General features: G+C 71.1%; 59 protein-coding genes and 3 tRNA genes (1 of these 62 cut by a window edge). 34 read left to right on the forward strand and 28 right to left on the reverse strand.

The window, feature by feature from the left end; all coding sequences use genetic code 11:
• Positions 1–415: 415 nt before the first annotated feature.
• Positions 416–808 (reverse strand): response regulator, encoded by a 393-nt coding sequence (locus C7S10_RS05010; RefSeq protein WP_108343345.1) that lies wholly within the window; start codon positions 806–808, stop codon positions 416–418.
• Positions 809–934: 126 nt separating this feature from the next.
• On the opposite strand from C7S10_RS05010, the gene C7S10_RS05015 reads away from it, so the two are divergent.
• The 3 genes from C7S10_RS05015 to C7S10_RS05025 all read left to right on the forward strand — a co-directional run bounded on the left by C7S10_RS05015 (position 935) and on the right by C7S10_RS05025 (position 1,597).
• Positions 935–1,007: transfer RNA gene (locus C7S10_RS05015), tRNA-Glu, on the forward strand.
• 93 nt (positions 1,008–1,100) lie between these two features.
• Positions 1,101–1,177, forward strand: a tRNA-Asp gene (locus tag C7S10_RS05020).
• 66 nt (positions 1,178–1,243) lie between these two features.
• Positions 1,244–1,597, forward strand: coding sequence for a metallopeptidase family protein (locus C7S10_RS05025; RefSeq protein WP_108343346.1), 354 nt, complete (start codon positions 1,244–1,246; stop codon positions 1,595–1,597).
• On the opposite strand, the gene C7S10_RS05030 is transcribed toward C7S10_RS05025, so the two are convergent.
• The 3 genes from C7S10_RS05030 to C7S10_RS05040 are packed head-to-tail and all read right to left on the reverse strand — an operon-like array spanning position 1,594 to position 3,256.
• Entirely contained in the window at positions 1,594–1,935 is a 342-nt protein-coding gene (locus C7S10_RS05030) for a fluoride efflux transporter FluC (protein WP_108343347.1), read from the reverse strand. The genes C7S10_RS05025 and C7S10_RS05030 overlap by 4 nt on opposite strands.
• The gene (locus C7S10_RS05035) at positions 1,932–2,327 is read right to left on the reverse strand and encodes a fluoride efflux transporter FluC (protein ID WP_165807056.1); all 396 of its coding nucleotides are present in this window, start codon (positions 2,325–2,327) and stop codon (positions 1,932–1,934) included. Before C7S10_RS05035 ends, C7S10_RS05030 begins: the two co-directional genes overlap by 4 nt.
• On the reverse strand, positions 2,324–3,256 hold the full coding sequence (locus tag C7S10_RS05040) for an ATP-binding protein (RefSeq protein ID WP_165807057.1): 933 nt from the start codon (positions 3,254–3,256) through the stop codon (positions 2,324–2,326). The genes C7S10_RS05035 and C7S10_RS05040 overlap by 4 nt, the downstream gene beginning before the upstream one ends.
• 219 nt (positions 3,257–3,475) lie before the next feature.
• Here C7S10_RS05040 and C7S10_RS05045 point away from each other — a divergent pair, with 219 nt between their 5' ends.
• The 4 genes from C7S10_RS05045 to C7S10_RS05060 all read left to right on the forward strand — a co-directional run bounded on the left by C7S10_RS05045 (position 3,476) and on the right by C7S10_RS05060 (position 5,962).
• Complete coding sequence (locus tag C7S10_RS05045; protein WP_108343350.1) at positions 3,476–4,945, forward strand: NAD(P)/FAD-dependent oxidoreductase; 1,470 nt, start codon at positions 3,476–3,478, stop codon at positions 4,943–4,945.
• Positions 4,946–4,990: 45 nt separating this feature from the next.
• A tRNA-Lys gene (locus tag C7S10_RS05050) sits at positions 4,991–5,066 on the forward strand.
• A gap of 313 nt (positions 5,067–5,379) precedes the next feature.
• Positions 5,380–5,583: a cold-shock protein gene (locus tag C7S10_RS05055; protein WP_056598399.1), complete on the forward strand. Its 204-nt coding sequence runs from the start codon at positions 5,380–5,382 to the stop codon at positions 5,581–5,583.
• Between the two features lie 187 nt (positions 5,584–5,770).
• Positions 5,771–5,962: a hypothetical protein gene (locus C7S10_RS05060; RefSeq protein WP_108343351.1), complete on the forward strand. Its 192-nt coding sequence runs from the start codon at positions 5,771–5,773 to the stop codon at positions 5,960–5,962.
• 10 nt (positions 5,963–5,972) lie between these two features.
• On the opposite strand, the gene C7S10_RS05065 is transcribed toward C7S10_RS05060, so the two are convergent.
• Positions 5,973–7,040 (reverse strand): hypothetical protein, encoded by a 1,068-nt coding sequence (locus tag C7S10_RS05065; protein ID WP_108343352.1) that lies wholly within the window; start codon positions 7,038–7,040, stop codon positions 5,973–5,975.
• Between the two features lie 44 nt (positions 7,041–7,084).
• Here C7S10_RS05065 and C7S10_RS05070 point away from each other — a divergent pair, with 44 nt between their 5' ends.
• The 7 genes from C7S10_RS05070 (at position 7,085) to C7S10_RS05100 (ending at position 13,504) form a co-directional block, all read left to right on the forward strand.
• Positions 7,085–7,942 (forward strand): NUDIX hydrolase, encoded by an 858-nt coding sequence (locus C7S10_RS05070; RefSeq protein ID WP_108343353.1) that lies wholly within the window; start codon positions 7,085–7,087, stop codon positions 7,940–7,942.
• Between the two features lie 207 nt (positions 7,943–8,149).
• Entirely contained in the window at positions 8,150–9,277 is a 1,128-nt protein-coding gene (gene pstS, locus C7S10_RS05075; RefSeq protein ID WP_108343354.1) for a phosphate ABC transporter substrate-binding protein PstS, read from the forward strand.
• A gap of 85 nt (positions 9,278–9,362) precedes the next feature.
• Positions 9,363–10,307 (forward strand): phosphate ABC transporter permease subunit PstC, encoded by a 945-nt coding sequence (gene pstC, locus C7S10_RS05080; RefSeq protein ID WP_207769253.1) that lies wholly within the window; start codon positions 9,363–9,365, stop codon positions 10,305–10,307.
• Positions 10,308–10,377: 70 nt separating this feature from the next.
• Complete coding sequence (gene pstA, locus C7S10_RS05085) at positions 10,378–11,445, forward strand: phosphate ABC transporter permease PstA (protein ID WP_108343356.1); 1,068 nt, start codon at positions 10,378–10,380, stop codon at positions 11,443–11,445.
• A gap of 18 nt (positions 11,446–11,463) precedes the next feature.
• Entirely contained in the window at positions 11,464–12,243 is a 780-nt protein-coding gene (gene pstB / locus C7S10_RS05090; RefSeq protein WP_108343357.1) for a phosphate ABC transporter ATP-binding protein PstB, read from the forward strand.
• 283 nt (positions 12,244–12,526) lie between these two features.
• Positions 12,527–13,270 (forward strand): hypothetical protein, encoded by a 744-nt coding sequence (locus C7S10_RS05095; RefSeq protein WP_133176433.1) that lies wholly within the window; start codon positions 12,527–12,529, stop codon positions 13,268–13,270.
• A gap of 15 nt (positions 13,271–13,285) precedes the next feature.
• A complete protein-coding gene (locus C7S10_RS05100) occupies positions 13,286–13,504 on the forward strand; it encodes a hypothetical protein (protein WP_108343359.1) in 219 nt (72 codons plus the stop codon).
• Positions 13,505–13,551: 47 nt separating this feature from the next.
• On the opposite strand, the gene C7S10_RS05105 is transcribed toward C7S10_RS05100, so the two are convergent.
• From C7S10_RS05105 to C7S10_RS05115, 3 genes are all read right to left on the reverse strand, one after another.
• The gene (locus C7S10_RS05105; protein ID WP_108343360.1) at positions 13,552–14,547 is read right to left on the reverse strand and encodes an inorganic phosphate transporter; all 996 of its coding nucleotides are present in this window, start codon (positions 14,545–14,547) and stop codon (positions 13,552–13,554) included.
• Between the two features lie 6 nt (positions 14,548–14,553).
• Positions 14,554–15,171, reverse strand: a complete 618-nt coding sequence (locus C7S10_RS05110; RefSeq protein WP_108343361.1) for a DUF47 domain-containing protein — start codon at positions 15,169–15,171, stop codon at positions 14,554–14,556.
• Positions 15,172–15,270: 99 nt separating this feature from the next.
• Positions 15,271–17,505 carry an RNA degradosome polyphosphate kinase gene (locus C7S10_RS05115; RefSeq protein ID WP_243395223.1) on the reverse strand — a complete coding sequence of 745 codons (2,235 nt, stop codon included), beginning with the start codon at positions 17,503–17,505 and terminating at the stop codon, positions 15,271–15,273.
• Between the two features lie 71 nt (positions 17,506–17,576).
• On the opposite strand from C7S10_RS05115, the gene C7S10_RS05120 reads away from it, so the two are divergent.
• Together C7S10_RS05120 and C7S10_RS05125 are read left to right on the forward strand one after the other, a co-directional pair.
• Positions 17,577–18,602, forward strand: coding sequence for an alpha/beta hydrolase (locus C7S10_RS05120; protein ID WP_243395224.1), 1,026 nt, complete (start codon positions 17,577–17,579; stop codon positions 18,600–18,602).
• A gap of 6 nt (positions 18,603–18,608) precedes the next feature.
• Positions 18,609–20,546, forward strand: a complete 1,938-nt coding sequence (locus C7S10_RS05125; RefSeq protein ID WP_108343362.1) for an acyltransferase family protein — start codon at positions 18,609–18,611, stop codon at positions 20,544–20,546.
• Here the strand turns inward: C7S10_RS05125 and C7S10_RS05130 are convergent.
• Entirely contained in the window at positions 20,540–20,902 is a 363-nt protein-coding gene (locus tag C7S10_RS05130; RefSeq protein ID WP_108343363.1) for a DsrE family protein, read from the reverse strand. The two genes, C7S10_RS05125 and C7S10_RS05130, sit on opposite strands and share 7 nt — an antisense overlap.
• Before the next feature lie 23 nt (positions 20,903–20,925).
• Here C7S10_RS05130 and C7S10_RS05135 point away from each other — a divergent pair, with 23 nt between their 5' ends.
• From C7S10_RS05135 to mshD, 3 genes are read left to right on the forward strand one after another with little or no spacing between them, the layout of a single operon-like run.
• A complete protein-coding gene (locus tag C7S10_RS05135) occupies positions 20,926–21,420 on the forward strand; it encodes a heme-binding beta-barrel domain-containing protein (RefSeq protein WP_108343364.1) in 495 nt (164 codons plus the stop codon).
• A 22-nt stretch (positions 21,421–21,442) separates the two neighbouring features.
• Entirely contained in the window at positions 21,443–22,387 is a 945-nt protein-coding gene (gene ygfZ, locus C7S10_RS05140) for a CAF17-like 4Fe-4S cluster assembly/insertion protein YgfZ (RefSeq protein WP_108343365.1), read from the forward strand.
• Complete coding sequence (gene mshD / locus C7S10_RS05145; protein WP_108343366.1) at positions 22,384–23,199, forward strand: mycothiol synthase; 816 nt, start codon at positions 22,384–22,386, stop codon at positions 23,197–23,199. The genes ygfZ and mshD overlap by 4 nt, the downstream gene beginning before the upstream one ends.
• A gap of 1 nt (position 23,200) precedes the next feature.
• Here mshD and C7S10_RS05150 read toward each other — a convergent pair whose 3' ends face one another.
• A complete protein-coding gene (locus C7S10_RS05150; RefSeq protein WP_108343367.1) occupies positions 23,201–23,923 on the reverse strand; it encodes a response regulator transcription factor in 723 nt (240 codons plus the stop codon).
• Between the two features lie 43 nt (positions 23,924–23,966).
• Here C7S10_RS05150 and C7S10_RS05155 point away from each other — a divergent pair, with 43 nt between their 5' ends.
• Entirely contained in the window at positions 23,967–24,266 is a 300-nt protein-coding gene (locus C7S10_RS05155; protein WP_243395225.1) for a MoaD/ThiS family protein, read from the forward strand.
• Between the two features lie 165 nt (positions 24,267–24,431).
• Positions 24,432–26,591, forward strand: coding sequence for a carboxypeptidase-like regulatory domain-containing protein (locus tag C7S10_RS05160; RefSeq protein ID WP_114327781.1), 2,160 nt, complete (start codon positions 24,432–24,434; stop codon positions 26,589–26,591).
• Here C7S10_RS05160 and C7S10_RS05165 read toward each other — a convergent pair.
• Entirely contained in the window at positions 26,581–27,885 is a 1,305-nt protein-coding gene (locus C7S10_RS05165; protein ID WP_108343369.1) for an O-antigen ligase family protein, read from the reverse strand. The two genes, C7S10_RS05160 and C7S10_RS05165, sit on opposite strands and share 11 nt — an antisense overlap.
• Positions 27,886–27,961: 76 nt before the next feature.
• Here C7S10_RS05165 and C7S10_RS05170 point away from each other — a divergent pair, with 76 nt between their 5' ends.
• Complete coding sequence (locus tag C7S10_RS05170; RefSeq protein WP_108343370.1) at positions 27,962–29,215, forward strand: Wzz/FepE/Etk N-terminal domain-containing protein; 1,254 nt, start codon at positions 27,962–27,964, stop codon at positions 29,213–29,215.
• 13 nt (positions 29,216–29,228) lie between these two features.
• On the forward strand, positions 29,229–30,440 hold the full coding sequence (locus C7S10_RS05175; RefSeq protein ID WP_165807058.1) for a lipopolysaccharide biosynthesis protein: 1,212 nt from the start codon (positions 29,229–29,231) through the stop codon (positions 30,438–30,440).
• Here C7S10_RS05175 and C7S10_RS05180 read toward each other — a convergent pair.
• From C7S10_RS05180 to C7S10_RS05195, 4 genes are all read right to left on the reverse strand, one after another.
• On the reverse strand, positions 30,403–31,392 hold the full coding sequence (locus C7S10_RS05180; protein ID WP_165807059.1) for a glycosyltransferase: 990 nt from the start codon (positions 31,390–31,392) through the stop codon (positions 30,403–30,405). The genes C7S10_RS05175 and C7S10_RS05180 overlap by 38 nt on opposite strands.
• A gap of 7 nt (positions 31,393–31,399) precedes the next feature.
• Positions 31,400–32,137, reverse strand: a complete 738-nt coding sequence (locus tag C7S10_RS05185) for an FkbM family methyltransferase (RefSeq protein WP_165807060.1) — start codon at positions 32,135–32,137, stop codon at positions 31,400–31,402.
• Between the two features lie 76 nt (positions 32,138–32,213).
• Positions 32,214–33,314, reverse strand: coding sequence for an acyltransferase family protein (locus C7S10_RS05190; RefSeq protein ID WP_165807061.1), 1,101 nt, complete (start codon positions 33,312–33,314; stop codon positions 32,214–32,216).
• Complete coding sequence (locus C7S10_RS05195; RefSeq protein WP_108343988.1) at positions 33,311–34,102, reverse strand: methyltransferase; 792 nt, start codon at positions 34,100–34,102, stop codon at positions 33,311–33,313. Before C7S10_RS05195 ends, C7S10_RS05190 begins: the two co-directional genes overlap by 4 nt.
• A gap of 92 nt (positions 34,103–34,194) precedes the next feature.
• Between C7S10_RS05195 and C7S10_RS05200 the strand changes: the two genes are divergently transcribed.
• Together C7S10_RS05200 and C7S10_RS05205 are read left to right on the forward strand one after the other, a co-directional pair.
• Complete coding sequence (locus tag C7S10_RS05200; RefSeq protein WP_108343374.1) at positions 34,195–35,169, forward strand: NAD-dependent epimerase/dehydratase family protein; 975 nt, start codon at positions 34,195–34,197, stop codon at positions 35,167–35,169.
• A gap of 1 nt (position 35,170) precedes the next feature.
• Positions 35,171–36,406: a glycosyltransferase family 4 protein gene (locus C7S10_RS05205; protein ID WP_108343375.1), complete on the forward strand. Its 1,236-nt coding sequence runs from the start codon at positions 35,171–35,173 to the stop codon at positions 36,404–36,406.
• Positions 36,407–36,473: 67 nt separating this feature from the next.
• Here the strand turns inward: C7S10_RS05205 and C7S10_RS05210 are convergent, their stop codons facing one another.
• The gene (locus C7S10_RS05210) at positions 36,474–37,187 is read right to left on the reverse strand and encodes a hypothetical protein (protein WP_108343376.1); all 714 of its coding nucleotides are present in this window, start codon (positions 37,185–37,187) and stop codon (positions 36,474–36,476) included.
• 417 nt (positions 37,188–37,604) lie between these two features.
• On the opposite strand from C7S10_RS05210, the gene C7S10_RS05215 reads away from it, so the two are divergent.
• Genes C7S10_RS05215 through C7S10_RS05235 form a run of 5 tightly spaced genes read left to right on the forward strand, consistent with a single transcriptional unit; the run spans position 37,605 to position 40,769 of the window.
• On the forward strand, positions 37,605–38,453 hold the full coding sequence (locus C7S10_RS05215; protein ID WP_108343377.1) for a sulfurtransferase: 849 nt from the start codon (positions 37,605–37,607) through the stop codon (positions 38,451–38,453).
• Position 38,454: 1 nt separating this feature from the next.
• On the forward strand, positions 38,455–38,751 hold the full coding sequence (locus tag C7S10_RS05220) for a DUF1416 domain-containing protein (protein ID WP_108343378.1): 297 nt from the start codon (positions 38,455–38,457) through the stop codon (positions 38,749–38,751).
• Positions 38,752–38,758: 7 nt separating this feature from the next.
• Positions 38,759–39,181: a TlpA family protein disulfide reductase gene (locus C7S10_RS05225; RefSeq protein ID WP_108343379.1), complete on the forward strand. Its 423-nt coding sequence runs from the start codon at positions 38,759–38,761 to the stop codon at positions 39,179–39,181.
• Positions 39,178–39,594 (forward strand): DUF4395 domain-containing protein, encoded by a 417-nt coding sequence (locus C7S10_RS05230; protein ID WP_108343380.1) that lies wholly within the window; start codon positions 39,178–39,180, stop codon positions 39,592–39,594. Before C7S10_RS05225 ends, C7S10_RS05230 begins: the two co-directional genes overlap by 4 nt.
• 38 nt (positions 39,595–39,632) lie before the next feature.
• Positions 39,633–40,769 carry a glycoside hydrolase family 16 protein gene (locus C7S10_RS05235; RefSeq protein ID WP_114327782.1) on the forward strand — a complete coding sequence of 379 codons (1,137 nt, stop codon included), beginning with the start codon at positions 39,633–39,635 and terminating at the stop codon, positions 40,767–40,769.
• A gap of 70 nt (positions 40,770–40,839) precedes the next feature.
• Here C7S10_RS05235 and C7S10_RS05240 read toward each other — a convergent pair whose 3' ends face one another.
• The 5 genes from C7S10_RS05240 to cysC all read right to left on the reverse strand — a co-directional run bounded on the left by C7S10_RS05240 (position 40,840) and on the right by cysC (position 46,374).
• Positions 40,840–42,126, reverse strand: coding sequence for a sulfate adenylyltransferase subunit 1 (locus C7S10_RS05240; protein WP_243395226.1), 1,287 nt, complete (start codon positions 42,124–42,126; stop codon positions 40,840–40,842).
• The gene (gene cysD, locus C7S10_RS05245) at positions 42,126–43,040 is read right to left on the reverse strand and encodes a sulfate adenylyltransferase subunit CysD (RefSeq protein ID WP_108343383.1); all 915 of its coding nucleotides are present in this window, start codon (positions 43,038–43,040) and stop codon (positions 42,126–42,128) included. Before cysD ends, C7S10_RS05240 begins: the two co-directional genes overlap by 1 nt.
• A 67-nt stretch (positions 43,041–43,107) precedes the next feature.
• A complete protein-coding gene (gene dtd / locus C7S10_RS05250; RefSeq protein ID WP_108343384.1) occupies positions 43,108–43,554 on the reverse strand; it encodes a D-aminoacyl-tRNA deacylase in 447 nt (148 codons plus the stop codon).
• 10 nt (positions 43,555–43,564) lie between these two features.
• Positions 43,565–44,575: a sulfite exporter TauE/SafE family protein gene (locus C7S10_RS05255; RefSeq protein ID WP_108343385.1), complete on the reverse strand. Its 1,011-nt coding sequence runs from the start codon at positions 44,573–44,575 to the stop codon at positions 43,565–43,567.
• On the reverse strand, positions 44,575–46,374 hold the full coding sequence (gene cysC / locus C7S10_RS05260) for an adenylyl-sulfate kinase (RefSeq protein WP_243395227.1): 1,800 nt from the start codon (positions 46,372–46,374) through the stop codon (positions 44,575–44,577). Before cysC ends, C7S10_RS05255 begins: the two co-directional genes overlap by 1 nt.
• Positions 46,375–46,415: 41 nt before the next feature.
• Here cysC and C7S10_RS05265 point away from each other — a divergent pair, with 41 nt between their 5' ends.
• From C7S10_RS05265 to C7S10_RS05275, 3 genes are all read left to right on the forward strand, one after another.
• Positions 46,416–47,375: an asparaginase gene (locus tag C7S10_RS05265; protein ID WP_108343387.1), complete on the forward strand. Its 960-nt coding sequence runs from the start codon at positions 46,416–46,418 to the stop codon at positions 47,373–47,375.
• Between the two features lie 65 nt (positions 47,376–47,440).
• Entirely contained in the window at positions 47,441–47,821 is a 381-nt protein-coding gene (locus C7S10_RS05270) for a helix-turn-helix domain-containing protein (RefSeq protein ID WP_108343388.1), read from the forward strand.
• 49 nt (positions 47,822–47,870) lie between these two features.
• Positions 47,871–48,542: a hypothetical protein gene (locus tag C7S10_RS05275; protein WP_108343389.1), complete on the forward strand. Its 672-nt coding sequence runs from the start codon at positions 47,871–47,873 to the stop codon at positions 48,540–48,542.
• Positions 48,543–48,633: 91 nt separating this feature from the next.
• On the opposite strand, the gene C7S10_RS05280 is transcribed toward C7S10_RS05275, so the two are convergent.
• Positions 48,634–48,915 (reverse strand): DUF2516 family protein, encoded by a 282-nt coding sequence (locus C7S10_RS05280; RefSeq protein ID WP_165807062.1) that lies wholly within the window; start codon positions 48,913–48,915, stop codon positions 48,634–48,636.
• A gap of 75 nt (positions 48,916–48,990) precedes the next feature.
• Here C7S10_RS05280 and C7S10_RS05285 point away from each other — a divergent pair, with 75 nt between their 5' ends.
• Positions 48,991–49,353, forward strand: a complete 363-nt coding sequence (locus tag C7S10_RS05285; protein ID WP_243395228.1) for a phosphomannose isomerase type II C-terminal cupin domain — start codon at positions 48,991–48,993, stop codon at positions 49,351–49,353.
• Between the two features lie 82 nt (positions 49,354–49,435).
• Here C7S10_RS05285 and C7S10_RS05290 read toward each other — a convergent pair whose 3' ends face one another.
• From C7S10_RS05290 to C7S10_RS05315, 6 genes are all read right to left on the reverse strand, one after another.
• A complete protein-coding gene (locus tag C7S10_RS05290; protein ID WP_108343391.1) occupies positions 49,436–50,053 on the reverse strand; it encodes an endonuclease domain-containing protein in 618 nt (205 codons plus the stop codon).
• Positions 50,050–50,283: a hypothetical protein gene (locus C7S10_RS05295; RefSeq protein WP_108343392.1), complete on the reverse strand. Its 234-nt coding sequence runs from the start codon at positions 50,281–50,283 to the stop codon at positions 50,050–50,052. Before C7S10_RS05295 ends, C7S10_RS05290 begins: the two co-directional genes overlap by 4 nt.
• A 127-nt stretch (positions 50,284–50,410) precedes the next feature.
• Positions 50,411–51,835, reverse strand: a complete 1,425-nt coding sequence (locus tag C7S10_RS05300) for a sugar nucleotide-binding protein (protein WP_108343393.1) — start codon at positions 51,833–51,835, stop codon at positions 50,411–50,413.
• Entirely contained in the window at positions 51,835–52,833 is a 999-nt protein-coding gene (gene rfbB, locus C7S10_RS05305) for a dTDP-glucose 4,6-dehydratase (protein WP_108343394.1), read from the reverse strand. Before rfbB ends, C7S10_RS05300 begins: the two co-directional genes overlap by 1 nt.
• A 10-nt stretch (positions 52,834–52,843) precedes the next feature.
• Positions 52,844–54,709 (reverse strand): DUF4012 domain-containing protein, encoded by a 1,866-nt coding sequence (locus C7S10_RS05310; RefSeq protein ID WP_133176436.1) that lies wholly within the window; start codon positions 54,707–54,709, stop codon positions 52,844–52,846.
• A 5-nt stretch (positions 54,710–54,714) separates the two neighbouring features.
• Positions 54,715–54,739, reverse strand: the 3' end of a protein-coding gene (locus tag C7S10_RS05315; RefSeq protein ID WP_165807063.1) for a DUF4012 domain-containing protein. 1,829 nt of this gene lie beyond the right edge of the window; the window shows 25 of its 1,854 coding nt (coding positions 1,830–1,854); its start codon lies off the right edge, out of view — the gene reads right to left on this strand; the stop codon is at positions 54,715–54,717.

Raw genomic sequence — 54,739 nt, forward strand, 5'->3', positions numbered from 1 at the left:
GCACGCCAGGAGTAGAAGGCGGAGGTCTGCTCGGCGGTGCGCTTGGCGGCTCGGCGCTGCGCGATGCGGGCCATCATCGGACGACCCCGGCACGCCAGGAGTAGAAGGCGGAGGTCTGCTCGGACACGCGCTTGGCGGCTCGGCGCTGCGCGATGCGGGCCATCATCGGACGACCCCGGCACGCCAGGAGTAGAAGGCGGAGGTCTGCTCGGCGGTGCGCTTGGCGGCTCGGCGCTGCGCGATGCGGGCCATNAGCAGAAGTCTGCTCGGACACGCGCTTGGCAGCTCGGCGCTGCGCGATCATGTGCATCACGATGGTTCTCCCTCACCTAGAAAACGCCGCAGTCGTGGTCGATGTGCGGCGGGCGGGTCTACCTCCCAGTCGACCCGCGCGTATTTTAAAGTGAGGGACGTGCTACGAGCGAGTCCCAGGTTCAGATTCGGCGATCAGCTCCCGCAGCTGCTGGGCCCGTAGGGGCTTCTGGAGCACCCGCGTGACACCCAGCTCGTGCAGCACGGCGCGACGTTCGCCGGCCCAGGCCGTGATGACCACGACCCGCAGCCCGACGCCGTGCTCCGGGTGCTCGTTGAGCCAGCGGACGACGTCCTCGCCGCCCATGACCGGCATGGTGAGGTCGAGCAGGATGACGTCGTACGCCTGCTGCTGCAGGGCGGCGACGGCCTCCACGCCGTCGGCGGCCAGGTCGGCGAGGTGACCTTGGCGCACGACCATGCGCGCCATCAGCTCGCGGATGTCCTCGGTGTCGTCCACGACGAGGAAGCGAAGCTGGGTCTCGTCGTCGTCCACAGCACGAGGCTATCGGCGCTGATGGGTGCACGCGACGGAGTTCGCGAACTGCCCGGACATTTTGGGCGGCCCGAACGCGTGCCCCTATGCTGTACGACGCCTCCGGGACGGTGTTCCGGCAGGCAGGCCCCCATCGTCTAGCGGCCTAGGACGTCGCCCTTTCACGGCGGTAGCACGGGTTCGAATCCCGTTGGGGGTGCGGCCCGTCGCACCGGTGCCCCTCGATTGTGAGGCGCGGCGATCGATGGGTTAGAGTTCCCCCGCTTCGAGAGAAGCACCAGCACCACCTCAAGGCCCCGTAGCGCAGTTGGTTAGCGCGCCGCCCTGTCACGGCGGAGGCCGCGGGTTCGAGTCCCGTCGGGGTCGCCATCACTGGCCCGGAGCACTGCTCCGGGCCAGTCGGCATTTTTCGCACCGTCCTCCTACGCTGGCGACATGCCCCTCGACCTCGCACCCGTCGCGTTCGACCGCCTGGTCGAGGAGGCCCTCGACTCGCTGCCGGCCGAGATCGCGGCCCGTGTGGTCAACGTGGTGCTGCTGGTCGAGGACGACGCGCCACCCGAGGACCCCGACCTGCTCGGCGTCTACGACGGCGTCGCCCTGACGGAGCGGGCGGCCAACCACGCCGGCGACCTCCCCGATCGGATCGTCCTGTTCCGCAACAACCTGCTCGCGATGTGCAACTCGCCCGAGGAGCTCGCCGACGAGGTGCGCATCACCGTCGTGCACGAGATCGCCCACCACTTCGGCATCGATGACGCCCGTCTCCACGACCTCGGCTACGCCTAGCCGACCGGCAGCGCAGCTCCGATCGCGAACCCGAGGGCACAGGCCGCCAGCGTGAGCACGACGGTGGCCGTTGCGTATGCCGTGCCGAGCCGCGGCCCCCGCTCGACGGACTGCACGGCGAACGCCGAGAACGAGGTGAGACCCCCGCAGAAGCCGGTGGCCAGCAGGGCCCACGCCTGACCGCCGAGCGCGAGGGAGGCGAAGATGCCGATCAGCAGCGACCCGACGACGTTCGCGACCATCGTGCCCGTCGGCGAACGCTCGTCCAGCGTGTGGGCCAGCGCGTAGCGCAACGGTGCGCCCACGGCCGCCCCGAGGGCGACCAGCAGGGCCGTCACGTGAGCGCGTCCTCGGGCTCCGGGCGATGCGCCAGCGCGCGTCCCGCCCACGCGGCCAGCACGGCAGCCGCGACGGTGCCGACCACGTAGGCGCCGGCCAGCCACGTGTCGCCGTCCGTGACGAGGCCGCGGGCCTGCTCGGCGTACGTCGAGACCGTGGTGAAGCCCCCGAGCAGCCCCGGGCCCAGGAGCAGCGTCAGGCGGTGGTCGCGGTGTCGCACGAGGGGCAGCAGCCCGAGCGCGAAGCAGCCCAGCACGTTGATCGACATCGTCGTCCAGGGGAAGCCGTCGCCGTCGGGGACCAGCTCGCCGAGGGACCAGCGCAGGACGGCTCCGGTGGCGCCACCCACGGCGACCACGACGAGGTCCCCGGCCCTGAGGGCTCGGATCACGAGACCTGCTGGTCGCCGAGGGAGCGGACGGGTTCCGACTGGCGGAAGTTGACGGGCGCCTCGCCGTCGATCTGGCGGATGTACTCGCTGAGGTACCACACGTGGAAGGCCCGCTGCTCCGGCGTGCGCTGGATCGACAGCAGCCGCTCGGCCTTGCAGAACGCGTCGGCCAGGTCGAACATCTCGAGCATCGTCCGCAGGATCGGCGCGGCTTCGGGCTCCACCGTCACGTCGAGGTCGATCGCCTCCGAGCCGTCACGCCGTGCGCGCTTGACGGCGAAGCTGACCTCGCTGGGGAGCTGACGCTCGTAGCTGGAGAACATCGCCGACAGGTTCGCCGCCAGCGGGTAGGCGTCCTGGTGGGCCACGGCCAGCAGCCGGAGCTCGCGCCGCAGGTCGGCGTACTGCCTGCTCAAGGAGAAGGCGAGGGGGACGTCGAGGCCGAGGAGGCGTACGGCGACCGCGTGGTCGCTCCTCGTCGTGACGTCCGGCTCGGTCAGGCTGTCGAACACGGGCTCGGCCGCCTCGTGGTCGCCGACGCCGGTGGCCGGCTCGAACCACACCACCTTGCCGTTGTCCTCGATCGAGGCGCCCCAGGCCACGGCTGCCATCGCGACGATCGACAGCCCGCGGCCGAAGGTGGCGAGCAGGTCGTCGGGGTCCGCGGTGGCGACCGGTGGGACGGGTGCCTCCGACGAGCCGTCGCTGACCTCGATGCGGGGGTGGGTCGCGGTGCCGCGCACCCGGACGGTGATGGGCTCGAGGCCGTGGAGGATCGCGTTGGCGACCAGCTCGGAGGTCCCCAGCTCCGCGCACTCCAGGAGGTCCTCGCGGCCGAGCTCACGGCAGATGTGCGCAACCCAGTGCCTCGCGTCGGCGGCCGCACGCGGGGTCTGCGACAGTGACAACGGATCTCTGTTGAGCGGCAAGGGGGCTCTCTCGGCGGGCCGGAGTGGGTAGACGAGCGCCGCTCGGTTACCCATCGCCGGGCGTCCTCAAACGCATGGCGCACACATTTTTTCGCCAGTCCGTCCCGTGTGACCAACGAGACCTGCCCCCGGGTTCGCGCATCGGGCCCCGTTAGCGCGAGACTGGGGGGAGACGGGCTCCGGACAGCCGCGCGGGGCTCTCGCCACGAGAGGATTGACATGTCGACGGTCCAGGCAACTGCTCGCCACAAGGTGGTCGTGATCGGCTCCGGCTTCGGTGGCCTGTTCGGCACCAAGGCCCTGCGTCGTGCACCCGTCGACGTCACGATGCTCGCCAAGACGACCCACCACCTGTTCCAGCCCCTGCTCTACCAGGTCGCGACCGGCATCCTCAGCGAGGGCGAGATCGCCCCGCCCACCCGCGAGGTCCTCAGCGGGCAGGACAACGCGCAGGTCCTCCTCGGCGAGGTCACCGACATCGACCTGACGGCTCGCACCGTCACCAGTCACGTCCTGGGTCGCGAGACGGTCACGCCGTACGACTCGCTGATCGTCGCCGCCGGTGCCGCGCAGTCCTACTTCGGCAACGACCACTTCTCCGAGCACGCGCCGGGGATGAAGAGCATCGACGACGCGCTCGAGCTGCGCGGCCGGATCTTCGGCGCCTTCGAGATGGCCGAGCTCGGCGCCAACCGCGGCGACGACGTCGACCACCTGCTGACCTTCGTCGTGGTCGGTGCCGGCCCGACCGGTGTCGAGATGGCGGGCCAGATCGCCGAGCTCGCCCACCGCACGCTGCGGCGCGACTTCCGCGCGATCAACACCCGCAGCGCGCGAGTCATCCTGCTCGACGCTGCTCCCCAGGTGCTGCCGCCGTTCGGCCAGAAGCTCGGCGCCAAGGCCAAGAGCGAGCTCGAGGACCTGGGCGTCGAGGTCATCCTCGGGGCGATGGTCACCGACGTCGACGAGCGCGGCATCGAGATGAAGTTCAAGGACGGTCGCGTCGAGCGGATCAACACCGTCACCAAGATCTGGGCCGCCGGCGTCCAGGCCAGCCCGCTGGGCAAGACCCTCGCCGAGCAGTCCGGCGCCCCGCTCGACCGTGCCGGCCGCATCGGCGTCAACCCCGACCTCACGCTCCCGGGCCACCCGGAGGTGTTCGTGGTCGGCGACATGATCGCGCTCGACAACCTCCCGGGCGTCGCGCAGGTCGCGATCCAGGGCGCCAAGTACGCCGCCAAGGAGATCCACCACCGCCTCGACGGCAAGGCGCCGCAGGAGCCGTTCAAGTACTTCGACAAGGGCTCGATGGCCATCATCAGCCGCTTCAACGCCGTCGCGATGGTCGGCAAGCTCCGGCTCACCGGCATCATCGCCTGGCTGATGTGGCTCGCGGTCCACCTCGTCTACATCACCGGCTTCAAGAACCGCGTCACCGCGGTGATGCACTGGTTCGTCTCGTTCCTGGGTCGAGGCCGCTCGGAGCGCACGACCACCGAGCAGCAGATCTTCGCGAGGGCCGCCCTCGCGCGGCTGCGCCGGGGAGCCACCGACCTGGTGTCCGACCCCGGTGCGTACGACGCCGCGCGGGCGATGCTCGAGACGACCCGCCAGGAGCTGGAGGCCAAGGCCGCGGAGGAGGCGCGCCTCACCGACAGTGGCGCCCGCGGGGTCCACAGCGACGCCTGAGCCTCATCGCTGCCCGCCGATCGGGCCTCGATAGGCTGCGCGCGAGGGCCCTTAGCTCAGTTGGTAGAGCGTCGGACTTTTAATCCGCTGGTCGTCGGTTCGAGCCCGACAGGGCCTACCAGTCGCCGTACATCCCAGTGCTGATGGGCACGAGCGCGTCGCTTCGTCACGTGCGCGTAGCGACCGCGGAACGCAAAGTTCATCCCTTCCCGCCTTTTGGGTGTGCGCGGAAGGTTTCGATCGGGCCGGTAGTTGCTAGTGTGTGTCATGCAACAGGTGCAAGTTCCAGCAGGTAGACGCCAGCGGAGTTTGTGATCCAACGGCGTTTCTTCTTCGGGCCTGCCAGTCCGCGAGTCGGAGCGACGTGTCACCGCACTTGATGCGGGGTCGTCGAAGTGATGGCCTTTCGCCCGATAAACAGGAGTAACAGAGCAATGGCTCAAGGCACCGTGAAGTGGTTCAACGCCGAGAAGGGTTTCGGCTTCATCGCGCAGGAGGACGGCGGCGACGACGTCTTCGTTCACTACAGCGCCATCCAGTCCAACGGCTACAAGTCGCTGGACGAGAACCAGAAGGTTGAGTTCGACGTCACCCAGGGCCCCAAGGGCCCCCAGGCGGAGAACGTTCGCCCGCTCTGACAGCGCGCGAAGCCGGACAGCACCTGTCCCGGACTTCTTCTCGACGAGGCCCCGCCCATCTGGGTGGGGCCTCGTTGCCGTTCGGACTATCTTCAGCCTGATCTGGTGATTTCTGGGTTCTAATTGGTTTGGGATCGCGTCCACCGGGCAGGGTGGACTCTTCGACGTCGACGACTGGAGGTGTGCCGTGCACGACCAGTTCGACGTGACCCTCGAGGACGACGACCTCCTCGGCGAGGTCGAGCTGACCACGACGCTCATCATCGCCGCCAGCGAGTCCGACGAGCACCTCTCCCAGGCGGAGATCGACCGCCTGCTCGGCGTCACCCCGGTGGCCCCGAAGGACGACGTCCCGCTGCCGCGCCCGCGCGAGGAGTGAGCCGGCCTGCTCAGCAGGTCGCGAACAGCACCGGGCCGCTCGTGAGGTCCGACAGGACGTATTGACCCTCCACCGGGTCGAGCACGAGGCGCACGACGCTGCCCTGCGCCGTCGCGGAGGTGAGCTCGAAGCGGTCCGTGAACGAGCCCCCCTGGCCGGGCGCGGGCCCGGCGGCCAGCGTCGCCCTCGAGTCGGCGTCCGCCCGGGCCGCGTCGTCGGTCTCGAACGACAGGTCCACCGTGACCTCGCCGTCCGGCTGGCTGGCCATCGCGAAGCCCGACACCGGGTGGACGCCTCCCGCGCCGGCGATCAGCTCGTCCGCCTGCGCCCGGTCCGTGTCGTCGGCCGCGGCCATCGCGAGGTGCTCGCACGCGTAGGCGCCCGTGTAGACGGCGGCGGCCAGCGGTGAGCCCGCGGCCTCGACCACCTCGTCCACCGACGTGAGGTGGTCCCCGTCGCCGGTCGCGGAGTCGAGCGCCTCCTCGAGGTAGCCCTCGGTGTCCGACGTCAGGACGACCCCCGCGTCCGGAAGCAGCGCGAAGTGCTGCAGCTCCGGGGTCAGCGACGGCCCGATCCGCGCGAGCAGGTCGGGTCCGCCGACCCAGACTCCGGTCTCGTCCGACGGCCGCGTGAACCCGAGCGACTCCAACGTGTCGCCCAGCGCGTCGAAGTCCGTGTCCTCGGGTAAGCCGAGGATGTCGACCGCACCCTCCGCCCCCTGCGCGAGCAGCTCCCAGTCGATCGTGGCGGGCGAGAAGCGGAACTCCTCGTTCAGCGTGGCCGCCGACTCCACGAGCGCCGAGGACGGGGAGAGGTCGCGGCCGAAGGCCTCGTCGAGGAACGCCGTGACCTCGTCGGTCGACGGTCGCGCGTCCAGTGAGACGCCCAGCGAGCGGCGTACGCCCCGCCAGTCGGTCCACGAGAGCCGCTCGGTCGCCGCGGGGGCCATCGCAACGGCCCTGGCGAGCTCCGTTCGGTGCTCCTGGTGCCACCAGCGGATCCCGATGACCGCCACCACGACCAGGACCAGTGCGGCTCCGAGCGCGACGACCAGGCGCCGGGGGAGACGACGAAGCACGGGGGACTCCTCACGGGGCGGCTGGTGGTGTGAGACTAGCGCCCATGCCGCCCCCGGATGTGCGTGCCGCCGGCGCCGTCGTGACCCGCAAGGGTGGCGACGTCCTGCTGGTGCACCGCCCGCGCTACGACGACTGGTCCTTCCCCAAGGGCAAGCTCGACCCCGACGAGCACGTGACGACCGCCGCGGTCCGCGAGGTCGCCGAGGAGACCGGGCTCGACGTCCGGCTCGGACCCGCGCTCGCGACGCAGCGCTACGACACCGGGCGCGGTCGGATGAAGACGGTGAACTACTGGGTCGCGCGGGTGCAGGGCGACGACGACGTCAGCGGCTACCTCGTCAACGACGAGATCGACGAGGTCGAATGGGTTCCGTGGGCCGAGGCCGCCGAGCGGCTGACCTACGAGCACGACCGCGAGACGCTCGAGGAAGCACGGCGACTGAGGAGGCGGACCCGGGCGCTGGTGGTGCTGCGGCACGGGCACGCCCGCTCGCGGCGCTCGTGGAAGGGCGACGACCGCCGACGGCCGTTGCTGCTCGCGGGGGAGGCCGAGGCCCAGCGCCTGGTCCCGGTGCTGGCCGCGTTCGACGCGACCGAGGTCCACTCGTCGTCCAGCGTGCGGTGCGTGCAGACCGTGACGCCGTACGTCCACACGACCGGCTGGCCGCTGCACTCCTACGACGAGCTCAGCGAGGAGGGAGTCCTCCCGCCGGTCGTCGACGAGCTGGTCGAGAAGATGCTCGCGGCCGACTCGAGCGCGGTGCTGTGCACGCACCGTCCGGTGCTGCCGACGGTGCTCGCCTCGCTCGGCCTGGCCGACGTGAAGCTCGAGCCGGCCGAGATGCTGGTGGTCCACCACCGCAAGGGCCGGGTCGTCGCGGCCGACCGCATCGGGTTGTGAACCTGCCACGGATACGCCCGCGCTGAGGTGGTCGTCAAGGTGCCCGGCGCCTTGTTCATGTGACAGACGTCTCCACCCCGGCCGGATGTAGCCGACCGGCCCATTTCAGTTCACCGCTCGTTCATCGAGGCCGACGCAGTCGGTCACTTCGCGTGCCTACCTTCACGGAGTCAGCCTCACGCACACAGACCTTCAGGAGTCACGCAAGTGAACCGCTCTTCCAACCGCTTGGCCCTCGTCCCGGGTGCCGCTGCGCTCGCCCTCAGCATCTCGCTGACCGCATGTGGCGCCGGCAACGAGACCGACGCCAACGCCGACTCGGGCTCGGACACCACCACCGAGACGGGCACCCTGTCCGGCGAGCTGAACGGCGCCGGCGCCTCCTCGCAGGAGAAGGCCATGGAGGCCTGGTCCGTCGGGTTCCAGGGCCTCAACCCCGACGTGACCCTCAACTACAACCCGCTCGGCTCGGGCGACGGTCGCACCCAGTTCATCGAGGGGGGCACGCTCTTCGCGGGCACCGACTCCTACTTCAGCGACGACGAGGGCGAGCTCACCGCCGCCAACGAGCGCTGCGGCACCGACATCATCGAGGTCCCGGCCTACGTCTCGCCGATCGCCGTGATGTTCAACCTCGACGGCGTCGACTCGCTCGACCTCGACGCCGACACGATCGCGCAGATCTTCGACCAGAAGATCACGACGTGGAACGACCCGGCCATCGCCGACCAGAACCCCGATGCCGACCTGCCCGACACGCCGATCACCACCGTGCACCGCCAGGACGACTCGGGCACCACGAAGAACTTCACCGACTACCTCGGCAAGGCCTCGAAGTCGTGGTCCTACGAGGCCGAGGACGCGTTCCCGGTCAAGGGCGGCGTCGCTGCCGAGGGCACCTCGGGTGTCGTCGCGGCCGTCACCAACGGCAAGGGCACCATCGGCTACGCCGACGACTCCCAGGTCAAGGACGCCGGCCTGTCGGTCGTCAACGTCAAGGTCGGTGACGAGTACGTCGCCCCGTCCGCCGAGGCCGCCGCCAAGGTCGTCGCCGTCTCGCCCGCCGCCGAGGGTCGCAGCGACACCGACATGGCCGTCGACGTGGACCGCACCACCACGGAGGCCGGCGCCTACCCGGTGATCCTGCTGTCCTACCTGGTCGCCTGCCAGACCTACGACACGGCGGAGGACGCCGACCTGGTGAAGGGCTTCCTCGAGTACGTCGTCTCCGACGAGGGCCAGGCCGCCGCCGCCGAGAACGCCGGCTCGGCTCCCCTCGACGCCGACACCGCCAGCCGGGCGCAGGAGATCGTCGGCGCGATCGCCGCGAAGTAGCTCCACCTGTCACCCTGTGCGGCGGGCCGTCTCCCGGCCCGCCGCACAGGTGCACCTCCTGATCTGACTAGCGAGGGAACCCCCGTTGTCTTCCACCCCCTTGACCGCCCCGCCGCAGGAGTCCGCGCCCACGCAGACCGGTGACCGGGTCTTCTCCGGCATCTCGCGCGCCGCCGGGCTCGTCATCCTGGCCGCGCTGGCCGGGGTCTTCATCTTCTTGTCCATCGAGGGCATCCCCGGCCTGTTCCAGGACGAGGGCGCCTACAAGGGCAACGGCAACTTCCTCGGGTACGTCGACACGCTGCTGTTCGGCACGGTCCTCTCGGCCACCATCGCGGTGCTCGTGGCCGTGCCGCTCGCGTTCGGCATCGCCCTGGTCGTCAGCCACTACGCCCCCACGTGGATCGCCGGGCCGGTCGCGTCCATCATCGACCTGCTCGCCGCCGTACCCTCCGTCGTCTTCGGGCTGTGGGGCATCAACGTCTTCGCCCCGAAGATGGTCCCGATCTACGTGTGGCTGGAGGAGAACCTCGGCTTCCTGCCGTTCTTCAAGGCCCCGGTCAACCCGGTTGGCACCACCATCCTGACCGCCGGCCTGGTGCTGGCGATCATGATCCTGCCGATCATCACCGCGATCTCGCGCGAGGTCTTCAACCAGACGCCGGTCCTGCACGAGGAGGCCGCCCTGGCCCTCGGTGCGACCCGCTGGGAGATGATCCGGCTCGCGGTCTTCCCGTACGCCAGGTCCGGCATGGTCTCGGCCGTGATGCTCGGCCTCGGCCGCGCGCTCGGGGAGACGATGGCGGTGGCCATGGTGCTCTCGGGCGCCGGCGGCATCTCCTTCAACCTGATCGGGACCTCCAACCCGACCAGCATCGCGGCCAACATCGCCTCGCAGTACAAGGAGAACACCCCGGCCACGCTGCACATCCTGATCGCGACCGGCCTGGTCCTCTTCATCGTGACCTTCCTGGTCAACTTCGCCGCCCGATGGATCGTGGCGCGCAACGAACGGAAGCTGACCCGATGAACCACCCCGCGAACTTCTCGTTCTCCCCCGCTTCGCTCCTCCGCCCGACAACTTCGAGGGGACCCCGGTCATGAGCCTCGACACCGCGCCGGACCTGGCGCCCGCGCCGACCATCCCGCTGACCCACGCCCGCCTGCCCCGCTGGGCGCCGGCGCTGGTCGCCGTGGTCACGATCGCTGCGGCGGGACTCCTCCCGCTGCTGCTCGGCTGGGGATTCGTGGCGTGGGTCCTGGTCTCCGTCGTCCTCTTCATCGCCGGCCTGACCATCTGGTCGGCCGTCGTCGAGACCCGCCGCTCGGCGATCGACCGGATGGTCACGTCCCTGGTGTGGACGGCGTTCGGCATCGCGCTCGTGCCGCTGGTCTCGCTGCTGTGGACCGTGATCTCCAAGGGCGCGCCGCACGTCAACGGCACGTTCCTCACGTTCTCGGCGTTCCGCACCAGCCTCGACCAGCCGATCGGGATCTACCACGCGATCATCGGCACGCTGGTCATCACCATCTGCGCGGCGGTCATCTCGGTGCCGACCGGCATCTTCGCGGCGATCTACCTGGTGGAGTACGGCAAGGGCAACAAGCTCGCCCGCGGGATCACCTTCCTGGTCGACGTGATGACCGGCATCCCCTCGATCGTCGCCGGTCTCTTCGCCTTCTCGATGTTCACCGCCTTCTTCGGCGCGGGCTACCGCGCCGGCATCGGCGGCGCGGTCGCGCTGTCGCTGCTGATGATCCCGATCGTGGTCCGCTCGACCGAGGAGATGCTGCGGCTCGTCCCGAACGACCTGCGCGAGGCGGCGTACGCCCTGGGGACGCCGAAGTGGCGCACGATCACCAAGGTCGTGCTCCGCACGTCGCTGGGCGGCATCATCACCGGGGTGACCCTGGCGACCGCGCGCATCATCGGCGAGACCGCGCCGCTGCTGCTGATCGCGGGCCTGACCACGCGGACCAACACGAACCCCTTCGACGGGTTCATGACCACGGTCCCGGTCTTCATCTACTCGCAGTTCGCCAAGGGCACCAAGGCGGACTTCGACCTCGCCTGGGGCGCCGCCCTCGTCCTCGTAGTCATCGTGCTGCTGCTCAACATCGCGGCGCGCGTCATCGGCAAGATCTTTGCGCCCAAGACCGGGCGCTGAAGGAGCTAGGAACACACCATGGCCAAGAGCATCGACGTCTCTGACCTCAACATCTACTACGGCGACTTCATGGCCGTCGAGGGCGTCAACATGACGATCAAGGCGAAGTCGGTCACCGCCTTCATCGGCCCCTCCGGCTGCGGCAAGTCGACCTTCCTGCGCTCGCTCAACCGCATGCACGAGGTCATCCCCGGTGCACGGGTCGAGGGCAAGGTGATGGTGGACGGGCAGTCGCTGTACGGCGCCAACGTCGACCCCGTCGCCGTACGCCGCCAGATCGGGATGGTCTTCCAGCGGCCCAACCCGTTCCCGACGATGTCGATCTACGAGAACGTGCTCGCTGGCAACCGCCTGAACGCGAAGAAGATGAAGAAGAACGTCGCCGACGAGATCGTCGAGCGGTCGCTCAAGGGCGCCAACCTGTGGAACGAGGTCAAGGACCGGCTCGGCCGTCCCGGGCTGGGGCTCTCCGGCGGCCAGCAGCAGCGCCTGTGCATCGCGCGCGCCATCGCGGTCGAGCCCGAGGTGCTGCTGATGGACGAGCCGTGCTCGGCGCTGGACCCGATCTCCACCTCCGCCGTCGAGGACCTGATCCACGAGCTGAAGAGCGAGTACACGATCGTCATCGTCACCCACAACATGCAGCAGGCGGCCCGCGTCTCCGACGAGACCGGCTTCTTCAACCTCAAGGCCGCCGGCCAGCCCGGCCACCTCGTCGAGTTCAACTCGACGCAGAAGATGTTCGCCAACCCCGACAACCCCGACACCGAGGCCTACATCTCGGGACGTTTCGGCTGATCCTTGGTCCGTGTGGTGGGGTAGTCCATGGCAAACGGACCCCGGTTCGGGGGTTCCGTGGGTCCGTTTGTCTCGGGGTGCCCCATCCGCCCGGTCGTCTGCGGCGCCGGCGCCATCCGTCATGCGAAGGCGCAGCGATGCGTCGGTGTTCGTATGATGGGTCGTGGGCTCAGGCGGGTGGTGTGGGTCGCGAGACGCTCACAGGCGCGGTGTCGCCCGCTGACTCCACAGGCCTCGCCCGCCGACGAACGGGATGTCGGAGGTCGACCGGATTGTCGTCGGCATGGACGGACGACGCGGTCAGCGGACCGCCACGATGCGACGGGCGCGACGCGCCATGGTCGACGCGCTCGCTGCCAGCCAGGACGGGCTGGTGTCGCGGAGGCAGGTGCTGGCGCTCGGGCTGAGCCGAGCGGAGATCCGCGCGAACGTGAGCGCTCGCCGGTGGCAGCTGGTGGGGCGGCACGTCGTCTGCGTGCACTGCGGGCCGCTCGTCGAGCGTGCGCCACTGTGGGTCGCAGTGCTCTCCGTCGGGCCACGGGCTCAGCTCGACGGCGCCTCGTCGCTGCTGGCCGCGGGGCTGAAGGGCTACACGGTGGACGTGCACAGGGTCTCCGTCCCGCGGGGTGCCCGGACCTTCCGCGGTGCCGGCGTCGACATACGACAGACGAGGCGCTGGTCAGAGGATGACCTCGTGCCTGTGGGCATCCCTCGCACACGCAACGAGGTGGCGGCCGTGCGCGGGGCGCTCTGGGCCCGCAGCGACAAGCAGGCGGCCCTGCTGCTCGCGATGGCTGTCCAGCAGGGGGTCGCGCCCGCAGATCGGATCGGGCGCGAGCTGCTGAGGATCAGGAAGGCGCCGCGGTTGGCGTTCCTGCGGCTCATCGTCGGCGACCTCCTCGACGGAGCCCACAGCCTCGCGGAACTGGACTTCGCTGCGGAGTGCCGGCGGCGCGGGCTGCCCGAGCCCACGCGTCAGGTGCTGCGACGAGGTCCGCGGAATAGCTACTACCTCGACGTGTGCTAGGAGGAGTGGGGCGTCGTGGTGGAGATCGACGGCATCCACCACACGTGGGCGCCCCAGGTAGTGCCCGACGCCCTGCGCCAGAACGAGGTGACCCTCCAGCGACACGTCGTGCTCCGCCTCCCGGTGCTTGGGCTGCGGCTCGCTCCCGACGAGTTCTTCGACCAGGTCGAGCGGGCGCTGGTCGGGGCGGGCCTGCCGGGCCGGCCATCCGTCGTGCGGACCGGGACCGGTTGATGCGGATCCGTATGACGGATGCCGCGGGGGAGGCGGGGGAGGCGGGGTCAGGGGAGGAAGATCGCGGCGACCCAGTAGGTGAGCGCGGCAGCGAGGCCGGCGGCCGGGAAGGTGAGCACCCAGGCGGTCAGGATCGACTTGGCCACGCCCCAGCGGACGGCGGAGAGGCGCTTGGTGGCGCCGACGCCCATCACCGCGGAAGTGATGGTGTGGGTCGTGGAGATGGGGGCCTCGAAGACGTACGACGTCGTGTAGAGCACGGAGGCGGCGACCGACTCGGCGGCGAAGCCGCGGGGCGGGTCGAGGTGGATGATGCGGCGGCCCAGGGTGCGCATGATGCGCCACCCGCCCGACCAGGTGCCGAGCGAGATCGCGGTGGCCGCGGCGCCGATGACCCACAGGGGGAGGCCGTCGGACTCGGCGACGTACCCGCCGGTGAGGAGGGCCAGGAAGATGACGCCCATCGTCTTCTGGGCGTCCTGGAGGCCGTGGCCCAGCGCCATGGCGCCGGCGGAGATGGTCTGCGCGACCTTGAAGCCGCGGTTGGCCCGCGACGGGTTGGCATTGCGGAACATCCACATGATCGCGAGCATCACCGCGAAGCCGAGGCTGAACGCCACCAGCGGCGAGATCAGCATCGGGAGCACGACCTTCTCGATCACGACGTCCCAGTGGGCCGTGGCGCCGGCGGCGAGCGCCGCGCCGACCAGGCCGCCGATGAGGGCGTGCGAGGAGGAGGAGGGGAGGCCGTAGTACCACGTGGTGAGGTTCCACGCGATCGCGCCGACGAGCCCGCACATCACGATCACCAGGCCGTGGCTGCCGACCCCGGGGTCGATCGTGTCGGAGACCGTGTGGGCCACCTTCTGGCCCAGGAACGCGCCCACGAAGTTCATGACCGCGGCCATGGCCAGCGCGACCTTGGGGGTCAGCGCTCCGGTGGAGACCGACGTGGCGATCGCGTTGGCAGCGTCATGGAACCCGTTGGTGTAGTCGAACACCAGGGCCACGACGACGACCGCGATGATGATCGCGATTTCCATCGGGGGTCAGGACTCCTTGACGGCGATCTGCTCCAGGATGTTCGCGACGCGCTCGAAGGCGTCGATGGCGCCTTCGAGGGACTCCACGATGTCCTTGAGCTTGATGACTTCCATGGCCTTGTAGTCGCCGTTGAACAGGTTGGCCAGGATGCGGCGGTAGGACTTGTCCCCGGCGTTCTCGAGGCGGTTGATCTCGATCCAGTACTCGTCGAGCGCGCTCATCGTCGCCAGGCTCGGCATCGCCTCGACCGTGAGGTCGGCGCACCGCTGGAGCACCTCGACCTGCTCGGAGGTCTCGGCGGGCAGGGTGGTGACGCCGTACAGCAGGACCAGGTCCACGGCCTCGTCCATCATGTCCATCACGTCGTCGAGCGCCGAGGCGAGGGCGTAGATGTCCTCGCGGTCGAACGGCGTCACGAACGTCGAGTTGACGCGCTTGACGATGGCGTGGGTCGTCTCGTCGGCGGCGTGCTCGGCATCGCGCATGCGCTGGGCGATGCTCTCGCGATCACCGCCGTCGCCGAGCATCTCGGCAAGCAGCTGCGAGCCCACCACGAGGTGTGCGGCGGATTCACTGAACAGGTCGTAGAAGGACGCGTCGACGGGCCGGAACTTCAAACGCACGGAGAACTCCGAATGAGGGGGGCGTGAACGATCCACATGCTAGGGGGTAGGTCGCCACACGCCGCAAACCAGCAAGACAGCGGGGGGTACGGCGATGCGCTAGCGCCGCCTGCGCTGCAGCTCGATCAGGCGCTCCTGGAGATGCACGTCACCCTCGTTCAGGTGCCACTCGCCGGCGCTGTCGAGCTCCCACGCGATGGTCCCGGGGCTGAACGCGAGGTCGAGGAGCCCGCCCACGGCACCCACGTTGGGCCCCTCCGGCAGGCGCACGAGCACCTCGACGCGGCGGTCGAGGTTGCGGTGCATCATGTCCGCCGACCCGATCCAGGCCAGCGGGTCGCCGTCGTTGACGAACCAGAAGACCCGGCTGTGCTCGAGGAAGCGGCCCAGGATCGAGCGCACGTGGATGGTCTCCGACAGGCCGGGCACGCCGGGGCGCAGCGCGCAGATCCCGCGCACCAGCAGGTCGACGGACACGCCGGCCTGCGAGGCGAGGTAGAGCGCGTCGATGATCGCCTCGTCGACGATCGAGTTGGCCTTGATCCGGATGCCCGAGGGCCGCCCGGCCTGGTGGTTGGCGATCTCGGCGTGGATCTGCGACACCAGGCCGTCGCGGACGCTGTCGGGCGCGACCAGCAGGCCGTCGTACGTCGTGTTGCGGCTGATCCCCGAGAGGTTGTTGAACAGGTGGGCGACGTCCTCGCCGACGGCCGTGTCGGCGGTCAGCAGGCCGAGGTCCTCGTAGAGCCGGGCGGTCTTGGGGTTGTAGTTGCCGGTGCCGATGTGGGTGTAGCGGCGGATGCCGTCGGGCTCGTCGCGCACCACCATCGACAGCTTGCAGTGGGTCTTGAGACCGACGAGGCCGTAGACCACGTGGCACCCGGCGTGCTCGAGCTTGCGGGCCCAGCGGATGTTGGCCTGCTCGTCGAAGCGGGCCTTGATCTCCACGATCACCAGCACCTGCTTGCCGGCCTCGGCCGCGTCGATGAGGGCGTCGATGATCGGGCTGTCGCCCGAGGTGCGGTAGAGCGTCTGCTTGATCGCCAGCACGTGCGGGTCGGCCGCGGCCTGCTCGACGAAGCGCTGCACCGACGTGGCGAACGAGTCGTAGGGGTGGTGGAGCAGCACGTCGTGGCGGCGCACGGAGTCGAAGACGTCCACCGGCTTGGCCGACTCCACCTCCGCGAGCTGGAAGTGGGTGGTGGGGACGAAGGTGGGGTACTTCAGGTCCTCGCGCGGCAGGTCGGCGATCGAGTGCAGTCCGCGCAGGTCGAGGGGGCCGGGCAGGCGCGAGACCTCCTCGCTGCTGACGCCCAGCTCGGAGACGAGCAGGTCGAGCACCTTGGGGTCGATCGACTCCTCGACCTCGAGGCGCACCGGCGGGCCGAACTTGCGCCGCAGGAGCTCCTTCTCGAGGGCCTTGAGCAGGTTCTCCGCGTCGTCCTCCTCGACCTCGAGGTCCTCGTTGCGGGTCACGCGGAACGTGTGGGCCTGCAGCACCTCCATGCCCGGGAAGAGCTTCTTGAGGTGCTCGCCGATGACGTCCTCGAGCGGGACGAAGCGCTGGTTGCCGAGCGGGACGAAGCGGCCGAAGGTCTGCGGCACCTTGACGCGGGCGAAGTGCTCGGTGCCGGTCTTGGGGTGCCGCACGACGACCGCGAGGTTGAGCGAGAGCCCGGAGATGTAGGGGAACGGGTGCGCCGGGTCGACGGCGAGCGGCGTCAGCACAGGGAAGATCCGCTCCTTGAAGAGCTTCTTGCAGATCTTCTGCTCCTCGCGGTCCAGCTCCGACCAGCGGACGATCTCGATCCCCTGGTCGCGCAGGTCGGGGATGACCTGCTCGTTGAAGACGCGCGCGTGCCGCTCCATCAGCTCGCGGCTGCCGGTCCACAGCTGCTCGAGCTGCTCGCGCGGCAGCAGGCCGCTCGCGGCGCGGACCGCGACACCGGCCGCGATCCGGCGCTTGAGGCCGGCGATGCGGACCATGAAGAACTCGTCGAGGTTGCTGGCGAAGATCGCCAGGAACCGGGCCCGCTCGAGGAGCGGCAGGGAGGTGTTCTCGGCCAGCTCGAGGACGCGCTGGTTGAAGCGCAGCCACGACAGCTCGCGGTCGAGGAAGCGGTCGTCGAACTTCTCGACGGCGGCGATCTCCGCGGCGTCGGGGACGTAGGGCGGCTCGACGTCGAAGGTGTCGCTGGGGTGTCCGAAGGGCTCGGCGGTCGGACCGTCCTCGACGGAGGCGCCGACAGTGCTGGGGAGCCGGGTGCTCGGGGGAGTGGTGCTGGGGAGCATCGTGCTGGTGGGCGGCGTGCTGGCCACGGGTGCTTCGGACATGTCGATCAGTCTGGCACCGGATCGTGAACGGCAGGTGTCGCACGCATCGGCGGTGCGTCTAGGTTGCTCGCGTGAACGGCGTCGAGCGGCTGCGAGCACTCGCCCTCAGAGGGCTCCTCGCCCTTCCCCGACGCGTCCAGCGCGTCCTGGCAGGGCGCCCGGTCGTCCTCGACGGCCAGACGCTGGACGTCGAGACCCAGCTGATGCTGCGACTGCAGAAGGTCGCGCGGGAGCCGGCCGTCGAGTCGCTGCCGATCCCGGCCGGACGCCGCGCCCTCGCCCGGCAGTCGGCGCTGGTCGGCGGTCGGCAGCCGATCGGACGGGTGCGCGACGACGTCGTCGCCGGCGTCCCGGCCCGGCTCTACGAGCCGTCCGGCGTCGGCGGCGTCGCGCCGCTGCTCGTGTTCTTCCACGGCGGCGGCTTCATCTACGGCGACCTCGACTCCCACGACGCGGTGTGCCGGTTCCTCGCCGAGCGCGCCGGCGTGCGGATCGTCTCCGTGGACTACCGGCTCGCTCCCGAGGCGCGGTTCCCGGCGGCGTACGACGAGTGCGTCAACGCCTACGCCGAGGTGCTGAAGCGGGCGGACGAGTGGCAGGCCGACCCTGACCGCATCGGGGTCGGCGGGGACAGCGCGGGCGGCAACCTCGCGGCCGGGGTCGCCATCGAGGCGGCCCAGCAGGGCTGGCCGTGCGCCCTCCAGCTCCTCGTCTATCCCATGACCGACGCGGCGTCCGACACCCGCAGCAAGCGCCTGTTCTCCGAGGGCTTCTACCTGACCCGGCGGTTCCGCGAGCTGGCGACCGACACCTACACCCCCGACCCCGCGACCCGGACGGACCCGCGGGTGAGCCCGCTGCTGGCCGACCTGCCGCCCGACCTCGCTCCGGCCTTCGTCGTGACCGCCGGCTTCGACCCGCTGCGCGACGAGGGGGAGGCCTACGCCGAGCGGCTGCGCGGGGCCGGCGTCGCCGTCGAGGCCGTGCGCCACCCGCACCTGATCCACGGGTTCCTCAACATGGTCGGCGTCGGCAGCAGCGCGCGAGCAGCAGTGGCTGGGATCGCGGACGCGCTGCGAGCGGGACTGGTGCGCTGACCTGCCATGACCCCATCACGACGGGCGGCGTGGTTCCGCCCCGACATCGACGGCCTGCGGGCCGTCGCCGTCGTGATGGTCGTCGGCTACCACGCGCAGTGGCCGGGCTTCACCGCGGGACTGGTGGGCGTCGACGTCTTCCTGGTGATCTCGGGCTTCGTCATCACCGCGATGCTGCTGCGCGAGCTCGAGGCCACCGGCCGGGTGTCGTGGCCGGCCTTCTTCGCCCGACGCGTACGCCGCCTGCTTCCCGCCGCCGCCCTGATGGTCGCCGTCGTGGTGGCCCTCGCGGGGCTGGTCGGGTCGGCCTGGAGCGACCCGTGGACCGTGCCGCTCGCGGGGGTCGCCGCCCTCACCTCGACCGCGAACCTCCACTACTGGTGGACGTGGCGCGACGGGATGGTGGCCGGTGAGCCGACGCCGCTGCTGCACACGTGGTCGCTCTCGATGGAGGAGCAGTTCTACCTCGTGCTCCCCCTCGTCGCCTTCGCGACGCTGTGGCTCGCGCGCGGCCTCATCGCGCGGGGACGTACGACGCCGCGCGCCGCGCTGCTCGTCGCCACCGTCCTCCTGGGTGCGGGCTCCTACGCGTGGACGTCGGCGGTCAGCGGGGACACCGCACCGGGGCTTCTCTACCTGCTGCCCTTCCGCGCCTTCGAGCTCTGCCTCGGTGTCGCCGTCGCCCTCGTGGGTCGTGAGGTGGGGTCGGGCCGCGTGCGGACAGTCCTCGGCGTGAGCGGCCTGGTGCTGCTCGCCACCGTCATGGCCGTCCCCGACCGGCTGGGGGCCTACCCCGGCCACCTGGTGCTGCTGCCCTGCCTCGGCGCGGTCGCCCTCGTCCTGGCGCGACCGTCGTGGCTCGCGCTGCCCCCGCTGGTCTACGTCGGCACGCTGTCGTACGGGTGGTACCTCTGGCACCTGCCCGCCATCGAGCTGGCCCGAGCCTGGAACCTCGGGCCGGTCCCGGAGTCCACGGTCACCCTGCTGGCGATCGGCTCGCTCGTGCCCGCCGCGCTCAGCCACCACCTGCTCGAGCAGCCGATCCGTCGACGGCAGGCGCGGGCGGTGCCGACCCTGGCCGCCGCGTTGTCGACCGTGCTCGTCCTGTCCGTGGCCAGTGCCGGCGTCGGTGCCCAGGCGGCGTCCCGCCCGGCCGACTTCCCGCGCCCGCCGGCGAGCTGCCGGCTCGAGCCCACCGACACCGTGCCGCGGACGGGCGCCCGCTGCGAGGTGACGCACTTCGACGCTCGCCGACCGACGGTGGTGCTGCGCGGCGACAGCCAGGCCTGGCAGCTGCTCCCCGCCGTGCTCGGCGAGGCCCGCGAGCGAGACGTCAACGTCGTGGCGTGGATCTATCCCGACTGCCCGCCGCTGGAGCTCACCGACGAGGCGGCGTGGCGGTTCCTCACGACGTACGAACGTGGCTCACCCGGCTGGAACCGGTGGGCCGACTGCCTCGTGGTCAACCAGATGGCCTCGCTCGACCTCGCCGGGCTCCGGGACGGTGCCGGAGTCGCGACGATCGCCGCCGCGGCGTGGCCCGCCTACCGCGACGGCGCCGAGCCGCGGGTGCTGCGGATGCTGGACCGGGCGACGCGCGGGCTGGCGCAGGAGATCACGACCTTCGTGGCCCCGGTGCCCGAGCTCGCCGCCTCCGGGACCTCCTGCTCCACCCGGTGGTGGCGGGTCGCTGCGTGCGACGTCGACCGGGACGTGGCGTCCGCGGCGTCGGGGGAGAGCGCCCGCTGGCTAGAGGCCTCGGCCGGCGATGCGCGGGTGGTCGACCTGACCGACGAGCTGTGCGACGACCGGTCCTGCCGTGCCGAGGCAGAGGGCACGCCGGTCTACGTCGACCCGACGCACCTCGACGCCCGGTGGGTCGAGCGGCAGGCGGCGTACTTCACCGACGTGCTGGACGACCTGGTCGGTAGGGCTGATCAGTAGACGAGGGCCTGCACCCCGTCGCCGAGGATCTCCTCCGCGAAGACCGCGGCGCCGGCGATCGTCAGGCCCTCACGCAGGTCGCCCTCGACGATCCCGCGCCGCGCCGCGCACTGGGTGCAGACCGTGACGCGGCCGGCGTCGGCGACGACGCCCAGCAGGTCGGCCAGCGGCGTCGCGAGGTCGAGCTCGAACTCCTCCGCGCGGCCCGGCAGTGCGAACCACGCCGCCTCGCCGGTCAGCCACAGCGAGACGTCGGCCCCGCCCGCGACGGCGGCGGCCGCGACCGTGAAGGCCTGGTTGCACCGCTCCGCGTCCTCGGAGCCGCAGGTCACCTTGACGACGAGTGAGCGAGCCATGCCAGCAGCCTAGAGTGAGCGCCATGGTCTTCGAGATCCCCGACAACCTGCACCCCAACTGCGCTCCCGTCGCCTGGCTGCTCGGCACCTGGCGCGGCAACGGCCACGGGGACTACCCGACGATCGAGGGCTTCGAGTTCGGCCAGGAGCTGATCTTCACCCACGACGGGCGCCCGTTCTTCCACTACATGTCGCGCGCGTGGATCGTGGACGCCGAGGGTGAGCTCGTCCGCGACGCCGCCATGGAGTCGGGCTTCCTGCGCTGCCCAGAGCCGGGCAAGCTCGAGCTGCTGCTCGCGCACAACACCGGCTTCGCCGAGGTCTGGTACGGCGCTGCCGACGCCGGCAAGGTCGAGCTGCACACCGCCGGGGTCGGATTCACCGAGACCGCCAAGGAGGTCACCTCCGGGTCGCGGATGTACGGCAACGTCGATGGCGACCTGCTCTACGCCTACGACATGGCGGCGATGGGCCAGGAGCTCCAGCCGCACACGTGGGCGCGGCTCAAGCGCGCCTGACCCGCGACCTAGACTCGGGGACATGATCTCGCCCCTGCTCCACCTGCCCGGCGCCGTCGGGGGCGACGGGATCGACGCCCCCGTCGCGGCCCACTACGGCTCGTTCAACGGCGAGCAGCGCGTGCTCGAGGCGGGCGAGGGCTTCGTCGACCTGTCGCACCGTGACGTCGTGAGCGTCACCGGCCCCGACCGGCTCACCTGGCTGCACAGCCTGACCACCCAGTTCTTCGACGGCCTCGCTCCCGGCGTGTGGACCCAGGCGCTGATCCTGAGCCCGCAGGGCCACGTCGAGCACGCCTTCGAGGGCGTCGACGACGGCGAGTCGTTCGTCGCGCACACCGAGCCGGGCGCGGGCCAGGCGCTGGTCGACTTCCTCGACCGCATGCGCTTCATGATGCGCGTCGAGGTCGCGCTGCGGACCTCTGAGACGGCCGTCGCGTGGCGCCCGGCGACGAGCGAGCGCGGTGCGACGTACGACCTGGTGCCGCGCGAGCGCCTCGAGGACTACGCCGCGGCAGCGGGCCCGGCTGCCGGCCTCTGGGCCTTCGAGGCCCTGCGCATCGCCCGCGGCGAGCCGCGCTTCGGGATCGACACGGACCACCGCTCGATCCCCAACGAGCTCGGCTGGATCGGCCCGGCCGTGCACCTCGACAAGGGCTGCTACCGCGGCCAGGAGACCGTCGCTCGCGTGCACACGCTCGGCCGGCCGCCGCGCCGGCTCACCCTGCTCCACCTCGACGGCTCCGAGAACCGGCTGCCGCCGCACGGCAGCGAGGTCAGCGTGGGGGAGAAGGTCGTCGGCTTCGTCGGCTCGTCGGCCCGCCACCACGAGCTCGGTCCGATCGCGCTGGCCATGGTCAAGCGCAACGTCGCGATCGACGCCGTGCTGACCGTCGACGACATGCCGGCCGCGCAGGAGGTCGTCGTCGATCCCGAGGTCGGGCTGCACGTGCGGCCGCAGCGGTGAACCACCCCGTCCCGCTCGACCGGATCCGCGCGGTCAGCGACGCGGCCGCCGCCGTCGACGGGGTCGAGCCGCTCGACGAGGGCACCTGGCTCGCGCTGCGCGGCGACGCCGAGGGCTGGACCGTGACCGCCACCGACGTCGGGTTCGCGCTGACCCACGGCGAGGACCTGCACCTCGTCATCCACCCCGACGCTCGGGGCCGTGGCCTTGCCGGTGGGCTGGTGAGCCAGGTCGCGGGTCCGTCGCAGGCGTGGTCGCACGGTGACCATCCCGCCGCCGCGGCCCTCGCGGCGCGGTTCGGCTACGAGCGGGTGCGCGACCTCTGGGTGATGCGCCGCCCGACCAGCGACCCGCTGCCGCCGCCCACCGACGTGCCCATCCGGGCCTGGACCCCGGCCGAGACCGACGAGCTGCTCCGCGTCAACGCCGCCGCGTTCGCCCACCACCCCGAGCAGGGGGCGATGGACCACGCCAACCTGGCGGCCCGGATGGCCGAGCCGTGGTTCGACCCGGCGGGGCTGCTGGTGGCGATGTCGGACGACGGCGAGCGCATGCTCGGCTTCCACTGGACCAAGCAGCACTCGGCGGACCTCGGCGAGGTCTACGTCGTCGGCATCGCGCCCGAGGCGCAGGGCCGCGGCCTCGGCCGCGCGCTCACCCTGGCCGGGCTGCACCACCTCGCCGGGCTCGGCGTCGCGGAGGTCCTGCTGTACGTCGAGGCCGACAACCACGCCGCCCGTGCGACGTACAGCAAGCTCGGCTTCACCCACGCCGACGCCGACACGCACGTGATGTATCGCCGGGAGGCGTGAGTCAGGCGTCGGCGCGCTCCTCGGCCGCTGCGTCGGCGTCCTCGCGGGCGGCCAGCACGAAGCGGTAGCCCACGTTGCGGACGGTGCCGATGAGGTGCTCGTTCTCGGGGCCGAGCTTCGCGCGCAGCCGGCGCACGTGGACGTCGACGGTGCGGGTGCCGCCGAAGTAGTCGTAGCCCCACACCTCCTGCAGCAGCTGCTGGCGGGTGAAGACCCGACCGGGGTGCTGGGCGAGGAACTTCAGGAGCTCGAACTCCTTGTAGGTCAGGTCGAGCGCGCGGCCGCTGATCTTCGCGGTGTACGTCGCGTCGTCGACCACGACCTCGCCGGAGCGGATCACGTGGGACGACGGGTCGGCCGCCTCGCGCGCGGCGGTGAGTCGCCCGATCGCCAACCGGATCCTCGCCTCGAGCTCGGCCGGCCCGCAGGTGTGGAGCACCACGTCGTCCATCGCCCAGTCGTGGGCCACGACGGCCAGCCCGCCCTCGGTGACCACCAGCAGCACCGGGACGTCGCTGCCGGTGGTGCGGATCAGTCGGCACAGGTCACGGGCGTGGGCCAGCTCCTGCCGGCCGTCGACCAGCACGAGGTCGGAGTCGGGAGCCTCGAGCAGCGCACTGCCCTCGGCGGGCAGGATCTTCACCGTGTGGCCCAGCAGGGCGAGGGCAGGCAGCACCTCGGCGGACGGCTGCAAGGCGCCGGTCAGCAGGAGCAACGTGCCCATGGTGGTCCTTCCCATGACGGAGGAATACGTAAGGATAGGGCTCGTGAGCACCTCCACGGGCCGGACCGGCGCGGCTGAGACGACTGTCACCGCCCGCTACTGGGCCGGGGCCCGGTCGGCGGCCGGGGTCGACGCGGACGTCTTCGACGTCGACGGGCCCACCACGCTGGCCGAGGTCGTACGCCGCGTGCTCGCCGCCCACCCGGGCGCCGACGTCGCCCGGACCATCGGCGTCTGCTCGGTGCTGGTGGACGACCGGCCGGCCGGCACCGACGACCCGGCGCAGGTCGTCGTCGCGCCGGGCGCGAGCGTCGAGTTCCTCCCGCCGTTCGCCGGCGGCTGAGCCGCCGGGCGGACTCGTCCCGGCGACCGACAACCAAACGGCTTGTCGGATCGTCACCACCCGTGTGCGAGTGCGCCGCATCGCGGTGGTTTGATCTCGACCGGTTGTGGGAAGTGCGGGCTGAGGACGACTCAGTCCGAAGTGATCACCTAAGTAGGGGGAAGTATGAGCAATGCCATTTCCCGGCGCCTCGCGCGCCGCATGACTGCGATGGGTGCGGGCGCCGCACTCGTCGCCGCGGGACTGAGTCTGGGGGTGATGGCCCCCGCCAACGCGGCTGCGACGGTGAACCTCGGCCTGATCGACGGCCAGGGCAACCCGGTCTCGGGCAACGTGACCATCTACCAGCAGGGCTCCGGCGGCACGTTCTCCTACTGGGGCAACGACTTCGTCGAGGCGAGCGGCTACCTCGAGACGCAGCTGCCCGACGGCGTCTACAAGCTGAGCTACAGCAGCGGCACCTACATCGAGTACTACAAGGACAAGGCCGACCAGGCCACCGCCGACACCTTCACCGTCAGCGGCACCACGGCCGTCTCGCTCGGCCAGTGGACCATCGACCAGCCCTACCTCACCGGCACGGTGACCAACGCCGCGGGCAAGCCGCTCGCCGGCGTCGAGGTCAACGCGCTGGACGCCGTCGAGGGTGACTACGCCGGCACCGGCTACACGAACGTCAACGGCGTCTACAAGTTCCCCAGCCAGGCCGCCCCGGTCAAGGTGGCCTACTCGGCCAACGGCTACGCCACCGAGTACTACAACGACAAGGGCAACTTCGCCGAGGCCGAGCCGGTCGCCGCGACCGCCGCGGGCGCCGTGCTCAACGTCGTGCTCACCGCCGGCGGCTCCATCAGCGGCCAGGTCACCAGCGACGCCGGTGCCCCGCTGGAGTTCATCCGGGTCAGCAGCTCGAGCGGCGGCAGCGACTACACGGACAAGAACGGCATCTACACGATCAAGAACGCCTCCGTGGGCGGCCAGACGATCCAGTTCTCGGACCCGATCGGTGAGTACGCCTCGGAGCTGTTCAACAACATCACGACCACGGGCGACCCGACCCCGGTCGTCGTCGGTCCCGACCAGGCCGTGGGCAACATCAACGCCAACATGACCCCCAAGCCCGCCGACCCGAGCAAGACGGTCGAGCTGACGGGCTCCGTCAAGGACAGCCTCGGCGCGCCGATCGTCGGAGCCGTAGTGTCGGCTCACACCACGCCGGGCATCCCGACCGACCAGCGTAGCGTCGAGACGGTCTACTCCAACCGCCAGGGCGTCTACAGCTTCACCGAGCTCGAGAAGGTCCAGGGCGAGAACCAGTTCAAGGTCCAGGCCGGTGCCGACGAGCAGGGTGACGACGACGCGTTCGAGCTCTTCTCGACCTGGTTCGGTGGCGGTCAGAACTACGACGGCTCGCCGGCCGTGACGGTCACCCCGGGCACGCCCGTCGGGGCCGTCGACTTCGTCCTCGACCGTGCCGGCGGCATCGCGGGCTCGGTGACCGGCATCGCCGGTGCCCCGCTGAGCCCCAGCGTCAGCGCCTTCGGTCCGGTGGACGGCCAGTTCGCCTCGGTCGGTGCGGTCTTCGAGGCCGACTCGACCTTCGAGTCCCGCTCGATCCGCCCGGGCACCTACAAGATCCGCTTCGACGACAACACCGGCTACCACGCCGGTGAGTGGTGGAAGGACAAGTCGGCGATCGACGACGCCGTCCTCGTGACCGTCAAGGCCGGTCAGGTCACCAGCGGCCTGAACGCCGTCCTCGGCAACAAGCTCGCGGCCACCGAGCGGCCCGAGATCCCCGGCTACCCGTGGGTGGGCAAGCCCGTGACCGCCGACCCCGGCGCATGGAACCTGCAGACCGACACGGCCTTCAAGTACCAGTGGCTCGTCGGCACGACCGTCGTCGGCCAGGGTGACACGTTCACCCCGACCTCCGCGCAGATCGGCGACCGCCTCACCCTGCGCGTGACCGCGGAGAACGGCCGCCTCGTCGGCACCGCCACCTCGGCCCCGTCGGCCAAGATCGGCTACCAGCCGAAGGTGAAGGTCAAGGTCAAGGGCGGCCAGGCCTCCTTCAAGGTCAAGGCCAGCCCGGTCAAGGCCAAGAAGGTCAAGGGCTCGATCGTCGTCAAGGAGATCGTCAAGGTCACCGACAACGGCACCGTGAAGTACAAGAAGGTCGCCAAGGCCAAGATCAAGAAGGGCAAGGGCGCCGTCTCGCTGGGCAAGCTGAAGAAGGGCAAGCACAAGCTCGTCTTCTTCTTCACCGGCAAGGGCAGCGTCGGCTCGACCGAGGTCGCCAAGAAGGTGAAGGTCAAGCGCTGACGCGCCGAGCCTGAGCACCACCCGATGCACCAGGCGATGCCCCGACGAAGCGATTCGTCGGGGCATCGTCGCGTCCGGGGTCGCGTGCGTCCGCCCTCGTCGGGGGGAGGGCGAACAGGGCGAGCGTGATGAAGAACCACAGGTGCCGGTCCCAGATGATGTTCTCCAGCATCCCGAGCACGAAGTAGCCCGCGAGCGCGGCCAGGACGCTGGCGCGCAGGGCGTCCTCGCGGCGTACGCCGAGGACGAGCTGTCGGACGAGGAGGGTGCCGATCGTCCCCCAGATCGTCAGGAAGCCCAGCACCCCCAGGACGCCCCCGACGTTGGCCGACTCGAGCAACAGGTTGTGGGCGTCGAGGCCCTGGTCGAACCCGAGCCCGGTCCACGGGTGGCGCCCGATCTCCTCGATCGCGTCACGCGCCTTCTGGACGTGGTCGGCGTTGCTCAGGTCGACGTGACCACTGAGCTCGCCGCGGCCCAGCAGCCGGAAGACCGTGCTGCCCTGCGGCATGAACGGCATCGCGACGACCAGCGCGACGGCGCCGGCCACGCCGAGGGCGAAGGCGGCCCGGATCGCCGGCCAGCGGCCCAGGAGGGCGAGGTAGCCCAGCGCGGCCATCGTGCCCAGCAGGGCGGAGCGGCTGCCGGTGAGGAGACCGCCGTACCCGCAGACCACGAACAGGACGGCCGCCGCGAGCCGGGCCCGGCGGTCGCGGGTCGAGACGAACCAGCCGACGGCGACCACGGAGCCGAACATCGCGGCGAGGGCGAGGTGCATCTGGTGCTCGCTGAATCCCATGGCTCGCTGGAAGTAGGAGCTGGTGCGACCGGCCATCGCCCCCAGCGAGCTGATCGCGGCGCCGGCGGCATACATCAGCGCGAGGTACGACGCGGCACGAGGACTCGGGTCGAGGACGCTCAGCAGGCCCATCACGACGGGGGCGCCGATCAGGAAGCGGAGCATCGCGCCGGTCTCGTCCCACGACCCGTCGGCCATCGTGCCGAGGAACCCGCCGGCGGTCAGGAGCAGCACGCCGGTGAAGACGACGAGCACCTGCGGTGGCATGCGCAGCCGCGGCAGCAGCGGCAGGCAGACCGCGGCGAGCGCGACCAGGGCGAGGTCACCGACGGCGGTCGAGTGGAACGGCCGGATCCCGTTGAGGGGCTGGAGCACGGCGACGACCCCGACCGGCAGGAGCAGCGACGTCCCGAGGCGGGCGTGCATCGACACGGTCAGGACCGCGAGCAGCACCACCCCGGCGCCCAGCAGCCCGATGACGATCGCCCCGCTCACGGCGGCCAGACTAGTCCGGCTCGAAGCGGGCGCGGTGTGATACTTCACTTCCGCACCAGGAGCCGGAAGGACGCCCATGACGATCAGCCAGTACGCCCGTCGCATCCTCGCGAGGTGGCGGCTCCTGGCCCTGGTCACGGCGGCGGTGCTCGCCGCGGCCGTCGTGGTGACGCTGACGACCCCCGTCACCTACACGTCGTCGTCCCAGCTCTACGTCGCGAGCCTGAGCGACCAGCCCGACATGGAGTCGGTGCAGGCCGCAGGTCTGCACGCGCAGGGACGGATGTACTCGTACGCCGCCGTCGCGGGCTCGCAGCAGATGGCCAGCCTGGTCGCCGACGACCTGGGCGAGGACGCCATGGACGACGCGCTGATCCGCACCGAGGTGCCCTACGGCACGGTGCTGATCAACCTCACGGTCACCGCCCCGACGGCCCAGCGGGCGCAGGACATCTCGCAATCGGTCGCCGACAACTACAACACCCTGCTCACCGACGTCGAGGGCGCGCGCGCCACCGAGCTGAAGGTCGGCGTCTCCACGGTCAACCAGCCCTCGCTGCCGACCAGCCCGTCGTCGCCGAAGATCGCCCTCAACCTGCTCGCGGGCCTGCTCGCCGGCCTGGCGCTCGGGATCGCCGTCGCCGCGGTGCGCGACCTGCTCGACACCAGCGTCCGCGCCGACGAGGCCGACGCCCTGGGCACGCCGGTCCTCGGCCGGCTCCCGCGGATCGGCGAGGGTGACCGGACCCTGGTCGCCGGCTCGGAGACGCCGGTCGCCGAGGCGGTCCGGCGGCTGCGCATCCGGATGGAGACCGGCCACCACCGGCTGGTCCTGGTCGCAGCCGTCGACCGGGGCGACGCCGCCGCCGTCGCCACCCTGCTGGCACAGTCGCTCGCGCAGGCGGGACGGGAGGTCTCGCTCGTCGACGCCGACCTGCGGCACCCGGTCGTGGCCGAGCGGCTCGGCCTGACCGCGACCCCCGGGCTCGACGCCGTGCTGCGCGGCGAGGCCGACCTGGCCCCGGGGGTGGTCACGACCGCCGACGGGCTCCGGGTGCTGGCGGGAGACCGCGCCGCGACCGGCGCGCTGGAGCTGGTCGACTCGCCCGCGATGGGACGGGTGCTCGACGAGCTCGGTGCCGACCGGCGCCACGTCGTCGTGCTCGCCCCCGCGCTCGACGCCGTCGCGGACGCTGCCGCGCTCGCTCGCCGTGTCGACGCCGTGCTCCTGGTGGTCGAGGCGGGCCGCACCCGGCAGGCCGACCTGACGCGCACGCTGACGGAGCTCGACCCGCGCACCGAGGTGTTCCTCGTCGTCACCGGCGCGTGAGGTGACGGCCGCCGTGCGGCACCCGGCCGTCGCGGTGCTCGCGTCGTCCGTGGTCGCCCAGCTCGCGCTGCTCGTCTCCGGCCCGCTCGTGGTGCGGCTGCTCGGGGTGCCAGGGCGCGGCGAGCTGGCCCTCGCGTGGAGCGTGGTGCTGGGCGCCAGCCAGGTCGCGATGCTCGGCCTGCCGACCGCGGTCACGTGGTTCGCCGCGAGCCGGGGGATCGAGCCGGTGCGGATCGTGAGCGGCGTGCTGAGGGGCTACCTCGTCCAGGTCGCGGTGAGCGCCGTCGCCGTCGCGGGGGTCGTCGTCCTGCTGACCGGCGGCGGCTGGGTCCGCGGGGTCATCGCCCTCGCAGGCGTGCTGGCGCTGATGCTCGCCGTGCTCGGGCTCGCGGCGCTCCAGGGGCTGGGCCGTTTCGGTGCGTTCGCAGTCCTCCAGGCGCTGCCGGCCGTGTCGTACGCCGCGGTGGTGGCCGTGCTCTGGGTCCGCGACGCCGGCTCGGTGACGACGCTGCTCGCGCTCAGCCTCGCCGGCTGGGCGGTCGTGGCGGCCGTGTCGCTCGCCCTCGGGCTGCGGTCGTCCGGCAACGAGCCCACCGCGCTGCCCACCCCGGAGCAGACGCGCGCCTACGGTCGTCGTGCGGCGATCGCCGGGCTGGCACCGATCGACACCCTCGGCCTCGAGCAGGTGCTGCTCGGGCTGGTGGCGAGCCACTACGTCCTGGGGCTCTTCGTCGTGGGGTGGGCCTTCGAGACCGGGCCGGTGATGGTGCTGGCGGCGCTCGCCGCGTTCGTCGGTCCGCGGCTGAGCACCCTGGCGGGCGGCCACCGGGAGTTCGTACGGCGCTGGCTGCTGGTCTCCGTCGCTGTCGGGGTGGTGGTGTGCGCGGCGATCCAGCTCGTGCTCGCGCCGGTGCTGGTGTGGGCGTTCGGACCCGAGGCCGAGCCGGCGCTGGACCTGGCGCGGGTGCTGACGGCGGCGGGCGTGCTGCTGGGGCTGCGACGGGTGACCGCCTCCTGCCTCGTGGGGCTCGGCCGGGCGAGCGGCGCGACCGCAGCCGAGCTGGCGGGGCTGGCGACGATGGTGGTCGGCATGCTGGCGAGCTCGCCCGGCGACCACCCGCTGCGACCGGGACTGGTGCTCCTCGCCGCGGGGGCCGTGACGCTCGTCGGCCAGGCGGTGCAGCTCGTCAGAGCACTGAACGGACCAGCTCCCGCGTCCCGCTGACCGTCCTCGCCCAGGTGAAGCTCGCCGCGTGATCGATCGCCGCGGCGACGACCGCCCCGTCGGCGGCCAAGGCCTCACGCGTCGCGCGTGCGACCTCGTCGGGGGTCCATCCGGTCATGGCGAAGGCGTGACCGCCCGCCACCTCGAGCATCGCCGGGTCGGGCCCGACCACCACCGGGACGCCCAGCCGCATGCCCTCCAGCACAGGCAGCCCGAAGCCCTCGAAGTCCGACGCCATCACGACGACGGCGGCGCGCCCCAGCCACGCGGCGTACTCCTCGTCCGGCACATAGGGGTCGCCGAGGACGACCAGCTCGGGTGCATCCGGCCCGAGCACTCGCCAGCCGGCGCGCACCAGGTCGGCGTTCTTATTGGTCTGGTGGGCGAAGGTCACCACCGGCCCGGTGCGAGCGCCGGCGCCCGGCGTGCCGGCGACGTGGTCGGCGCCGTGGTGCACGACCGCGCTCGGCGTCGACCTCGTGCGCGGGTGGACCGTGTGCAGGTCGTCGAGCGTGCGGCGGCTGATCGCGAGGTGCGCGTCCGCGAGGGCGTAGCCGCGGGCGTAGGACACGCGACGCAGCACGCGCCGTACGCGACCGAACTGGTCGGGTCGGAGGTCGTGGCGCAGGTCGTGGACCACGACGACGAGAGGCGCGCCGAGCCGGCGCACCGTGGTCGAGGGCAGGGTGGCGAGGACGGCGTCGGGGCGCAGCTCGCGCACCAGCCGCGGCAGGTGACGGCTCTGCGCCACGGCGCGGGACAGCGATCGACGGTGGCCCAGCGGCACCCGGTGGGCGACCACGCCGTCGGGCACCGGCAGGTGCGAGTCGTCGGCGAGGAGCACGTGCACCTCGTCGTCGGGGGCCGTCGCCGGCCAGGCCGCGAGGAGGTGCTGAGCGTAGGTCCTGATCCCGCCGAAGTCGGCCGGCAGGGCGTCGACCAGGATCTTCACCGGATCCTCACCGGCGCACGAACAGGGTGTCCGACTGGAGCAGGCGACCGTCGGCCCCCGAGATGCCGGCGTCCCAGGTCCACGGGTCCAGGCCACGGCGCTCGAGTCGCTCGGTGAGGTCGGCGCCCGTCGCCTGACCCGTGTAGAGCTCGGCCCAGGAGAGCTCGAGCTGGATCGCGGCGAACGCGTCGAGCAGGTCGTCGGCGCCGTCGAGGACGGCGGCCTCGAAGCCCTGGGTGTCGACCTTGAGCAGGGCGCGCGCGGGGTCGATGCCCTCCTGCTCGACCAGCCCGGTGATCGTCACCACCTCGACCTCGAGCTCGCGCACCGTGCGCGAGGCCGGGTCCGCGGCGAGGTGGAGGTCGGTGAGAGGCAGCAGCGAGGACGAGTAGGAGTTGGCCGACACGTGGATGGTCGCGCGTCCGGGTTGAGCGCCGGCGGCGACCCGGTGGCCGGTCCAGTCGTCGTCGGAGCGCATCCTCCGCGACAGCCGGCCGAAGGCGTCCGGCAACGGCTCGAGCGAGACGATGCGACCCGCGAACCCGGCGGCGCGGACCATCGCGGCGTACTGCCCGACGTTGGCGCCCACGTCGACCACCGTGTCGATCCCGCGGCTGGCCAGGGTCTGGGCGACGCGACGCACGAACGGCGTGCGCCCGAGGTCGAGGTCGGCGGTCAGCAGCGCGCGGCGCAGGGCGAGCTTCACGTGCTCACGGGCCGCGCCCACTCGTCCGTTGTAGCTCATGTGCGTACTCGCTTCGCTCCGTGCGCGCATGAGGCACCGTCCGCGCTGTGTCGGATGATTCGCTCCCTTCGGTCGCTCATGCCGGCCTCCTCTCGCGTGGGAGGGTACGCCGCACGGAGGCCGCCCTCGCGGTGCACGGCGCCTCGACGGCACGGAACAGCAGCTCGCCGGCGACGAGGCTGGCGAGGAGACCGAGCAGGCACATGACGACCAGGGCCGCCGTCTCGCCGGGCACCTCGTCGACGCCGGCACGCCACACCAGCTCCAGGGCGACGGCGTGCAGGAGGTAGGTGCTGTAGGAGCGCGAGCCGAGCCGCTGCGGGCCACGTCGGGCGAGCAGGTCGCGCAGCGCGCTCGGTCCGCCGACGAGGTCGCCGCGCAGGATCCACAGCAGCAGGACGGGCGCCACGACGCAGTCGACGACGAGGTAGCGGGTCGCGCTCGAGGAGAGGTCGCCCAGGAGCAGCACCGCCCCGGCGACGAGCAGGAACGACGCGCCGATCGCACCGGCGAACGCCGGCGTGACCTCGAGCGGTCGCTGGCGGCGTACGCCCGACCAGAACGCCGCCATGAACGCGAGCACGAAGTGCGGGGCGATGAACCCCGGGGCGAGGAACGCGATCGCGAGCGTGCCGAGGACGCCCGCGACGAGCACGGTCGCCTCGCGACGGAACAGCACCACCAGCGGGGCGAGGAGGTAGAGGTGGAGCTCGACCGGCACCGTCCACAGCGGGTGGCTGATCGGGACCATGCCCGCGAGGTCGGTGACGAGCAGCAGCGTGGCCCAGGTCCGCTCGGGGGTGAACGGCAGGCCGGTGTCCCAGTGGGATCCGTGCGGCTCGGCGAGCCCGAGCCACGCCATCGCGGCGATGGTCAGCAGGACGGCGATCCAGTACGGCGGCAGGATCCGCCAGCAGCGGCGGAGCGTGAAGCGGCGCAGGTCACCGTCCCAGTGCCGGCCGAGCAGGAAGCCCGAGAGCACGATGAAGCTCAGCAGCGACAGCCGGGCGGCGACGCCGAGCGGGAGCATGAGCGCGTGTTGGACCGGTGTCGGGTCGGCCGGGACGACGGTCAGGACGGCGTGCCACACGACCACGACGACCAGCGCGACCCCGCGGATGCCGTCGCTCCACGGCAGCGGGGGGAGTCGGCGTCGTGCGCCGGCCGGTGCTGTCACCGGTGGTGCCGCGCGGTGATCCCGAAGGTGCAGCGCATCGAGGTGCGCTCGCCCAGCCGCTGGAGGAGACGGCTCTGGGTCGACCAGTACTCGTCGAGCTCGGCGTCCGCGAAGTGCTCCTCGAGCAGGCCGACCAGCGCGTGCTGGTCGACGCCGTCGCGCACGGTGTGGAACTCGACCATGTCGGAGGCCTCGGTCTCGACGAAGCCGTGGCGCAGGCGTCGCCAGCGGGTGGCGAGGCCGCGTCGCAGGTTGCCCTGGGCGATACGCCAGGCGAGGTAGCTGGCCTGCTCGGTCGCGTGGGTGACCCGCGAGCGGGCGGGATACCAGGTCGGGTCCATCGTCGAGTAGAAGGCGCTGCCCGCGGGCATCACGGCCACGAGCTCGCCGACGGCGCCGAGGTAGTCGGGGATGTGGTGCAGGACCGAGACGTAGACGAGGGCCTCGCACCCCGCGGCGACCAGCTCCGTCGCGGCGGTGCCGTCGGGGTCGTGGACCACCCGGATGCGCGGGTCGTCGGCGAACCGCTCGCGGAGGACCTCGGCGCTCGGCCCGCTCATCTCGGTCACCGTCACGGTGGCGCCGGCCGCCAGCAGGGCCGCGGTGAAGGTGCCGTGGCCGGCGCCGACCTCGACCACCCGGCACCGGTCGTGCCGGTCGAGCAGGCCGGCCACGAGGTCGTGCAGCTGCTCCTCGATGCGCGCGGTGAGTCGGGCGTGCGTCAGGTGCGGGGATCCGTAGGCGTAGTCGCGACCGGCGCCGTAGTCCGACTCCTGCATCTGTGCCATCGACTTCTCCACCCGCACAAGCGTGAAGGATGGCACAGTGACCCCACTCACTGCCGGTCGTTGACCGGTGCAGGGCGAACGGAAGGGTCGACGTGCACGCAGAGGTCCTGGTTGCCGGTGGTGGCGGGTTCATCGGCGGTCATCTCGTGGCGCGCCTGCTCGCCGAGGGGCGCAGTGTGCGCAGCGTCGACGTGAAGCCGCTCGACGAGTGGCACCAGCTCCACCCGGCGGCGGACAACGTGGTCGCCGACCTCTCGCTGCTCGACTCCGCGATGAGCGCGACGAGAGGGGTGGGTGAGGTCTACATGCTGGCCGCCGACATGGGCGGCATGGGCTTCATCGAGAACAACAAGGCGGCGTGCATGCTGTCGGTGCTGACCAGCACCCACATGCTGCAGGCGGCCCGGGCCCACGACGTCGAGCGCTACTTCTACTCGTCCTCGGCGTGCGTCTACCCGGCCGGGCTCCAGGACACCGCCTGCGTGACCGCGCTCCGCGAGGACGACGCCTACCCGGCGATGCCCGAGGACGGCTACGGGTGGGAGAAGCTCTTCACGGAGCGGATGTGCCGGCACTTCCTCGAGGACTTCGGCCTCGAGACCCGCGTCGCGCGCTACCACAACGTCTACGGACCCGAGGGCACGTGGGACGGCGGCCGGGAGAAGGCCCCCGCCGCCGTGTGTCGCAAGGTCGCCCTCGCCGTGATCACCGGCGATCACCGGCTGGAGATCTGGGGGGACGGTCACCAGACCCGCAGCTTCACCTACATCGACGACTGCCTCGACGGCACCGACCTCGTGATGCGCGGCTCCAGTCCCGACCCGGTCAACATCGGCAGCGCCGAGCTGGTGAGCATCAACCAGCTCGTCGACATCGTCGAGCAGATCGCCGGCGTCAGCTGCGAGCGGACCCACCTCCTCGACGCGCCCCTGGGCGTGCGGGGCCGCAACAGCGACAACACGGTGGTGACCGAGCGCTACGGCTGGGCGCCCACGACGTCGTTGTACGACGGCCTCGAGTCGACGTACGCCTGGGTCCACGACCAGCTCAAGCGGTCGATGGGCTGACGTGCGGATCCTGGTCTTCGACTTCAGCGGACATCCCTTCCAGGCCCAGCTGAGTCGCGAGCTCGTGCGTCGCGGGCACGACGTCGTGCACTCGTGGTGCGCCGCCTACGTCAGCGGGCGCGGCCAGCTCGCCGCGAAGCCGGGGGAGACGGTGCGGTTCGAACCCGTCTCGACCGGCCGCTCGATCGCCAAGACGAGCTACCTGCGCCGGTCGCTGCAGGAGGTGCGCCTCGGTCTCGACCTGGTGCGCCACGTGCTGCGCCGTCGCCCCGAGGTCGTGCTGGTGGCCAACACGCCGATCCCGATGCTGGTGATGCTCGGTGCCGTGCTCGCCGTGCGCCGTACACCCTTCGTGCTGTGGCACCAGGACGCCCAGGCGCTGGCGGTGTCACGGCTGGCCGGCACCAAGCTGTCCCCGGTCTTCGGTGTGCTGGCCCGCGTCCTCGGGTGGGGTGAGCGGTGGGCCTCGCGTCGTGCGAAGGCGGTCGTGGCCATCACGCCCGCCTTCCTGGCCGTGCACGAGGAGTGGGGGACCGCGGACAAGGTGACGGTGATCCCCAACTGGGCACCGCTCGACGAGATCACCCCCAGACCGCGGGACAACGACTGGGCCGCCCGCCACGACCTGGTCACCGAGCGCACACTGCTCTACTCCGGCACGCTCGGGCTCAAGCACGACCCCGAGCTGCTCGTCGGGCTCGCTGCGGCCGTCCGGGGGCACGGGACCCCTGTGCGGCTGGTCGTCGTCAACGAGGGTCCCGCCGAGCCCGTCGTGCGCGCCGCCGCCGAGCGCCACGGCGTCCCGCTCACGCTCCTGCCGTTCCAGGCGTACGACGACCTGCCCGACGTGCTGGCGGCTGGGGACCTGCTCGTGGTGCTGCTCGAGCAGGACGCCGGTGAGTTCTCGGTGCCCTCCAAGACCCTGTCCTACCTCGCCGCCGGACGCCCCGTGCTGGGGCTGATGCCACCCGAGAACCTCGCGGCCCGCTTGATCGCCGACGCCGGCGGTTATGTCGCCGGCCCCCATCGCTCGGCACTGGCCGCCGCCGCCGCGTGGGCGGACCGACTGCTGCGCGACCCCGCCCGCCTCGCGCAGCTCGGGTCCGAGTCGCGCGCGCTCGCCGAGCGCGAGTTCGGACTCGCCCGGAGCGCCGAGGAGTTCGAGCGGATCCTCACCGCTGCGGTTGGCAGGTGGATACCAGATCGGCCGTTTTCGGTTGCCGACCCGAGCTCGTAGGTAACTGGTTACCAACCGAGTGGGGTGGGGGCGCAGAAATGGCCGATTCGGTATGCACCTGCCAACCTCAGCCGCGGCGGGGCACCCCGCTCCCGCCGATGAACGCGAACCGACGGGTGGAGTCAAGGACGTCGTCGTCGCTCGCGGGCTCGGGAGGACCGTTCTCGACGTAGGTCAGCTGACAGTGCCGGGTCAGCAGGTCGTGGGCCGCCTCCAGGGCGAGTGGCTCGTGGGTGGCCGTCACCATCTGTCGCAGCCCGCGGACCAGCACCAGGGTGTGGGTGAGCGTGGGGACATCGCGACAGGCCGTGACGCGGTGGAGCCGCTCGAGCTCCTGTCGCTCCCACTGGGCGATCCGCGAACCGACGAGGTCGTGGTGGCGTCCGTGCTCCTGCAGGGACAGCCAGACACGGGTCCACTCGACCTCGTCGCCGCTCAGCGGCAGGAACAGTCGCAGGCACGAGGCGATGTCGAGATCGGCTGCGCCCTGGAGGATGGGACGGCCCTCGACACGCAGGCGCGACGTCTGACCGAGGTGCACGAACCACCGACGGCCGATGGCCTCGGTGAGCTGCTCCCACATCTGTGCCGTCGTGCCGAACCACGTGAGGACGGCGGCCGGCGTGACCCGCAGGTGGCCAGCGAGCGACCCGGCGGAGATGCTGCGGCAGCCGCCCGCAGCGATCATCGCGATGGCCACGTCGGCACAGTTCTCGGCGCGGTTGAACGACGCCGGACGCATGATCGGTGAGTCGCGTGTGAAGAGGGCGTTGGACGACATGTCTGAAGCGGACCACGAACGGCGCTCCTGTGGCCCGGGTCGTCCACAGGCGATCTCAATGGATGGAACGGCTATCCATGATGTGAGACGAACCGGGGGCGGCTGCGGCGTCCGCCCTAGAGTCGTCAGCATGTTCTCGACCATGCTGACCAAGCGCCGCGCAGTGGACCACTGCCGCACGCGCTCGGCGCTGTGTCGAATGCCCTGACGAGCCCGCACTCGATTCCTCGCTAAGTCCACTTGCTTTGTGGACTATTCTGGCGGGAGTGGGCTCGTTCCTGCGTGCTGCCACGGCGGCGCGCCCCGCGGTCCCTCACGCCGCCACCCGCCACAGCCCTCCAGCACTGCCTTCCAGCACTGCCTTCCAGCACTGCCTTCCACCGCACGCCACGCACGACACACCAAGGAGCACACCCCATGAGCCGCGAAGACGCACTCGTCACCGTCCAGTGGGTCGAGGACAACCTCGACACCCCCGGCGTCGTCCTGGTCGAGGTCGACGAGGACACCACGTCCTACGACAAGGGCCACATCCGTGGCGCCATCAAGCTCGACTGGACCACCGACCTCCAGGACCAGGTCCGCCGCGACTTCGTCAACAAGGCGCAGTTCGAGGCCCTGCTCTCCGAGCGCGGCATCAGCAACGACGACACCGTCGTGCTGTACGGCGGCAACAACAACTGGTTCGCCGCCTACGCGTACTGGTACTTCACGCTCTACGGACACGCCGACGTCAAGCTGATGGACGGCGGCCGCAAGAAGTGGGAGCTCGACTCCCGCGAGCTGACCGACGAGCTGCCGACCCGCGAGAAGACGACCTACACCGCGCAGGAGCAGGACACCTCGATCCGCGCCTTCCGCGACGAGGTCGTCGCGGCCATCGGCTCGCAGAACCTCGTCGACGTCCGCAGCCCCGACGAGTACGCCGGCCGCCTGCTGGCCCCGGCCCACCTCCCGCAGGAGCAGGCCCAGCGCGCCGGCCACGTGCCGACGTCGGTCAACGTGCCGTGGAGCAAGAACGCCAACGACGACGGCACGTTCAAGTCCGAGGCGGACCTGCAGGCGCTGTACGCCGAGGTCGGCTTCGACGAGAGCCTCGACACCATCGCGCTGTGCCGCATCGGTGAGCGCTCCTCGCTGACGTGGTTCGTGCTGCAGGAGCTCCTCGGCAAGAAGAACGTCAAGAACTACGACGGCTCGTGGACCGAGTACGGCTCCCTCGTCGGCGTCCCCGTGGCGCTCGGCGACGAGCCCGGGGAGGCATGAGATGTGCGGCGCCACTGAGGGCGGCCTCTCGCTCGACGGGGTCAACACCAAGATCGAGGCCGTGATCCAGGGCCAGGTCACGCGCTCGGGCGACCCCGTGCCCAACGCGTACGTGCGCCTGCTGGACCGCACCGGCGAGTTCACCGCCGAGGTCCCGACGTCGGCCACCGGCCACTTCCGGTTCTTCGCCGGCGACGGCGAGTGGACCCTGCGCACCCTGGCCCCGAAGGCCGAGCCCGTCGACACCCGCGTGGTGGCGGCGGTCGGCTCGGTCGCCGAGGTCGCGGTCGCGATCTGAGCACTGCATGACCGGAATCGTGATCCTGGGGGTGGCCGTCGTCGTGGCGGTCACCTTCGGGGTCTTCCGGCGCGCCACGGACGGTGCCTTCGCGGCCGAGTCCGAGAGCACGACCTGGACGCAGGTCAGCGCCGCCCTGCCGTCGGCGTCCCTCGGGGAGCGGGCCACCCTGGTCCAGTTCTCCTCCGCCTTCTGTGCCCCGTGCCGCACGACCCGTGTCGTGCTCGCCGACATCGCCGAGCAGCGCGACGGGGTCGCGCACCTCGAGGTCGACGCCGAGCAGCACCTCGAGCTCGTGCGGGCGCTCGACGTGCGGCGCACGCCCACGACCCTCGTCCTCGACGCGAGCGGCCACGAGGTCGCGCGCGCAGCGGGGGCGCCCCGTCGGGACCAGGTGCTGGCCGTCCTGCCGATCGGAGCCACCCCGTGATCGACCCCCGCGGACCCCGGTTCACCGCCGCCGTGACCCTCGTCGTCCTCGCGGTGGCCCTCCTCGTCCCGACCCCGGCCGCGGTGGTGGTCGTGGCCGGCCAGGCCGTCTTCTTCGCGATCGGCGCGGGCCTGGGCGTGCAGCACACCCCCACCGCCGTCGTCTTCCGCACCCTGGTGCGCCCTCGGCTGGCTCCACCGGCCGCGCTCGAGGACGCGCGACCGCCTCGCTTCGCCCAAGGTGTGGGCCTGCTGTTCACCGTGGCGGCCCTGATCGCGTTCGCCACGGGCGCCGTGCTGGTCGCCCAGGTCGCGATCGGCTTCGCGGTGGTCGCCGCCCTCCTCAACGCCGTGTTCGGGCTCTGCCTGGGCTGCGAGCTCTACCTGCTGGGCCTGAGGCTGCGCACGGCCTGATTGGGTCCGTCCACCGGTCGTGCGAGAGGATGCGCGACATGTTCCGATCGCGCTCCGCCGTACGCCGCTCCGCCGCCACCGCCTGCGTGGTGGCCAGCCTGCTCGCCGCGACCGCCTGCTCCGGCGGCGCGTCCGGGATCGAGCTGTCCGAGTCGGACTACGAGGACGGCGAGGGCATCTCGGCGAGCATGCTCCCGCAGATCGCGGCCCCCGGTGAGGACCCGGAGAAGTCCGACCGGGCGTCGTACGTCGTGGACGCGACCGTGGACGGCGCGGGCGCCGGCCAGGCCGTGGAGCTGCAGGTCGAGGACGGCGGCGACTGGAAGGTCGTCGACAGCGCGGACACCGACGACGAGGGCCGCGTCGCGCTCACCACCGACGAGACCGGCAAGCTCCGCGTCGTCTCCGACGGCGAGAAGGCGGTCGGCGTGCACGTCTCGACCGACGACGCCCTCCAGCCGGCGTTCGTCGACGAGTTCGACGAGTTCCACAAGGAGGCGTGGGGCACCCGCGACCAGGGCTACACCGGCGTCCGCCTGTGCTCCCGCGCGTCCGACGACGCCGTCGAGGTGGCGGACGGCACGCTGCAGCTGAGCGTGCTCGACGACCCCGACAAGGGCACCTGCAAGGTCAAGGGCAAGAAGTACGACTACCGCCTCAACGGCCACATCGGCAGCGGCTACAGCTTCCTGTACGGCGTCGCGGCCGCGCGCATCAAGTTCCAGGAGCTGCGCGGCCAGCACGGCTCCTTCTGGCTGCAGGGCTTCGGCTCCAAGCCGGTCGGCAAGGCCGAGGACACCGGCGCCGAGATCGACGTCATCGAGTACTTCGGCGACGACCACCCCGACGGCGGGCTCACCAGCTTCGTCTACTGGCACCCGACCGCCAAGGGCAAGACCGCCGGCGGCTGGCTGCCCGATCCCGACCAGTTCGGTGGCGACTGGTCCTCGAAGTACCACGTCTTCTCGGTGGAGTGGACCCCGGAGAAGTACGTCTTCCGCATCGACGGCCACGTCACCAACACGATCACCCAGGGCGTCTCCGGCGTCCCGGAGTTCCTGATCCTGAGCCTCCTCAGCTCCGACTACGAGCTCCAGCACCTCGGCGGCGACGACGAGCTGCCGCAGCGCATGGACGTCGACTGGGTGAAGGTCTGGCCCAAGCCGGCCGCCTGACGCGAGCGCCGTACACACGACGAGGCCCCCGACCGGACGGTCTGGGGCCTCGTGCGTCGCGGGCCGGGTGTCAGCTCGCGTTGTTGATCATGCCGGCGCCGACGGTGACGCCGGTGGCTTCGTCGATCAGGATGAAGGAGCCGGTGGTGCGGTTCTTGGAGTAGGGGTCGCACAGCAGTGGCACGGTGGTGCGCAGCTGGATGCGGCCGATCTCGTTGAGACCGAGCTCCTTGGTGTCCTGGTCGCGGTGCAGGGTGTTGACGTCGAGGCGGTACTGGATGTCCTTGACCATCGCGCGCGCGGTGCGGGTGGTGTGCTTGATGGCGAGCTTCTGGCGCGGACGCAGGGGCTCGTTGGTCATCCAGCAGACCATCGCGTCGATGTCCTGGCTGGGCTTGGGGGCGTTGTTGACGCGCGCGATCAGGTCACCGCGAGAGACGTCGACGTCGTCCTCGAGGCGCACCGTGACCGACATGGGCGGGAACGCCTCGGCGACCTCCTCGTCGAACAGGTCGATGCCCTGGATCGTGGACGTCATGCCGCTGGGGAGCACGACGACCTCGTCGCCCGGCTTGAGGACGCCACCGGCGACCTGGCCGGCGTAGCCGCGGTAGTCGTGGAACTCGTCCGACTTGGGGCGGACCACGAACTGCACCGGGAAGCGGACGTCGACGAGGTCGCGGTCGGAGGCCACGTGCACGTGCTCGAGGTGGTGCATCAGCGTGGGTCCGGAGTACCACGGCGTGTTCGCGCTGCGCTCGACGACGTTGTCACCTTGGAGCGCCGAGATCGGGATGACCTCGAGGTCGGGGATGTTGAGCTTCGTCGCGAACTGCGTGAACTCCTTGTGGATCTTCTCGTAGACCTCTTGCGACCAGTCGACGAGGTCCATCTTGTTGACCGCCAGCACGAGGTGCGGGACGCGGAGCAGCGAGAGGAGCACGGCGTGGCGACGGCTCTGCTCGGTGAGCCCCTGGCGGGCGTCGACGAGCACGAGGCCGAGGTCGGCGGTCGAGGCGCCGGTGACCATGTTGCGGGTGTACTGGATGTGGCCGGGGGTGTCGGCGATGATGAACTTGCGCGACGGGGTTGCGAAGTAGCGGTAGGCCACGTCGATGGTGATGCCCTGCTCGCGCTCGGAGCGCAGCCCGTCGGTCAGCAGCGCGAGGTCGGTGTAGTCGTAACCCTTCGAGACCGAGGAGGCCTCGACGGCCTCGAGCTGGTCCTCGAAGATCGACTTGGAGTCGAGCAGCAGGCGCCCGATGAGGGTGGACTTGCCGTCGTCGACCGACCCGGCGGTGGCGAAGCGCAGGAGGTCCATCTGACCGTGGTCAGAGGACGTCTGGGGGGTAGCCATCAGAAGTAGCCTTCCTTCTTGCGGTCTTCCATGGCCGCCTCGGAGAACCGGTCGTCACCGCGGGTCGCGCCGCGCTCGGTGACTCGGGCGATCGCGATCTCGTCGATGATCTCGGCAGTGGTCGCGGCGGTCGACTCCACGCAGCCGGTCTGCGACTTGTCGCCGACGGTGCGGAAGCGGACCATCTTGGTCTCGACCAACTCGTTGTCCTTCGGCTGCACGGCGTCGGAGACCGAGAGCCACATGCCGTCGCGCAGGATCACGTCGCGCTCGTGGGCGAAGTAGATCGAGGGGATCTCGATCTGCTCGCGGTCGATGTAGTGCCAGATGTCGAGCTCGGTCCAGTTGGAGAGCGGGAAGATGCGCATGTGCTCACCGGCGTGGATGCGGCCGTTGTAGAGGCTCCACAGCTCGGGACGCTGCATCTTGGGATCCCACTGGCCGAACTCGTCGCGGTGGGAGTAGACGCGCTCCTTGGCGCGGGCCTTCTCCTCGTCGCGGCGACCGCCACCGAACGCGGCGGTGAAGCCGTTGTCCTCGATGGCGTGCAGGAGGGCGCCGATCTGCTGGCGGTTGCGCGAGGTCTTGCCGTCGTCGATCACGATGCCCTGGGCGATCGCGTCCTCGACGCTGGCGATGTGGATGCGTGCGCCGAGGCGGTCCACCCAGTTGTCGCGGGTCTGGAGCACCTCGTCGAAGTCGAGGCCGGTGTCGACCTGGAGCAGCGGGAAGGGCAGCTTGGCGGGGTAGAACGCCTTCTCCGCCAGCCGCAGCATGACGATGGAGTCCTTGCCGCCGGAGAACATGAGGACCGGCTTCTCGAACTCGGCAGCGACCTCACGGAAGATGTGGATCGACTCCGCCTCGAGCTGGTCGAGCTGACTCAGCTGGTAGTCGGCGTGTGTTTGGGTCATGACAGACGGGATGCCTCTCTGGGGGACAGCAGCCCACATCGTAGCGAGGCCGGGCCCCAATGCCGCATCACGCATCCCGTCCAGTGGCCGGGGAGTCGAGGATCACGGTGACGGGGCCGTCATTGACCGCGTTGACCTGCATGTCCGCCCCGAACACGCCGCGCTGGACGGTGGTGCCCAGCCGCTCGAGCTCGGCGCACACGGCGGCGTACGACGGCTCGCTCACCGGGCCCGGGGCGGCGGCCTGCCAGGTGGGGCGGCGGCCCTTGCGCGCATCGCCGTACAACGTGAACTGGCTGACGACGAGGACCGGGGCGTCGACGTCGCCGACCGACTGCTCGTCCCGGAGGATCCGCAGGTCGCGGATCTTGCGGGCCATCCAGGTGATGTCGGCGTCGGTGTCGGTGTGGGTGACGCCGAGGTAGACCAGGAGGCCGGGGACGTCGATGGCGCCGACGACCTCGCCGTCGACGGTGACGCTGGCGGACAGGACGCGCTGGAGGACGGCTCGCACGGCCCCGAGCCTAGGAGCCGTCGGTGCGCTTCATCCCGACGAGGCCGGGCTTCCAGGCCGGGTCCTCGAGCTGCGCGATGGTGGGGGAGCCGAACATCGGCAGGCCCTGCCGCTTGCGGAGGAAGCCCCACACGACGGGCAGGGTCAGGAGCACGGCGATGCCGATGCCCGCGATCAGGAACGGGTGGGTCTCGTCCTCGCCGAGCGGTGCCCAGCCCGACTTGTCGAGGAGCGCGACACCGCTCATCGTCAGCACGATGACGATGCCGCGTCGGATGAACGACTGCGGCACGCGCGGGGCGAGCAGCGAGCCCAGGATGGTGCCGGGCACCGACCCGACGACCAGGGGGACGAGGATCGTCCAGTCGATGCCGTGGAGGGCGATGTTGGAGACCGCCGCGGCCAGCACGAGCGGCACGGCCTGCACGAGGTCGGTGCCGACCAGCTTCACGGCCGACAGGCCGGGATAGAGCATCAGCAGGGCGATCATGATGACCGAGCCCGAGCCGACGCTGGTGACGCCGACCAGCAGGCCGCCGAGCATGCCGACGAGCAGCGTGGGGACGACCCGGATCGCGGGGTCGTCGTCGGGGGCGTGGGCGCCGGAGCGCACGCGCAGCAGGTTGACGTAGAGACGGAGTGCATAGGTCGCCGCGGCCAGCAGGAGGGCGAACCCGATGCAGATCACCAGGACGTGGTTGAGCTGGTCGATGTCGTCGGTGAACCACGAGACGAGGTGGGGGCCCAGCAGCGCCATCGGGATCGACCCGATCATCAGCCACGTGGCCAGCTGCATGTTGGGGGAGCCCTCGCGGCGGTGCACGATCGCGCCGCCGCTCTTGTAGATCGCCGCGGCCGTCAGGTCGGCGGTGACGACCGTGGCCGCCTCGCCCACGCCCAGGAACAGCAGGGCCGGCGTCATCAGGGCGCCGCCGCCCATGCCGGTCAGGCCCACGACGACGCCGACGAAGAAGCCTGCTGCCAGGATCGACAACGCGGTGATGGTGATCAGGTCGGCCATCAGCTCTCCTCCTGCGTCGACGCGCCGGTCAGCGCCGGCACGACCAGCGCCAGCATCCCGGACATCCTGCCCGCTGCGGCCTCGGCGGACGCCGTACCGCGCCGGTAGGGATCGTCGATGTCGTCCTCGGGCAGGGGGCGGACCCGTCGCTCAGCCGCCTCGGCGATCAGTTCGCGGCCGTGCAGGTCGGGAGACTCCTGGGCGACGCGCGCGAACTGCCCGAGGGTGAAGGCCTTCCGCACGGCCCGCGGGTGCTCCTCGATGACGAGCGCCCGGTGGCTCGCCTCGGCGGTGAGGACGACGTCGGCCCACTCGACGAGGTCGCGGGTCAGCGGGCGGCTGCGGAAGGCAGGGTCGCTGGCGGACAGGGTCGCCGCCATCACCTCGTCCATCGGCTGGTCGACGAGGCCGTGGGTGCCGGCGCCTGCGAAGGTGATGGCCGCGTCACCGGCCAGGGCGCGGGCCGTCTGCTCCATGTAGGGCGAGCGGCAGATGTTGGCGGTGCAGACGAAGAGGACGTGGAGGTCGTCGTCGGTGCGCGGTTGCTCGGCCGAGGCCACGGCGGGGTCCTCGGCGGGGTCGTCGGTGGGGTACTCGGTGCGGAGGTCGAGGTGGCCGGACGCGGCCAGTGCGTCGATCACGTCGTCGAGGGCCGCCTCGATGGTGCGCCCGGTGGTGTCGACGCGTACGGCGGCGTCGTCGGGCTCCTCGTACGGCGAGGAGATGCCGGTGAACTCCGGGATCTCCCCGCGGCGGGCCTTCGCGTAGAGCCCCTTGCGGTCGCGGCGCTCGCACTCCTCGAGCGGGGTCGCCACGTGGATCAGGAAGAACGCACCACCCGCGTCCTCGACCATCTCGCGCACGTCGGCGCGGGTGCTCGCGAACGGAGCGATCGGGCTGACCACGGCGAGCCCGCCGTGCCGGGAGATCTCGGCGGCCACCCAGCCGATGCGCCGGATGTTGGTCTCGCGGTCCTCCTTGGAGAAGGTGAGCCCGGCCGACAGGTTGCGGCGTACGACGTCCCCGTCGAGGCTGGTGACGGTCCGGACCCCCTGCTCCAGCACGCGGTCCATCAGGGCGCGGGCCAGCGTCGACTTGCCGCTGCCGGAGAGGCCGGTGAAGAACAGCACCAGCCCCTGCTCGTCGGGCGCGGGCTGGTCGCGCTCGACGATCTCGGCGATCGCGGACGGGTAGTCGGGGTCGGCGTCACGGTCGGCGTCACGGTCGGCGAGGGCGTGCACCGGGTTGTCGCCTGCGTAGTTGGCCAGCACCCGGAGGCCGAGGGCGTGGTCGGCGGCGGCGTCGCCGTGGGCGGCCAGCGGGACGACGACCACCTCGGCGTCGGTGAGCAGGTCCGCGGCCGCGAGGGTGGCACGGACCAGGGCGACGGGCGACAGCGCCGGGGTGCCGTGGCCGGAGAGGGCGACGAGGAGCACGGGTCCGAGGCGGCGTACGTCCTCGAGGTCGGCGACCGTCAGCGCGTCGGTGACGGGGACCAGGGTGCGGTGCGGGTGACGCTCGCGGGTCTGCTGGGGAGTGAGGTGGAGCCGCCGGAAGGGGCCGTACTGCGCGTGCGTGAGGCTGGTGACCGCACCGCTCTGGGGGGCGAGCACCGCGAGCGGCAGGCCCTCGGGGTCCACCAGCTCGACCTCGGACGCCTCGGCGAGCGCCGCGGGGAGGTCGATGGTGATGACGCTGCCCGGCTCGCCGAAGCCCGTCAGCGGCAGCAGCGCGCCGGTCGTCAGCAGCTCCAGGTCGTCGAGCTCGCGGGGCGTCGGGCAGTGCTGGGGTGTGGACACGGGGTCAATCCTGCCAGTCGGCGGGCACTAGCCTTCCACCCATGTCGAGACCAGTCGTCGTGGCCGAGATCGTGCGTTCGGGGTTCGTGGAGGGGCACCACTACGGATCCGTGGTCGCCCTCGACGCGGCCGGCGAGGTCGACTGGTCGGTGGGCATGGTCGACGAGGCGGTGCTGCCGCGTTCGTGCAACAAGCCGATCCAGGCGCTGGCCATGGTGCGCGCCGGGCTGTCGCTGCCGCCCGAGCTGCTCGCCCTCGCCTGTGCCTCGCACTCGGGCGAGCCGTTCCACGTCGAGGGCGTACGCCGCATCCTGGCCGGCGCGGGACTCGCGGAGTCCGACCTGCAGACCCCGCCCGACTACCCGCTCGACGACGCCGCCCGCGAGGACGTCATCCGTGGCGGCGGCGGCAAGACGTCGATCCAGATGAACTGCTCGGGCAAGCACGCGGCGATGCTCGCGACCTGCGTCCTCAACGGCTGGTCGACCGAGGACTACCTCGACCCCGCCCACCCGCTGCAGGTCGCCATCGCCGAGACCTTCGCCGAGCTGACGGGCGAACCCGTCGAGGTCGTGGCCGTCGACGGCTGCGGCGCCCCGCTGCTGTCGACCTCGCTGACCGGCCTGGCGCGCGCCTTCCGGGCGCTCGCGGTCGCCACCTCGGGTCCGTCGGCGGAGGTCGCGGACGCGATCCGGGGCCACGCGGCGTACGTCTCCGGGACGACCCGCGACGAGCTCGCGCTCCTCACGGCGATCCCCGGCTCGATCGGCAAGGCGGGTGCGGAGTCCTGCTACGCCGTCGCCCTCCCCGACGGGCGGGCCGTCGCGCTCAAGACCGACGACGGGGCGCCCCGTGTGCGCCCGGTCCTGATGGCGGCCGCCCTCGAGCGCTCCGGCGTGCTGGACCTCGACGGCGTCGACGCCGAGGCCGTGCGCCGCACGGGCGAGCTGCCGCTGCTGGGCGGCGGGCGACCGGTGGGGGAGATCCGCGCCTGCTTCTGAGCCTGTGGTTCGGATCACGCTAGCAATGTTTGCATTTTGCTAACAACTGTTAGCACACTGGCAGCATGGCAATCGGCAAGGACGGGAAGACCGTCGTCGCATCCCTCGGGGACTTCCTCCGGGAGCAGCGCCTCGCGTCGCGCCTCTCCCTGCGGCAGCTCGCCGAGCAGGTCGGCGTCAGCAACCCCTACCTCAGCCAGATCGAGCGAGGGCTCCGCCGCCCGTCGGCCGAGGTCCTCCAGCAGATCGCCAAGGCGCTGCGGATCTCCGCCGAGCAGCTCTACGTCCGCGCCGGGATCGTGAGCCCCGTCGCGCACGGCGACCAGTCGGTCGAGCTCGCCGTCCTCGCGGACGCCGGTCTGACGGAGCGGCAGAAGCAGTCCTTGCTGGACGTCTACGCCTCCTTCCTCGCCCTCAACGCGGGGGAGCCGCGCGACCCGAGCTGACGCGCCCAGCGTCGTACGACCCACCACACCCCACCGAAGGAGCACCACCATGGCCAAGGCCACCCTCCCCAAGCCCGTCTACGCCTACGTCGGCGTCACCGACCTCGCCGTCGAGGTCGTCCGTGACCTCGTCGCCTCGACCCAGACCCGCCTCGCCGGCGTCCAGAAGGACGTCAACGCCCGCGTGGCCGACGTGCAGAAGACCGTCGCCGACCCGAAGGCGCTGCGCCAGCAGGCCGTGACCGTCGTCAACGCCCGCGTCGACGCCATCACCTCCGACGCGAAGGCCCGCCGCAAGGCGATCGAGGCCCGCGTCGCCGAGCTGCAGGCCACCGTCACCAAGGGTGCGGCCGACCAGGCCACCGAGACCTACGCCGAGCTCGTCAAGCGCGGCGAGTCGCTCGTCGGCCGCATCCGTCGCCAGGAGTCGACCACGGCGACCGTGAAGTCCGCCTCGACCACCGTGGCGAAGGCCAAGACCACCGCCACGCAGGCCAAGAAGGCCGCCGACGCCGAGGTCACCGCCACCAAGAAGACCAACAGCGCCGCCAAGACGGCCGCCAAGAAGGCCACCGCGAAGAAGGCCCCGGTCCGCAAGGCCGCCGCCAAGAAGACGACCACCGCGCAGAGCAGCGCCAAGGCCACCGTCACCGCGGCCAAGAAGACCGCCACCAACGCGGTCGCCGCCGCTGCCGACGCCGCCGAGAAGGTCGGCGACTGAAGAGAGGACGAGGGACAGCTGACGCTGTTCTGAGCCCCACGGCGTGATCCGAGGCCCCCGGCAGCTGCCGGGGGCCTCGTCGCGTCAGGGATCAGCGCGGACTGGTGACCTCGGCCAGGGCCGGTCGCGTGTCGAGGATGTAGACCAGCGCGGCGACCGTGAACGCGAGGTTGACGATCAGCACGCCGAGGAGGAGGTGCGCGACGAGGCCGATGCCGAGACCGATCGTCCAGGCGGCCTTGGTGCCGCGGCTGGCGGCGGGGTAGGCCTGTGTCGGGTAGAGCACCGAGTTGACGAACGCGAACCCCTTGACGACCAGCAGCACCAGGAACAGCACCAGTGTGACGTTGCCCTGGAGCTCGAAAAGATTCACAACCTCACCATACGTGGACGGATCGGTCGTTAGGGTTGTCGGCGTCATCACGCAACCGGACGGGGTTTTCAGCACATGTCGACGATGGACTCGGAAGAGCGGCCCTGGGGGTCGTGGCACGTCATCGACGAGGGTGATGGCTACAAGGTCAAGCGCATCCACGTGATGCCCGGCCAGCGGTTGTCCTACCAGACGCACGAGCACCGCTCCGAGCACTGGGTCGTCATCGCCGGCACCGCGACGTGCGTCGTCGACGGCGGCACGGTCGTGGCCGAGGCCGGTCACTCCGTCGACATCGCCCAGGGCGCCGCGCACCGCATCACCAACATGCACGACGACGAGCTGGTGATCATCGAGGTCCAGCGCGGCGCCTACACCGGCGAGGACGACATCTGCCGCCTCGAGGACGACTACGGGCGCTCGGACGCCACGGCCTGACCTCGGCCCGGCGTCGGCAGTTCGTCGACGATTCCGGTCCGCTGGGCGTCGGACTGCCGGCTGACATCGCGAACTGCCGACGTCAGGACGCGGACCGGGTGTTCACGATGTCGGCCAGCGCAGCGCGTACGTAGTCGGGCTGGTGCATGACTTCCTGCCAGGTGAACCGGACGACGACGAGGCCCCGTCGGGCGCATTCGGTGTAGCGCCGCACGTCGCGGCGGAACGCCGTCAAAGAGCCGTGGAACTCGAACGACTCTGCCTCGATCACGATCCCCAGCCGCTCGTCCATCAGGTCCACGCGCCCGACGCCGGCCAGCTCGACCTGGGGTACGGCGGACAGCCCGGCCACCGAGGCGCACAACCAGCGCAGGACGGACTCGAACGGGTTGGCCGCCCGCCCGTCGGCCAGCCCGACGACCCGGATCGCCTTGGACCGCCCCGTGCGTGGTGAACGTCGAGCGGCCGCCATCAGCTGCTCGCGGGTCACCTGTCCTTCCCGCAGTGCCGAGTCCGCGACGCACAACGCCGTCACCTCGTCGTACGCACGAGCACATGCGATGACGGTCGGCACCCGTCGTGTCACGTGGCTGGCGACGTCGCCGGACCTAAGGTCCTGCCAGTGCAGCTCCAGGTCACCGACCGGGACGCGCGAGCCGCGCGCCAGCGTGAGGCACGGCCGCTGCGGCGGGTCCTTCACTTCCAGCCCCAGTGCTGGGCAGCCGTCAGGTGCGAGGCGGTGCCGCCTGCCTCGATCGCCACGCGACGTACCTCCTGCAGGTCCGTCAGGACGTAGAGGTTGCGACGCAGGCGGCTGATGCGACCGCCGATCAGCGCGGCCTCTAGTCGATCGCGGTCGACGCACGCCTTCAGCTCACTCCAGGTCGCAACGCCTCCGCGCTTCCGGATCTCCCGCACCACGTCTCCCATGCGGGGAACATGCCCACGCGAGCGGCGCGATCCCCGTCGTCCACAGGCTGATCTGGCGTCGGCAGTTCAGAGCAGCCGGTGGGGCCCTGAGCGTGGACGGCGGGTGAATCCCGGTGAACTGCCGACGTCAGTCGGCGAGGTAGCGGTCGAGGGCGACCATCGCGTCCTCGGGCTCGAAGCCGGTGGCGCGGATCTTGGCCAGCGACATCGCCGAGCGCAGCGGGCGGGGGGCGAAGGGGCCGCCCTTCTCGAGCACCCCGGCGGCGTACGCCTCGGTCGTCGTCTCTGACACGTCGTCGCCCGAGCGACCGCTGCGCGTGAAGACCTCGCGCGCGATCGCGGCCCACGACATCTCGTCGCCGCCGTTGGAGAGGTTGTAGGTGCCGTAGGCCGCGCCCGAGTCGATCAGGTGCCGGGTGGCGCGTGAGAGCTCGGAGGTGAACGTCAGCCGCCCGACCTGGTCGGAGACGACCGACGGCGAGACTCCGTTGGCGGCGAGCGTGGCCATGGTGCGCACGAAGTTCTTGCCCTCGCCGATCACCCACGAGGTGCGCAGGAGGAAGTGGCGCGGCGCCGTGCCGACGGCGATGTCGCCGGCGGCCTTGGACTGCGCGTAGACCCCGAGCGGCGAGACGGGCTCGTCCTCGGTGTGCTCCTCGGCGGTGCCGTCGAAGACGTACTCGCTCGAGTAGTGCACGAGCGTGAAGCCGTGCGTCGCGGCGAGGTTGGCCAGGGTCGCGGGAGCGGTCGCGTTGGCCGCCCAGGCCGTACGGCGCCCGTCGGGCGTCTCGGCGAGGTCGACCGCGGTGTAGGCGGCGGCGTTGAGGACGACCGCGTACTCGTGCCAGGGCCACGCGGCGACCGCGGCGGCGTCGGTCAGGTCGAGCCGGGCGACGGTGCGATCACCCACGGAGCCCTCGGCGAGGTCCACGAGGTCGGAGCCCGGGAAGTCGGCCTGCAGGGCGCGACCGAGCTGGCCGAGCGCACCGACGATCAGCGTCTTCTTCGGCGCGATCGCGGTGGAGGGGTCGAGCGCCGGGTTGTGCTGGTCCTTCTCGCTGATGATCGCCTCGGCGAGCGGGATCGGCCACGCGATCGCCACGGTCGGGTCGTCGAGCGCCAGGGCCGGGTAGGTGATGCCGGGGCGCCAGTGCTCGTTGACGAGGTAGGTGTAGGCCGTGCCGTCCTCGAGCACCTGGTAGCTGTTGCCGACGCCGCGCGGGACGAAGACGGCGAGCGCCGTGTCCATCTCGAGGGTGAACGTCGCCCCGAACGACTCGCCCTCCCGCATGTCGACCCACGCACCGAAGATCCGCCCGGTCGCCAGCGAGACGAACTTGTCCCACGGCTCGGTGTGGATGCCGCGGGTCACGCCACGGTCCGAGTTGAAGGAGACGTTGTTCTGCACCGGGCCGAAGTCGGGCAGGCCGATGCCGACCATCTTCTCGCGCTGCCAGTTCTCCTTGAAGAACCCACGCGCGTCGTCGCGACGGTCGAGCCGCACCACGACCAGGCCGGGGATCGGCGTGGTCTCGAGGGAGGGGAGCGACATCACTGGCCCTTCTGGGCGTAGGCCGCCTCGACCGCTTCCTTCACCGGGCGCCACCAGTCCTGGTGCTCCTGGTACCACGCGATGGTGTTGGCCAGGCCGGACTCGAAGTCCTGGAACTGCGGCGACCAGCCGAGCTCCTGGCGCAGCTTGCCGGACTCGATGGCGTAGCGCATGTCGTGGCCGGCGCGGTCGTTGACGTGGTCGAAGGCGTCCTCGGGCTGGCCCATCAGCTTGAGGATCAGCTGGACGACCTCGAGGTTGTTCTTCTCGCCGTCGGCGCCGATGAGGTACGTCTCGCCGATCTCGCCCTTGTTCAGGATCGTCCACACGGCCGACGAGTGGTCGTCGGCGTGGATCCAGTCGCGGACGTTCTCCCCCGAGCCGTAGAGCTTGGGCCGGATGCCGTCGATGACGTTGGTGATCTGGCGGGGGATGAACTTCTCGATGTGCTGCCAGGGCCCGTAGTTGTTCGAGCAGTTCGACACGGTCGCCTGCACGCCGAACGAGCGGACCCACGCGCGCACGAGGTGGTCGGAGCCGGCCTTCGACGCGGAGTAGGGCGAGGACGGGTTGTAGGGCGTGTCCTCGGTGAACCGCTTCGGGTCGTCGAGCTCCAGGTCGCCGTACACCTCGTCGGTCGAGACGTGGTGGAGGCGCTTCTCGTGCTTGCGCACCGACTCGAGGATGGTGAAGGTGCCGAGGATGTTGGTCTTGATGAACGGCGAGGGGTCGTTGAGCGAGTTGTCGTTGTGGGACTCGGCCGCGTAGTGGACGACGGCGTCGTGCTCGGCGACCAGCGGGTCGACCACGTCGGCCTCGGCGATGTCGCCGACGACCAGCGAGACTCGGTCCTCGGGCAGGCCGTCGAGGGCCTCCTTGCTGGCCGCGTAGGTCATCTTGTCCAGCACGGTCACGCGGACGTCGGTCTCGCGCATCAGGTAGTGGACGAAGTTGGAGCCGATGAATCCGGCGCCGCCGGTCACGAGAAGACGTTCCATGGCCGCGATCCTAGGGGTTGGGCTTTGAACTCCGGGCACTGAGCGTGAGGCGCGGGGACTCGTCGAGGGCGTCCGCCGTCCACGTGGCGCCGCGCTCGCCCGACGCCGACCAGCCCTCCGGCAGGCCCTCGACGACGTAGCCCGCCGGGAACCGGACGGTCGTCGTCACGCCCTCCGGTCGGACCATGCCCTGGGGATCGAGGTCGAGCCGGTAGTCGAGCCGGTCGCCTACGACGACGGCCGCGGCCGGGACGTCGTACTCCAGGCGCAGGACGTGGCGCGCCTGCGGGTCGAAGGCGATCGTGCGGCGGACGAAGGGACGTCCGAAGTAGTCGCCGACCACGAAGTCGACCTCCGCCCCGTCGACCGCCGCGGAGTCGACCTCGGCGCCGAGGGGCAGGAAGCTCCCGATCGAGAGCGTGGAGTAGCGGGTGAGGTAGCCCTGCCGGTAGTCGGGCGTCGTGCCGACGTAGGGCGGACTGTCGTTGTGGACCTCGACCTCGAGCGCCACCCGCGCGCTGCCGTCGGCACGGAGGCGTACGTCGCTGCGCAGCGCCCGCGACTGCCAGTAGTCCGTCTTGCTTGGCACGACGTTCTGGGTGAAGACGCCGAGGTAGTCGTGCTCGGTGTCGGAGAGGTCGCCGGCGATCGCGAGGCCCTGCATGGCGGCCTGCGAGTCCTCGCCCCGGAAGTAGGCGGCGAAGTGACGGCCGCGGGCGGCCTCCGTCAACACCTTCACCTTGTCGGGCAGCTGTCCGCTCTGCAGCAGCCGGTCCACGAACAGCGGCACCAGCGCCCGGTTGGCGGCCTTGCGCTGCTCGACGTCGGTGTACTGGTCGTAGCTGCCGACCAAGGTCTGGACGAGGTTGTCGCCGTCGACCTGGCCGTAGCCGGGGACGTCCATCGGGCCGGTGATCTGCGCCAGCCGGCCGAGGGTGACGACGTCGATGGCGAACAGCCCGGACATGTTGCGGCCCCGGACGCTGCGCCAGGCGTTGAGCGTCTCCTCGCCCGCGATCGGCCACGACGGCGGAAAGGTCGCGTTGACGGGGCTGGTCTTCCCCTTGTGGAACGGGTTGCCCGGCACCTTGCGCCAGTAGCGCGGCTTCAGCAGGTCGGGGGTGGTCTCGGTGTCGACCGCCTCGCCGAACTCGATGCTTCCGTCCTGGACGGTGATCGGGGTCAGCGTGAGCGCGGTGCCGCCGGAGTAGCGGAGCTCCGCGGGGTTGAGGATGGCGACGAGGTACTTCCGCTCGCCGTCGGCGCCGAGGATGTCGGGCAGCTGGTCGATCAGCGGCATCGACGACGTGAGCCCGTCGTGCAGCGGCCGCACCTGCCCGAGCGCCTCGTCGCGCGCGGACGTGAGCCTGGCCGCGCCGGGTCCGGTCCCGTCGATGGCCTCGAGGTCGGCCCGCGCCTCGCGGAGGGCGGTCTCGGCCTCGCCGGCGTTGTCGACGAGCCGCTCCAGGGTGGGGATGTCGACCCGTCCGCCGGTGAAGAACGTCGAGTCGTCGCCGGTGATCTCGGGAAAGGTCTCGGCGCCGAGCTCGGCGACCGACGTCACCGCGTCGAGGGCGTCCCCGAGGTGGCGGGCGTCCTGGACGCTGGTGCCGAGCACGGGGATCCACTGGCCGACGAGCCCGACCGGGCCCTGCACGGCCACCTGGACGACGTCGACTTGCCCGCGGGCCCGGTCGACGGCGGCGACGGCGGCCGTCTCGTCGCCGGCCTCGATGGCGATCTTGGCCGCCTCCAGGTCGGCGCGGGCCTGGTCGGCTGCTCCGGGGACGCGAGCGACGGACCAGCCCAGGGCCGCGAGGCCGACCGCCGTGGCGGTGAGCACGATCGGCTTGCGGAGCGTCGAGAGCGAGGGCACGGCGGTCATCCTCTCAGGGCGAGGGTGACC

The sequence above is a fragment of the Nocardioides currus genome, assembly GCF_003057875.1.
GTDB lineage: Bacteria > Actinomycetota > Actinomycetes > Propionibacteriales > Nocardioidaceae > Nocardioides > Nocardioides currus.

Bases quoted from the DNA above. Each gene is read 5' to 3' on its own strand.
- C7S10_RS05210 (WP_108343376.1), bottom strand. From the start codon at position 37,187: ATGTCGTCCAACGCCCTCTTCACACGCGACTCACCGATCATGCGTCCG.
- C7S10_RS05150 (WP_108343367.1), bottom strand. From the start codon at position 23,923: ATGGGCACGTTGCTCCTGCTGACCGGCGCCTTGCAGCCGTCCGCCGAG.
- pstA (WP_108343356.1), top strand. From the start codon at position 10,378: ATGAGCCTCGACACCGCGCCGGACCTGGCGCCCGCGCCGACCATCCCG.
- C7S10_RS05225 (WP_108343379.1), top strand. From the start codon at position 38,759: ATGACCGGAATCGTGATCCTGGGGGTGGCCGTCGTCGTGGCGGTCACC.
- C7S10_RS05115 (WP_243395223.1), bottom strand. From the start codon at position 17,505: ATGTCCGAAGCACCCGTGGCCAGCACGCCGCCCACCAGCACGATGCTC.
- C7S10_RS05055 (WP_056598399.1), top strand. From the start codon at position 5,380: ATGGCTCAAGGCACCGTGAAGTGGTTCAACGCCGAGAAGGGTTTCGGC.
- C7S10_RS05275 (WP_108343389.1), top strand. From the start codon at position 47,871: ATGGCCAAGGCCACCCTCCCCAAGCCCGTCTACGCCTACGTCGGCGTC.
- C7S10_RS05215 (WP_108343377.1), top strand. From the start codon at position 37,605: ATGAGCCGCGAAGACGCACTCGTCACCGTCCAGTGGGTCGAGGACAAC.
- C7S10_RS05235 (WP_114327782.1), top strand. From the start codon at position 39,633: ATGTTCCGATCGCGCTCCGCCGTACGCCGCTCCGCCGCCACCGCCTGC.
- C7S10_RS05185 (WP_165807060.1), bottom strand. From the start codon at position 32,137: ATGAGCTACAACGGACGAGTGGGCGCGGCCCGTGAGCACGTGAAGCTC.
- C7S10_RS05130 (WP_108343363.1), bottom strand. From the start codon at position 20,902: ATGGCTCGCTCACTCGTCGTCAAGGTGACCTGCGGCTCCGAGGACGCG.
- C7S10_RS05195 (WP_108343988.1), bottom strand. From the start codon at position 34,102: ATGGCACAGATGCAGGAGTCGGACTACGGCGCCGGTCGCGACTACGCC.
- C7S10_RS05045 (WP_108343350.1), top strand. From the start codon at position 3,476: ATGTCGACGGTCCAGGCAACTGCTCGCCACAAGGTGGTCGTGATCGGC.
- C7S10_RS05265 (WP_108343387.1), top strand. From the start codon at position 46,416: ATGTCGAGACCAGTCGTCGTGGCCGAGATCGTGCGTTCGGGGTTCGTG.
- C7S10_RS05295 (WP_108343392.1), bottom strand. From the start codon at position 50,283: ATGGGAGACGTGGTGCGGGAGATCCGGAAGCGCGGAGGCGTTGCGACC.
- C7S10_RS05105 (WP_108343360.1), bottom strand. From the start codon at position 14,547: ATGGAAATCGCGATCATCATCGCGGTCGTCGTCGTGGCCCTGGTGTTC.
- C7S10_RS05255 (WP_108343385.1), bottom strand. From the start codon at position 44,575: ATGGCCGACCTGATCACCATCACCGCGTTGTCGATCCTGGCAGCAGGC.
- C7S10_RS05125 (WP_108343362.1), top strand. From the start codon at position 18,609: ATGACCCCATCACGACGGGCGGCGTGGTTCCGCCCCGACATCGACGGC.
- C7S10_RS05270 (WP_108343388.1), top strand. From the start codon at position 47,441: ATGGCAATCGGCAAGGACGGGAAGACCGTCGTCGCATCCCTCGGGGAC.
- C7S10_RS05095 (WP_133176433.1), top strand. From the start codon at position 12,527: ATGGACGGACGACGCGGTCAGCGGACCGCCACGATGCGACGGGCGCGA.
- C7S10_RS05220 (WP_108343378.1), top strand. From the start codon at position 38,455: ATGTGCGGCGCCACTGAGGGCGGCCTCTCGCTCGACGGGGTCAACACC.
- rfbB (WP_108343394.1), bottom strand. From the start codon at position 52,833: ATGGAACGTCTTCTCGTGACCGGCGGCGCCGGATTCATCGGCTCCAAC.
- C7S10_RS05070 (WP_108343353.1), top strand. From the start codon at position 7,085: ATGCCGCCCCCGGATGTGCGTGCCGCCGGCGCCGTCGTGACCCGCAAG.
- C7S10_RS05135 (WP_108343364.1), top strand. From the start codon at position 20,926: ATGGTCTTCGAGATCCCCGACAACCTGCACCCCAACTGCGCTCCCGTC.
- C7S10_RS05240 (WP_243395226.1), bottom strand. From the start codon at position 42,126: ATGGCTACCCCCCAGACGTCCTCTGACCACGGTCAGATGGACCTCCTG.
- C7S10_RS05170 (WP_108343370.1), top strand. From the start codon at position 27,962: ATGACGATCAGCCAGTACGCCCGTCGCATCCTCGCGAGGTGGCGGCTC.
- C7S10_RS05025 (WP_108343346.1), top strand. From the start codon at position 1,244: ATGCCCCTCGACCTCGCACCCGTCGCGTTCGACCGCCTGGTCGAGGAG.
- C7S10_RS05285 (WP_243395228.1), top strand. From the start codon at position 48,991: ATGTCGACGATGGACTCGGAAGAGCGGCCCTGGGGGTCGTGGCACGTC.
- C7S10_RS05160 (WP_114327781.1), top strand. From the start codon at position 24,432: ATGAGCAATGCCATTTCCCGGCGCCTCGCGCGCCGCATGACTGCGATG.
- C7S10_RS05300 (WP_108343393.1), bottom strand. From the start codon at position 51,835: ATGTCGCTCCCCTCCCTCGAGACCACGCCGATCCCCGGCCTGGTCGTG.
- cysD (WP_108343383.1), bottom strand. From the start codon at position 43,040: ATGACCCAAACACACGCCGACTACCAGCTGAGTCAGCTCGACCAGCTC.
- pstB (WP_108343357.1), top strand. From the start codon at position 11,464: ATGGCCAAGAGCATCGACGTCTCTGACCTCAACATCTACTACGGCGAC.
- ygfZ (WP_108343365.1), top strand. From the start codon at position 21,443: ATGATCTCGCCCCTGCTCCACCTGCCCGGCGCCGTCGGGGGCGACGGG.